Source organism: Deltaproteobacteria bacterium, from assembly GCA_029860075.1.
Taxonomy (GTDB): Bacteria; Desulfobacterota; JADFVX01; order JADFVX01; family JADFVX01; genus JAOUBX01.
The window spans coordinates 1-57,671 of sequence record JAOUBX010000001.1; the positions used below are offsets into that span (position 1 = coordinate 1).

Consider the following 57,671-nt stretch of genomic DNA (forward strand, 5'->3'; position numbering starts at 1 on the left):
TATAAACTTTTTGTAACTATCCCTTTCTCCTTCTTCAAAAATCTGAATAACGTTTTAGCAACTTGAGGTAAAAATACTTATCGATCATTATCGAGGAAAACATTCTCTCTGTTGTTTCCTCTTTGAAGATGTGATGGGGATATCCATATCCAACTATTCTTGCGATACTTGGCATGGTCGATTTATATCATATCAATCTGTTGCTGTCAATTAATTGGGATGTGTCCCTATTAAATGGAGACTGATACGAAAGATCCCCGTGTGATCAGGACGCTGGGGCAGCTTGGCAAGGTAATAAAACACCGAATGCTCAATGAGGATTACCTGATGTTGAGGAAGCTGAATAAACTTTACGATGATACCGATGTGGAGATAACACGGGCCAGATGCAAGATCAACCGCCTGCTGGTAGAACTCTTTTGTGACTATACCTTCAAGAAGGATTTTTTATACGACACTTCAGGCAGAGCCCTCATAAAACACTTTGCTTGCAATCCTTACCGGATAGTAGACGCAGGCTATGAAGAGTTCAGCCTTACTATGAAAAAGGCAGTTCCAAGGATAAGGCAGGAGACCTTAAGACGGCTCTGGTGTGATGCTTCAAGCTCAGTCCTTAATGAACTTCCCAATGGCTACATAGAGGTACTGGAGATACAGCTTCATCAGTTGATAAGAGATTATGATGAGCAGATAGGGCGCAAAAAGCGGCTTAAAGTGAAGATGCAGGAGATACTGGATCGTTTAAGGGAGAAAGACCCTAACATTCCGCCACCTACACCTAATGTAATATCTGAGACTAACCTGGCGAGGCTTTTGGGAGAGACGGGGCCACTGGGTGACTTTTTACACTGGCGGCAGTTGATGCGCTACGGTGGCCTCAATATCTGTGAAAGGAAGAGTGGAAAATATCAGGGACAAAGCAAGATTACGAAGAAGGGGCGCCCCCTTCTAAGGAAGCTATTGAATATCATCATTTTGCCCCTCGTCAGAAGGAATCATCTCTACGGAGAGTATTATCATGCTAAAAAAGACGTAGACAAGATGGTGGGGACAAAGGCCATGACTGTAGTATCGAGGAACTTTCTGAAGAAGTTTTACGGTTGGTATAAATCAGGGGAAGCATTTGATATGGAGCGGTTTTTTACCTGTGAAACCGAGTATCGGATGGCGGCATAAAAAGCTTTAACTTTCAAGGAGAATAGAAAAGAGAAAATGTAATTAACAAGTCCGGCAGCTTCCGGCCCTAAAGATGACCGCCACTCGCTTGTGGCCCTCAAGGGACCATCAGGTTCACAGTAAGTCACTTGGGGCCGGGAGTTCCTGACATGGCCTATAAAGTATGGATGTCCTGCAAATAAAGCAAGGACCGAACTTTGGTAGTATTGCCAGTTGAGGAACGGATGCTGAAGGACTTTGAAAGGATTTGAATATCGAAAAACAGGAGAAGTGAAAAGACAGTCTAAATTTTTTTTATTGACTTCATTCGCCTAAAGGTAATGACTGGTTAGCTCTAATGTTTATATGTATCGATATCAATAAATGCACCAACTTCTCCCAAAAACTCTACTGTATCAAGCTCAAAGCCTATGGTTGGAGTAGAGTGCTCATCATTTGCCGAGAACCATAAAACAACTTCAAGCCTTGGAGAAACATTGAAGCGCTCCTTGGCTTGTATAATGAGATGCTTCACTGGCTTTAGTTTATTAACTATCTCCGAAGCCATTTCAAATACATCGATACATTCATTGACGACGTTGTTCGTGGAAAGCTCCCATGTACTCATTTTAGGAATTTCCCCAGGAACCTTTGATCCTTTACGTATTATCGAAGTTGGCTCTATTCCTAAAAATTTCGTCAATTGGTCAGGATCAAAACCGTCACCATCTAGTGCGAAATATACCCTTCCTTCGTTCGTTTCCAATAAGTACTCCTCTGCGAGCTAACCAGTTAGTCTAAAGTTTTTACGTACTCTAACAGACAAAATATCAATTTGCAAATAATGTTGATGATTTTTTTTAAATTCCATAATATAATCAACAGTCTCTTTTATGCATAACTACTAGAAGCAGTATATATGAAGTTTTATTAATATCACTCAAAATGAATATACCAACAGATATTAGAGCAAAATTCGATGCTATTTTGCACAAAAAACAATTGCCCATAAAAAGCCGTAATCTTTATAGAAAATGGCTCAGCTATTATCTTGATTTCTGTAAAAAATATAATTACAAAGCACTGGATAAAGAAAGTCTTCTCCCTTTTATAGAGAAACTGAAGGAAAAGAATCAATCAATGGATCAGCAAAAAGAAGCATCTCAGGCGGTAAAACTTTATTTATTCAGTTTTGATAAGAGGTCCCATTCAAATCCTTCACACCCTGCCGACAGCAGATTGCCGCGCTTCCCTCTCAATGACAGGATAAATCCCCATACCGCAGAACCGTGGCCTGGAGAAGAAATCTCATCTGAAAAGAGAGCCGCCGGGTGGAATGAAGCAATGGAGAGATTGAAAAAGTCTATAATGGTAAGGCATTACTCCAGAAGAACTCTTTCGGCCTATCATATGTGGGTGAAGAAGTTTCAGGGGTTTACAAGGAACAAAGAGGTCGAACTTCTTGACTCTTCAGATGTTAAAAACTATCTGGAACATCTGGCTGTGAATCAAGGTGTTGCGGCTTCTACCCAGAATCAGGCGTTTAATGGTCTTCTCTTCTTTTACAGGCATGTTATAAAAAAGGATTTCGGCATACATAAAGATACTGTCAGGGCAAAAAGAAAACCCTATATTCCGGTTGTATTAACGCGTGAAGAGATAGACCGGATTCTGTTTCACCTCGATAATCCTTATAAACTTGCCGCACAGCTTATGTATGGTTGCGGACTGAGACGTTTTGAGTGCCTTCAACTTAGAATCAACAATTTCAATTTTGATGAAGGGATATTGACCGTTCACGATGGAAAGGGCAAGAAAGACAGAACAGTGCCACTACCTGACACTTTAATGCCTTGTTTAAATGAACAAATAGAGCTTGTAAAAAATCTTCATGAAAAAGATCTCAAAAATAGTTATGACGGCGCTTTTATGTTTGATGCAATTGAAAAAAAATATAGAAATGCATCGAAAGAACTTATATGGCAGTGGTTTTTTCCTGCAAAAAAGTTAACTATCGTAAAGGGATCAAAAGAAGTCAAACGGTATCATCTGCACGAAAGTCACATGCAAAAGGAGATGAAAAAGGCTGTTAATAAAGCAAAGCTCTTAAAACGCGCCTCAGCTCATACCTTCCGGCACAGTTTTGCTACACATCTGCTCCAGGCCAATTATGATATTCGTACTGTTCAGCAACTGATGGGGCATAGTGATATTAGAACAACCATGATATACCTGCATACAATGAAAAGTCAGACCAAAAAAGAGATAATGAGCCCCCTTGATTTTTAGCGGATTCAACATAGGAACACCAACTTTTTTGCCCTTCTTTTTTCTTTATGCTATAGTGATTTCCAAAAAATATGATCAATAGACAAAGCCATCTGTCTAAAGGAGGAGTTTATGTTGAGACCGGACGAAATCCCGGCCCATGTGGGCGCCAGAAGGGTGCTTATGGAGGAGACGGCGCCTACGCCGCAGGGGAAAAAACTGAGACACCCCGCTGAAAAGGCGCCCAGAATATTTGCCGATACGGGTTCAATCGATGAAATCAGACCGCTTCTCGATGCGGGTATCGTGTCGGGTGTGACGACGAACCCGACGCTCATGAAAAGGGCAGGGGCTGATTCATGGGAGAATGCCAAGACCATGATGAAGGAAATTGTCAGGCTCATGGACCCTTATCCCGTTTCTCTGGAGTTGACGGAACTTACAGAAGATGAAATGGTTAAACAGGCGGCAGAACTGGCTGCTTATGGTCACAATGTGGTCATCAAGGTGCCTGTCGGGGGCTATCAGGCCGTCGATTCTTCCATGGACAAGCACACGGGCCTGAAAGTCCTTCGTGCCCTCTGGGAAAAGGACATTAAAACGAATGCCACGCTTATATTCAACAGTACCCAGGCTCTCTGGGCGGCGAGAGCGGGTGCTAGCTACGTTTCGCCTTTCCTCGGCAGGGTGGCTGATTATCTCTACAAGCATGATGAAGCCGAAAGGGATATTGGAAACGCACTATATTACATGGAAGACCACAGAGGGGCGAAGGAGAATACAAGGGTCCATAATACGTCCTACGTTGCTTCCGGGGGGGCGAGAAAAGATGCCGGAATCCGGCTCATCCATGAAATTTCGACTATCTTCAGCAATTATCATATTAAAACGGAAGTGCTTGCCGCTTCCTTCAGGAATGACGTTCAGGTTCCCGAATCACTCCTTTGCGGCGCCGATATTTTGACCGTACCTGCGCCTATCCTCATGAGAGTGGCTGACCATCCGCTGACTGATGAAGGGATGAAGTCTTTTGTGGAGGATAGCAAGGCTTTTGAGAAATAAAGAAAGATAAACATGTTTCCTACTCAAACTCAAACCTGAGAATCACATCCCCGCCGAAGGCCCCCACCGTTTCTTCCGTCGAAGCCCAGCTTCCTTCGAAGGAGAGATTGTCGTCGAGTTTGTACTCTACTTTGACTTCTTCATCGAGGGTCGACATGCCCCTTGAATAGGTCGCCGTTGTATTTTTACCGAGATCTTTATCCACCGTTATCCGGGCTTCCGTTGTTTCCGCTGTTTCCGAGTAGTAGGGCTCGATTCTCAAGCGGTCAAAGCCGAAATATTGCTTTATGGTGGCTTCAATATCTTCCTGCAGTATGAGTGATGCTGCGCCAAGCGAGGTAATCTCTGTTCCTTTCCCTCTCAGTTCGTCGCCTGTATAGCCGAAAGTGACAAGTGAGACGATTTCCTTCTCCTCGAGAGGCGGGTCCGAGTTCAGGGTAAATACCAGGTTTTTTGGGGGGCCCGTTACATTAACATTAACGAGGTAGTCCTTAATGCTTGTTTCTGCATCGATGTTTACCACGGGTACGATCTTCTCCCTGTTAGTAAAGTCTACCGTCCCCTTGCTGATTGAAAACTCCCTGTTCCTGAAATAGCCTTTTCCACCGATTGTTTCGAGCTTTCCTATGAGTGAGAGCTTGCCCCCCTTTCCTATAAGGATGAGGTCCCCCTTTAGTTCCATGTTACTGAGATTATTCTTTATGATGAGGTTGTCATCGGCCCTGAAGTGGATTTTAACATTCAGCTTGCCTTTATCGGTTTTATTCCCCGTCTTTGCATTGATCTCCTTTGTGTCGATAAGCTTGACCATTTTTGCAAGAAAGCCCTTGAATTCAAGCTGATCGGTGTAGCTTGCTCTTATTACCTCGATATCACCACCAAGGGTTACCTCCTTGCCTGTGGCTGTTACCGTCACTCTCCCCTTCGATCTCGACGGCAGCCAGCGGGGGATGGTCAGGTCCACTTCCTCCACATCGAAGTAGAGCTTTATTTCAGACGGTTTGTAACCGTCAAAAACAAGGTGTCCTCCACCTGTAAAGTCTGATCCTTCCAGCTTGCCCTTCAGGTTGTCGATGGTAATCCTGTTGCCGATGAGCTTCAGCTTTCCAAAAATAGCGTTCATGTCATAAGGGAAACCCTTGAATCTTACCATTCCTTTTTGGGCCTTCATGGCGCCCTCCAGGAGAGGTTTGGTGATTTTGCCGCTTATTTTTACATCCACATCGACGCGCCCTTCAATGTCTTCCACTCCTTTCAGCTTGTTTTCAAGCCCTTCGAGTTGTGCAATGGCTATAAGGGAAATGTCGGCCTTTCCATCGACCGAGAGAGAACCTTTCATGGAAACGCTGCCGTAGCGGTCGCTGAAACTGGTGCGGCTGAAAGAGAAGAGGCCCTTATTAAACTTCAGGGTAAAAGGCGTTAAGGAAATCCGGTTTTCATCGCTCAGTACGAACTGGAGTTTACTGGAACTGTAGGAGATCTTTTGTTTGTCGGGTTCAGTGGGATTGATTTTTGCGTAAAGATCACCTCCCAGGTCGGCAAAAACAGGGGACTTGCTGCTTTTGAGCTTCTCCGCCAGGAGACTTGCCCTGACGATAGGCGCTGAGAGGTTGCCCTCCACTTTTCCCTTCAGGTTTACAATGCCTTCAACTTTGTTGTCAATATGATTTATGCGGGCAAGGTCGATTCGGTTTGCCTCAAAGGTGACATTGATTTCTCCTCCCGACAAAATAGCGCCTCTTGCCCTGACTGTCGATCGGCTTTTGTAAAGAAGGAATTCTTCTATGGTAAAGCTATTGTCAAGGTACTTGCCCTTCAGTTTTACATGATCTGCCCTTTCACCGAAAAGTTCTCCTTCACTAATGATAAACTCTCCACTGATCGCCGGGTTTTCAATGTTTCCAACCATGTTGAGCCGAGATTTGATTTGCCCCTCCATGGGAAAGTCTTTACCCCCTATGGCAAGGAGTTCCGAAATTTTACAGAAAGGGACCTCGATTCTTATGTCGCTTTCCAGGGGAGCTTTGTCGGAAAAGGAGAGACTTCCGCCGACTGAGACTGTCGCCTTTCCCCGGCTCATTTTTATTTCCTCCGTCCATAGCTTTTTATCGCCATAGTTTAGTGCTCCTGTCAGTTCTTCTGCATTGTACTTTCCGTAGGCAATATTTACGGCCTTAATGGCGGTTTTTACTTCAGGCTTTGACAGGCTGCCTTCTATTTTTCCTTCAGTTGCAAAACTCCCCTTTGGAACAGGGCTCATGAAGGGGGAGAGGAGGCCCGAAAGATTACCAAAGGCAAGCCTTGCCCGGAGGTCAATTTTGTTGTCCGGGAAAATACTCCCTTTCAGGCTCACATCCAGGTTGTCAGCAATAAGCTCCCCCTTCCTGAGCTTTATCTCTTTATGAAGGAACTGGAGAGAAGTGTCTATTTGAAGAGGTTTTTTCTTTTTATCGTAAACGAGGCTTGCCTTAAGGTCCGCTTTATTATTGTTATAGCTAAAGTGAGCGGCAAAGTCCCCCTGTCCTTTAAAGGGCAACTCTTTTTTTATGTAACGGGAGACCCTGTTAAAAGGAATTTTTCCCCTTATGCTCCCTTTTACATATTTCAATGGTTTTATGCCGATTGTTGCCGAGCCGGAGAGGGTGCTCCACTCCGGGGAGATGGATATGTTGTGAAGCTTTATTTTTGCTTCATCTTTCGTTCCTTCCACTTTTATACCGCTAAAATCTTCCTGCCGTCCTTTCATGGCGACCTTGCCTTTTGCCGCATTGATTGTGAAGGTATCACTGCCTGTATCTGTTTTTGACGTTGAAATATAGGCCTCTTCTATCTCGATGAATTCATCTTCACTTAGCCTGATTATGAAGTGCCCTTTTTCAACGCTGATTTCTCTGATGCTGGCTTTGAAAAACTCGGGCTGAAGTTTGTCCTTAACGGTGTCGTCTCTCCTGAACTTCTCCGGCAGAGCGCCGGAAAAAGCATCCAGTTCAGGCTCGATGACTGAAATACGGTTAATGTTAATTGTCCCTGAAAAGGCCTGGATGGGATTAAGTTCGGCTCTGATCTTTTTTAAGTGAAAGACCGCTTTTTCCTTTTCTTCAATAAGAAAAGTGATCTCTGACATTTCAATGCCGGGAGGAAATAAAGAAAGTTCAACCTTGCCGATTTCCGTCTCTCCGCCGGTGAATTCATTGATAATTCTTTTTGTCGATGTGATGATGAGAGGATAAATATAACCATTTATAAAAAAATACGATGCCGCTGTCGTGAGAATAAGAACAGCGGCAAAAAAGGTAAAAACTTTTATTGCTCTTTTTTTCAATTAGATGTGTCCTGTCCTTTTACATTGAAAGCTGAATAAACACTATAACAGACAACTTTTCCTTTGACAAGAATAGGCCTTTTAGCTATCATGAGCGTTTCTAAATTATGGATATTCAAAAGATATTAAAGCTTGTTGAAGGCGATCTTCTGCGTGTGGAAGATGAGTTCAGGAGAAACCTCCAGTCCAGGGTAGAGCTTATACCCAAGGTGGGGGAATATGTGCTCCTTAGCGGCGGCAAAAGGCTGCGTCCCATTCTTTTACTCATGACTGCCAAAGTCGTGCAATATAACGGTAATGATCATATCCTTCTGGCCAGTGTTGTCGAGTTTATTCATACGGCCACGCTCCTGCATGATGACGTTGTCGACAATGCAGACTTAAGGCGCGGAATGACTTCGGCCAACTCCGTCTGGGGCAACGAAGCCAGTGTTCTTATCGGCGACTTTCTATACTCCAAATCTTTTTCCATGGCTGTTCAGTGCAATAGCATCAAGATACTCAAGGTTCTTTCCGACGCTACGACAGATATGGCGAGGGGGATGGTTTTTGAGTTGATTAAAACAAATGATATTAATACGACGGAAGAGGATTATATCCAGGTAATTATTGATAAAACAGCCGTGCTCATCGCTGCTGCCTGTCAGGTAGGCGGAATCCTTGGAGAGGTGGATGAAGAAAGAGAACTTGCCCTCAGGGATTACGGCATGAATATGGGGATTGCCTTCCAACTGATGGATGACAGTATGGATTATGTCTCTACGGAAGAAGATTTCGGTAAAACCATAGGAACGGATCTGCAGGAAGGAAAAGTAACGCTTCCAGTGATTAAGGCGCTCAATGAATGTACCTCTGAAGAGAAAGAATCTATCAGTGGGCTTCTTGATTTGGATGAAATAAACGAAGATGACCTTTCCCTTGCCCTGGATCTTATCAATAAGTATGGGGGGATTGACTATACTGTTCAAAAGGCGAGAGATTACATTGCCAGGGCAAAGGAGAATATTGCTGTTTTTGAGGACTCTGAAATGAAGGAGGCCCTTCTTGAAATGGCAAACTACGTGGTTGAAAGAGAGAACTAGCTGACTTCTTTTGAAAGGGATAATCAACTATCTTGCCAGCCGGCTGAGTAACATTTCCATCATTGATGGCTAGTCCCTGTTCCCAATTTATAAAATCTGCACAGGTTAAAAAAAGAGAATGAATAAACTGGATGATTACCGTCTGAAACTGGGCGGGAAAGAATACGTGCCCATTATGCTTGGCGGTATGGGTGTTGATATTTCCAATGCCGAACTGGCGCTTGAAGTTGCCAGGCTTGGCGGAATAGGGCACATATCTGATGCGCTCATCCAGTCTGTTTCCGACAAATATTACGGAACAAGCTTCGATAGGGAAAAACTCAACAAATACCGGCATGTGGCGCCTCTTCGAAACAAGGCAGAGGCGCAGTTTGACCTTGCTCATGTTGAAAAGGCGACCAAACTTCACGTCGAACATACCATGAACGGCAAGAAGGGTGACGGCGCCATCTACATTAACTGCATGGAAAAGCTGACCATGAATGCGCCAAAGGAGACGCTCAGAACGCGGCTGGCGGCAGCCATGGATGCGGGCATAGACGGCATTACGCTAAGCGCCGGACTCCATCTCGGCTCCTTTGATCTGATTAGTGATCATCCCCGATTCCGTGACACTCAACTCGGTGTTATTGTGTCATCCTTAAGGGCCCTTATGCTCTTTCTTAAAAGAGCTGCAAGGGTTAATAGAATGCCCGACTTCATTGTCGTAGAAGGGCCTCTTGCCGGTGGTCACCTCGGTTTTGGTGCAGAAGACTGGAAGAAATTCAACCTGAAAGATATTGTCGCCGAAGTTATTAGATACCTCAAGGATAAGGACATTCATATCCCCGTTATTCCGGCAGGGGGGATTTTTACGGGGACCGACGGCGTTGAATTCATGGCTATGGGCGCATCAGGAATCCAGGTAGCCAACCGTTTTACCATTACCAGAGAATGCGCCATGCCTGATGAGGTAAAACAGGAGTACTTTAAGGCAAAAGAAGAAGATATTGTTGTCAATACGATCTCTCCGACAGGCTATCCTATGCGTATGCTTAAGCATTGCCCTGCCGTCGGTTCCGGTGTGAAACCTAATTGCGAAATGCTCGGTTATCTTCTCGACAAGGACGGTAACTGCAGTTATATTGATTCTTACTACAGGGAACTGGAGAAGGGGGATAAAGTATCCGTTTTTGACAAGACCTGCTTATGTTTCCAAATGAAAAACTATAAGTGCTGGACATGCGGACATTACGTTTATCGTCTGAAAGATACGACAAACCGGCTTGCCGACGGCAGCTACCAGTTGCTTACGGCTGAGCAGGTTTTTGAAGATTACCAGTTCAGCACGGATCACGCCATTAAAGTACCATCACTTCCATAAGGAGTGGTACTATCTCCTTTTCAGTAAGCCTTTCAGTTCTGTTTAAAAAATGCCATCATGGGGATTTAAGTGACCTATGAAAAAGCCTGCTATCTACATGGATAATGCAGCCACGTCTTTTCCCAAGCCTGAATCCGTATACAGGGCCGTGGAAGAGATGATGCGAACAAGAGGCGGCAATCCCGGCCGGTCGGGTCACAGGATGGCCCTTGCCGCCAACAGGGTAATATTCGATGCAAGAGAATCCCTGGCAAACCTCTTTTCCATAAAAGACAGTTCCCGCCTTATTTTTACTTCAAACGCCACAGAGGCGCTCAATCTTGCAATCAAGGGAATTGTCGGAGAGGGTTCCCATGTTATTACTTCGGGGATTGAACACAGCTCCATAACAAGACCCCTTTCCGCCTTGCAGAAAAAAGGGGTGCAAGTCAGTAAAATAGATTGTGACAAGGACGGCTGTTTCCATGCGGAAGAGATAAAAAAAAAGATAAAGAATAATACCTCCCTCATTGCCCTTACCCATGCCTCTAACGTTATTGGAACCATTGAGCCTGTTGCCGGGATTGGCGCTTTGGCCAGGGAAAGGAACGTTCCTTTTCTTCTCGATGCAGCCCAGACGGCAGGGACTATGCCAATTGATGTGAATGAGCTTAAAATTGATCTCCTGGCGGCGGCGGGACATAAAAGCCTGCTGGGAATGCAGGGGACGGGGATTCTCTATATTGCTCCCCATATTAATCTTACTCCCCTTAAAGAGGGGGGCACAGGCGCCGGTATTTCAGGTGATGAACAGCCCCTTGAGCTTCCCGACAGGTTTGAAGCGGGAACGATGAATACGCCGGGTATTGCCGGCCTTGGCGCCGGTGCGAGGTTCATCCTGGAAGAGGGTTTTCCTGCCATCAGGCAAAAGGAAATGAGCCTTATAAAAAGGCTGATAGAAGGTCTTGCCGGTGAACCTGGCATCACGATTTACGGCAGTCTCCATGCAGAAGAGAGAGTCTCTCTTCTCTCCTTTAACATTAAAGGGATAGATTCTTCGGAAGTGGCCTTTCGCCTCGATGATGAGTACGGTATAATGACGCGGGGAGGGCTGCATTGTGCTGCCGATGCCCACAAATTCCTTGGGACCTATCCGGGAGGGTGTGTCAGATTAAGCCCCGGTTACTTTAACACTATGGAAGAGATTGATGCCGTCATAGCGGCTGTGCGGGAAATTGCCGGGGGAAAGTAGTTGTGTGGGAAGCTGAAAAGAGGGAGAAACTGAGAAAGAGAGAGGGGACTTTTCTCGTTTTTGAAACAACCCACCTGACCATGAAAGTGGAAAGCCTTTTTAATAATAACGGCATAGCAAACAGGCTCTTTCCGAAAGCCAAAGGTGTTGTCAGTAAATGCGGGCTTATGGTCAAGATACTTGAAAGTGACCTTGAAAAGGCGAAGGGCCTTTGTGAAAAAGAGGGGATTATTATTAATGAAGTTGTTATAGTCGAATGAGTAAAAATATTTCGCGCAAAGACGTTTATGCCCTGCGGGTGCAAAGAGTGCAAAGAAATAACCTATAAAATAAGAATCAAAATGTTAAAACCGCTTATTATTTTTTTTATTGTTTCATCTCTTAACTTAAATATAGCTAGTGCCTTTTCCCAGGAGTACAGGTGGGTAGATGAAAAGGGCGTGTTGCATTTTTCCGACAATCCCCCGCCGGAAGATCTTAAGTCGAAACCTCCTTTAATAGAGAATCCCGAGTCTCTGGTAAAAGAGCCGGAACAAAAGCCTGCACCGGAAGTAAAGACAAAGCCGAAGCCTAAAGTAAATCCCCCAAAAAAACCGACAGTAAAAGTAGTTCCTTTAAAATCAGAGGAAGGGAAAAAACTGTACGATATTAGGGGAAAAGTAGCTCAAATAGCAGGAGTGGATGCAATAATTCTCACTTCAGGAGAAAAGGTTAAGTATATTGGTGTACGTGACCCATCGACATTTCTTTCTAAAAACGATTTGTCGCACAGGATGACTGAAGTGCTAAGTTTTCATGAAAAACTGGTTAAGGGCAAGACAGTAACGGTTTTGCTCGGTAAAAGAAAGAAAGATAAAAAAGGAAATTACCTGGGGCATGTTTTTCTGGGGCAGCAGGCCTTTGTCAATGCTGAGTTGCTCAGGAAGGGATTTGCCATGACGGAAGAGTATCCCGGTGACTTTGAGTATCAGGCTCTTTTTATTCGTTTGCAAAGAGATGCCCAGGAGAAGGGCTTAGGTATCTGGAAGTATTAGTTTTCTTCTGAGACTTGTGGTTTTTCTACTTCTTCCTCTTTAATTTTTTCCTCACCTAGTTTGTTTTCTTGTCCTTCAAGAAGTCTCAGAATATTCTCTTTATGCCTGTAGATAACAATTCCGCCAATGATGACGGCAAGAATAATATAAATTTTTGTTTCCGAAAAGAGACCAATGAATGCGGGCATGAGACCGGCAGCGACGACGGAGCCGAGGGAGACAAATCGCCAAATGTAGACAAGCCCCCCAAAAACGGCTATAGCTGCAAGTACGGACAGGGGACTGATATAGATAAAGACGCCCAGTGCCGTGGCAACACCCTTGCCGCCTTTAAAGTTATTAAAGAGGGGATAAATATGGCCGAGAAAGGCTACCAGCCCTACTGTTGCGATGAGCCAGGGGAAATCCCCTGCTACTACTGTCGTCACCAGCAGGGGGATGACGCCTTTCAGCGTATCCCCCGCCAGTGTTATTATTCCTGCTTTTTTCCCTGCAACTCTTCCCACATTGGTGGCGCCGATATTACCGCTTCCCTCCTTGGTGATATCACCGATACCATAGTATCTGGCGAGTATAACGCCGGTTGGGATGGAGCCGATGAGATAGGCGAAGAGTATGAGCAGGGTTTCCTTCATTAGTGTTGTGTCAACCGTAAATTAGCAGCCTCAGCGAGATGATAAGCGGTCATATGCAAGGCGCGCGAGCGCGGGACTAGCTGTAGATAATTCAAGCGAGCGCAACACAGCAGATGGCCGCTTATCATCTCGCCCGAAGGGAACCATTCATACCGCCCAATGCTGTGTTGCAGCCACTTGAAATATGAATAACTATTCCTGCGTGATTGCGCCTTGCCTTGGACTGTATGAAAGGCTCTGAGGCTGTCAATTGACGGTTGACGCAACACTAGCTTAAAACCATTCGCTGTCGGCTATTAAGAGCCGTTCTACGGGAGCTCCCGCCTCAATGTGAGAATCCATGATCTCTTTAACATCCCCAGGCTGGACCTCTTTGTACCATACGTTATCGGGCATGACCGTTACCACTGTTCCCAGGTTGCAAGGTCCGAGACAACCTGATGCTGTCGCCGTGATTTTACCATTAAGTTCCCTGGCTTCTCTTTCTTCCCTGAATGCATTAAGAACGTCGGAAGCGCCCACTTCTCCGCAACTCCCTCTCGGGTGTCCAGGCGGTCTTCTGTTACTGCAAACAAGTATGATTTTTTCCGGTTTTGGCATTTTAATCCTCCAATTTAATAGTTTTACTTAAAACTTACGGATATGGATATCCGTAATGGACATCCTGTATTTTATATATTTCTTTAAAAATTGCTTGATAATAAGCCGTGATGAAGGAATAACAAGCAGGAACCCTGTTAAATCGGTAGTAACACCCGGTGTGACGAGCAAGGCGCCGGCAATGAGAACGAGAGCGCCGTCGAAGAGCTCTTCCGCCGGAAAGCGGCCCTCCAGCATATTTTGCTGAAAGCGGGTAATAACACTGATTCCCTCCATCTTCACAAGGTAAGCGCCCAGCATGGCTGTAAAGATAACAAGCATTATCGTGTTTAAGGTCCCAATGACTGTGCCGATCTTGATAAGCAGGGCCAGCTCAATGACGGGAACGATGGTGAATATGAGGAATAGTTTGAAAAACATTTAATTTCCTTAATTAATTGATTAGCTACTGATCTTCACTGATTGATTATGATGCCCTATGATTATGTTTCTCCTTGTAATGTCATTTCGACCAAAGGGAGAAATCCTGGGAGCTAATTATAAAAAAGATTTCTCACATACCTTCGAAATGACAGATCAGTGCTTATCATAAATGATCTGTGTCAATCTGTGTCCAACCAGGCTTTATTCAAGAGCCAGATCAGCCAGTTCATCCCCTTCAAGAAACTCGAGCCCCGCCTTGCCGTGAGACCAGCCGTTGCAGAAACCGATTTTCTCCAGTGGATTAAGCATTTCCATTGCTTCGTCGGCATCGATTTCACCGGCCAGTCTCTTGCTGAAAATGTTGACCACCTCTTTTGTCACTTTATGTTGAGGGGATATCCTCAGTGTATCTACACCGATTGCTTTTAGATCGTCCACTTCCCGGATCAGGTTCGAACACTTGCCGCTTAATATCTGCGTTCCGTTCAACTTGAAGAGCGGTTTTCTGTCGAGATCCTCAATGAGCATTCCTTCGGGAAACTTGCGGCAGTCATACTTGCAGTTGCTCTTTAAAAGACCGAAAGCTCTTGACGTATAGCACCGCCATGAAAAAGCGAGGGGTAAATTGCCGTAAGCAAAGGCCTCCGTTTTTATGTCGCACTCATCAATAACTACCTTCATTGAATCGATAGAAAGTTCGACGGGGAAGATAAGCCGGCTTATACCGGCAGACTTGAGAAAGTTAACTGTCGATACATTATAGCTTGTAATATGAGGGCCTGCGGCAAGTTCCTTACCTTTTCCCAGTTGGAGTGATGCGGGATCGTTACACTCAATGGGGAAGGGGAGGGCCGCATCGTCTTGCACCCGTTTTCTGTCCATTTCATCTGCTACGAGAGCCAGGGATGATATATAGACCTTTTTCCCTGCTGCTTCGAGCTTTTTGCCGACTTTCTCAAGGTCGGACAGGGTAAGGCCTGCCATCTTTGGGCAGACTACCTGGCCGATGTAAACGATGGATAGGGGATAATCGGCTACTTCATCATAAAAATTCAGCAGTTCTTCCCTGCTCCAGTCGTAAAGGACCGGACCAAGGGATAGGTTGGTATTCGTTTCTGTCATTGCCTTTCCTTTAGTTGAAATTCAGATATGAGGTGACTATTTCTGGATGTAGGATCCGTAGGTTGTTTGCATCCCTTCCATGGTCTGGGCTGCCTGCTCCATCCACTTGTCGTCTACATAGTACCCTTCCGGGTCGTCATAGTAACGGTCAATGGCATCTCTCAGTATGCCCGTCATGGTGGAGACATAAGACCTCGTTCGTTGTCTTCCCTCTACCTTAAGGGAATCGGCGCCGCTTCCTATCATTTGGGGGAGGATTTCGAGGACATTAAGTGACGACGGTTCCTCGATGGGATAGCCGAGTTCTTCGCCGTTGAAATAGTAGCGGCCCTTGCAGCTCGTAGGATAAGAGGTGACTTCACCGGGGGCGTACTTGTTAAGCACGACGCTTCCAAGGCTCACCTTCAGTTCATTTCCTTCATTTTCAAAGGATACGAAACTTGACGGCGAGCAGACGCCGCCTGTGTTGCAGGAGACGCCTGTAATATAAGACGACAGGTAGCATCTTCCGCAGATGTTGATGCAGAGGCCGCCGAATCCGAAAACTTCCAGTTCAAAATCGCTCATTTCATCTTTGATTTCGCGAATCTCCTCGACGGTAAGCACGCGGGGAAGAACGGCCCTTTTAACGTTAAAATGCTCCCTGTAGAAATTAAGGCTTTCTACATTGGATGAACTGCCCTGGACACTCAGGTGAAGCCTCAGGTCGGGGTAGGTTTCTGCGGCATACTGCAATATTCCCATGTTGGCAATGATAGCCGCATCGGCGCCGAGGTGGACAACATTGTCTACCGATTCAAACCATACCTTCTCATCGTGAAACTGGGGGAAGGTGTTGATGGCAATATAGACTTTTTTTCCCTTTTTATGGGCATATTCAATGCCGTTGCCTATATCTTTGTTGCTAAAATTGAGCCCTTCGAAATTTCGGGCATTGGTGGCATTTCTGAATCCCAGATAAACCACATCGGCGCCACTGTCTATTGCCGCCTTAAGAGAGGGAAGGTTCCCGGCAGGGCAACATAATTCTATTTTTTCATCTTCCATTATTTCCTCATTTTCATGCTTTATTGAGTTCATGTTTCGTCTCTTCTGAATCGATGAGACGACGGACTACACATATTATCAGATTGCAAGTTTTTAATGCAAGATATAAGACTTTTTGGATGATTATGTCCTCTTTTGGTTGAAAAAAGAGTTTTTCTTCTTTGGTACAGTTTTCCTAATCGCCGATGATTTTTACCAGAACCCGCTTTTTTCTCCTGCCGTCAAATTCACCGTAAAAAATCTGCTCCCAGGGTCCGAAATCGAGGTCTCCATCGGTGACGGCAACGACAACTTCACGGCCCATGACCTGCCTTTTGAGGTGGGCATCGCCATTGTCTTCACCGGTCCTGTTATGCATATATTGTGAAATCGGTTCATGGGGCGCAAGTGACTCAAGCCATTTTTCATAATCCTGGTGGAGGCCTGACTCGTCGTCATTGATAAAAACGGAAGCTGTAATATGCATGGCGTTGACAAGTATGAGACCTTCACTGATATTGCTTTCTCTCAGGCACTGTTTTACCTGAGGCGTAATATTTAAAAAGGCCCTCCTTGTGGGGATATCAAAGCAGAGTTCTTTTCTGTAACTTTTCATGTCTCTTCTCCTTAGGTAGTGAGGTATTAGGCTTAATCGCTCTATACAGAGATTTATCATAAAGAAGGACTTTAGGGAACCTTTAAAAATCATGACCGGAATATGCGGATTCAAAAATAGTTACCTTCTTTTGTTATTCATATTTTATGGTGATTCATCACTATTGTTAAACGAGGGACAAGAGGAATGAAATGAAGATCAGCAAATCCCGCTCAACCCCGCAATAATCCATCTTGACCTCATTGTCTTAATTTGCTATGAAAATAATAAACACTACATGGGGGTTAACGTTATGAGAGAAATGTCAAAAAATCCTGAAGCCTTTGGAAAGCTGATCAATACAATCGTCTCGGCAATAGATATTAATGGAATGTTGACGGAAGTTGTTGATGAAATCAGGGAGTATATGGGCGCTGACCGATGCAGCCTCTATATCCTCGATGGTGAGAAGAATGAGCTTTATACACGAGTTGCATTGGACTGTGAACTGGAGGAGATCAGGGTCCCCGTTGACAAACAGAGCCTCATCGGTTATTCGGTTGCTGCCGACACAGTACTGAATATTGATGATGCTTACAATGAAAAAGAACTAAAAAAAATTGATGAAGATTTGTCATTTAATGATAAATTCGACAAACTGAGCCATTATGAAACCCGTAGCGTTCTTTGCATGGCAATTAAGCATCGAAATAAAACGATAGGCGCCTTCCAGGTTATTAATAAACCCGGTGGTTTTCTTCAGCAAAACATTCAGGCAATGAATGAATTTGCGCCGATCATAGCGCTTGCCATTAATAATGCTGTTATGGAAGAGAAGCTGAATAGAGCAAGCGCATAAGCCGGATTTTTGTGTGTCAGTTTATTTGACAGAGCGTTGCGCCGGATTTCCCCCGATATATTAAGGGTTTGTTGAACCCTGCTTTTCTGCTTTTAAATAAGAAGGGTGAAAGAAGGAAAGTGAAAGTGTGATTTGTATAAAGGGGCTGCGAAAGCGGCTCCTTTTTTTGATATGGAGCATCGTTTTTACATTCTTGTTCCTAAAAAAATAGTGTTTTTACCTGCCTTATTGGCCATTTATACATGAGGGAAGTCCTGAGTCGAGATCCGGGTATTTGGGTGTCACACCCAGTTCTTCACGCATAAGCCGGTTATTAAGACGCTTCGATTCGGCAAGATAGGAAAGCATTCCTTTACTCAGTTCTTTTTTGGCCTCTTCCAATGAGATGGCCGGTGGCCGTTTTATTTTTAACAGATCGGCCACTTTATAAAAGTAATCGGTCATCGTTGTGGGATGACCATCACAAATGTTGTAAAGGGAAGCTCGCCGGCCATTTCTGGCGGCTGCAAAGCATGCGTCGGCAAGGTCATCTGCATGGATGCGGTTACTGAAGGGCGATTCTGCTTCCCGCAACAGGGGCAGCCCCTCTTTCAGCCTTTTTACAGGTAGCTTGCCCGGGCCGTATATGCCGGGAACTCTCAGCACAATAACCGGTGTTCCCGTCTTCTCCCCCCAACTTTTCAATGTTTTCTCAGCCGATAATCTTCTTGTCGCCCTGGCTGCCTGTGGAGCCGGCGGCCTCTCTTCCGTTATCCACTCACCATTGCAATTTCCGTAGACACCTGTTGTGCTAATCAGGACTGCAACTTTTGGAAAAGGCGGTTTACTGTGTTTTTCCGTAAACGCTTTCATCCTGATGTCTTCTAAACCAAGCGGGGGAGGAGGCGCAAAGTAATAAAGAATGGTATTCTCCAGCGGAAGGCAGGGGAGAGCATTCTGCCCGTCAAGATCGCCTGCGATGCTTTCAATCCCGAGTCTTTCCAGTTCTTTTGCGGAGCTTTTGGAGCGAACAAGGGCTGTTATTTTACTTCCTCTTGCCTGTTCAAGTTTAGCGACTCTTTTCCCCATATAGCCGCAACCTATGATTAATACTTTATCCATTAAGCTTTTCTTGAGTTAGCGTTGAATTTGTTAATCCCATTCTTGCGTTGACTTGCCACTCACATCTGATAAAATCAGATTATCTTAATATGGGGAATAAGCGATGAAAAGTCCAGTGAAAGTTACGCCTTTCAGGATCAGCATGATCTTTACCGCACTTGCAATTTTTTCCTATATAACAGGTTTCTCTTTTTTTGAAACGATGGAGCTTAAAAGCCTCGATATGAGGTTTGTTACAAGAGGACCCAAGGCCCCGGGCCAGGAAGTCGTGATAATTACGATAGATGAGAAGAGTCTCGATCATTATGGCAGATGGCCATGGCCCAGGAAGAGGATTGCAGAACTGATAGATTCACTCACTCATTACGGTGTAAAGAGTATTGGCTTCGATATTGTTTTTGCCGAACCTGATCATAACGCTCAATCAATTGAAATTGTCGAGATTAAGAATAAACTGGATAGCCTTGCTATTAAGAATAGTGAACTTGATTTATTTCTGGAAAGTAAAATACGCGAAAATGATAATGATTCCATCCTTGCCGAGGCTATAAAACGATCAGGCCGTGTTGTCCTTGGCTATTTTTTTCATTTTAGTGATTCAGATCTCAAACATATTGATAAAAGCAAGATCAGGGAAGATAAGGAATTGAACCGTTCCAGTTATTCTCTGGTTCAACATATGACGGAAGAAGCCAGGAGTGTCGATTTTGCAAGTACTGCTTACTCTGTAGAATCGAATATCGAAAAATTTTCAAAGGAAGCGGCAGGTTTTGGTTATTTTAATGTCTTGCCTGATGAAGATGGAACTGTCAGGTGGGCTGCATTGATTATGAGGTATAAAGACAAATATTTCCCTCCGCTTTCATTGCAGTTGGCGAGGAACTATCTTGACGATAAAGGTTTGAAGATAGTTGTTGATGAATTTGGCGTTCAGTCGATTGTGCTTGGGGGCAGGGACATCCCTACTGATGAAGATGGAAACCTCCTCATAAATTATAGAGGTGTGAACAAAACATTCCCTCACTATTCAATATATGATGTTATTACAGGAAAAGTGCCCGGAGAAAAGCTGAAGGATAAGATTGCCTTGATCGGCCCTACAGCCATAGGTATCTATGATATGAGAGTTACGCCCTTTAGTGGTGTTTTCCCTGGCGTCGAAATCCATGCAAACATTATAGACAATATTGTTCATGGAGACTTTTTGTACAGACCTGAATGGATTGGCATGGTGGATCTTGTGATTATCCTGTTAATCGGTATTCTGCTTGGACTCTTGCTGCCAAGGTTGGGCCCTCTTGCGGGAGCTCTTTTTACTGTTGCTGTTTTTCTTCTCTTTACGAGTGGAAATTTTTATGCCTTTGTTAATGAGGGGGTTTGGCTAAATTATGTGTATCCTGCAATTTCCATTATTACAATATATACGTCAATTACCCTTTACTACTATATGACCGAAGAGAGAGAGAAGAAGAAGGTAAAGAATGCCTTCCAGTATTACATGACTTCTTCCGTTGTAAATGAAGTATTGAAAGATCCTGAAAAATTGAAACTCGGGGGAGATAAAAAAGTCCTTTCCGTTCTCTTTTCAGATATCAGGAATTTTACCACCATCTCTGAACAGATGTCGCCTGAATCCCTCGTTCAGTTTCTAAATGAATACCTGACGGTTATGACAGATATTGTATTCAGGCATGATGGAGTGCTCGATAAATATATGGGAGATGCCATTATGTCAATTTATGGCGCCCCTATGGATCAGGCAGACCATCCTCTAAGGGCATGTAAAACAGCCCTTGAGATGATGCAGGCCCTAAAAAAACTGCATCTTGTCTGGGAGGAGAGGGGGCTTCCTAAAATGAATATTGGAATAGGCATCAGTACGGGTCCCATGGTTGTCGGTAATATGGGTTCCGAGAGGCGTTTTGATTTTACCGTAATGGGAGATACCGTTAATCTCGGTTCCCGGCTGGAGGCAATTAACAAGGTTTATGGCACTAATGTGATTATTAGCGAGGATACCTATGACGGCGTGCGAAATGAAATGGTTTGCAGAGAGCTTGACCTTGTGAAAGTCAAAGGGAAGGAGCGGCCTGCAAAAATATATGAACTTATGGCGGAAAAAGGCCGTGATGGAAGGTATGAAAAGCTTGCTGCAGGTTTTGGTCTTGCTCTTGGTCTTTATAGGGAAATGAAATGGGATGATGCTATTTCAGCTTTCCAGAAAGTTTTTGAAATACGGCCTAATGACTTGACTTCTAAAATGTATATTAAAAGGTGCCGGACGCTTGCTCAATCACCTCCCCCGTCCGATTGGAATGGTGTCTTTAAGATGACAACCAAGTAGGTTGCTGTTGCCGTGCCGGATTACCTTACCCGGTTAAAAAATAATTCAAGCCGAGATCTGCAAGAGTTTAGGTTGAACAGAAAAATCAGGTTCCTGAAAAAAATAGACTCCCTTATTGGTCCTGTCTCCGTCCGGGTCGTCAACGCTTTATTAAAACCTCAAAAGCGTTTGTCCGGTAAAATTACCTCTATCCTTGTTATTCGTCCCGGGGGCATAGGTGATGCCGTGCTGCTTCTCCCTGCAATGAAAGCGCTTAAAGGCGCTTATCCTGATGCTGTAATTAACGTTTTATGTGAAAAGAGAAATGCCGGGATTTTTCACCTTTGTGCCGAGGCAGATAAAATCTCTCTCTATGACAGACCGTCGGAACTTTTGTCAGCAATTGCGGGCAGCTATGATATGGTTATAGATACAGAGCAGTGGTACAGGCTTTCAGCGGTGATAGCTTATCTCACGAGAGCGCCTTTAAGAATAGGCTTTGCCACTAACGAAAGAGAGGTTCTTTTTAGCAGACCGGTTAACTATTTTCAGGATAAATATGAAATGGAGAGCTTTCTCGATCTCCTTGGTGATTTACCGGAAAAGAAAAATCTAAAAGAGGAATCTTTTCTTACTCTTCCGGATAAAGAAGCCGGCGAGGCAGAGATGATATTAGGACCTTTTTCAGCCGGGAAAATAGTGGCGCTTTTTCCCGGTGGAAGCATCGAGGAAAAAAAATGGCCCCTTCAAAAGTTTCACCACCTTTCCCGATTACTGGTTGAGCAAGGTTATGCCCTGGTTGCAGTCGGCGGCAAATCTGATTATAGGGATTGCTGCCATGTGGCAGACGGTATTGAAGAATGTATTAACCTGTGCGGACAACTGACGCTTGCCGGGACTGCCGCCATTTTAAAGCGAGCATCCTTGTTGATAACAGGGGACTCTGGTATAATGCATATCGCTTGCGCGCTGGGTACGTCAACGCTTGCGCTCTTTGGTCCCGGTAATGAAAAAAAGTGGTCGCCCCGAGGGGGTGCGCATGCGGTAATCAGGAAGAGTATCGATTGCAGCCCCTGTTCGAGGTTTGGTGATACACCCGCCTGTAAAAAGAACAGGGAATGCATGAACCTTATTGGTGTGGAGGAAGTTTTTATAAAAACTGTTGAGTTGCTTGAAAGGTAGAAGTTATGGCCGTCATAGAGATGGAATCGTTGACGAAATTCTATAAAAAGGATTTCAGCAAAAAAAAGGTTTGTGCCTTGAATTCCCTTTCCTTAAAAATCAATGAAGGAGAGGTTTTTGGTTTTCTCGGGCCAAATGGGGCCGGGAAAAGCACGACCATTAAAATCCTTATTGATCTTATACGCCCCACTTCAGGAAAGGTTACTATCGGAGGGAAAAAAACTTCCGACATGACTGTAAAAAGAATGATTGGATATCTTCCCGAAAATCCATATTTTTATGACCACCTGTCTGCAAAGGAGTTGCTCAAATTTGGTGGCAGAAGCTGTAATATGGATAGTGAGGCAATTAAAGAACGAAGCCGGGAACTCCTGGAAGAACTGGACTTAACGGCGGCAATGAAGAGGCCTCTCCGGTCCTATTCAAAAGGGATGGTGCAAAGAGCAGGGCTCGCCCTGTCCCTTATACACAATCCCGGTATATTGATTTTTGATGAGCCTATGAGCGGCCTTGATCCTATGGGGAGGATCAAGGTTTTTAACCTTATTCTCAAGTTGAAAGAGGAAGGAAAAACAATTTTCTTCAGTTCCCATATTCTGCACGATATTGAGCGGCTTTGTGACCGGGCAGCCATATTGATAAACGGCAACCTGAATCGGCTGGTAGATGTAAAAAAAGACCTTGGCCGGGGAGACACACTTGAGAAAGTTTTTATGGAAGAGGTGAAAAAAACAGGGGGTATTAGAGAATGAGAGGTATATTAAGCCTTGCTTATATAACGTTTATCGAAGGGATAAGAAGCCGTGCCTTATTTGGTATATTCATCATGGCCCTCCTCATGTTTGCAGTGACAGTTACCTTGACGAATCTCTTTATGAGGGACATTGTAAAAGTTGCCGCAGATTTAAGCCTTGCCACTATTTCTTTTTCGGGGCTTTTGATGGTTATTTTTATTGGAAATAGCCTGCTCTCAAAGGACATAGATAAAAGGACCATATACATGGTTATCTCAAGGCCCCTTTCAAGGACCCAGTACATTTGGGGAAAGTTTGCCGGTATTGTCATGCTTGTTATTGCAGCCGTTGTGTTTCTTGGGCTCATATCATCGCTGCCTGTTTATTTTGCGGGACTGACTTATGAAAATCCAGAGGCGATTTTTAAATGGACAATCTATTTTTCAGCTATTGCTCTTATTGCAATGAAGCTCGCTCTGATTGCCTCTGTTACTATCTTCTTTTCTTCTTTTACATCGACATCCTTTATTTCTTTAATGTTAACTATCGCCACTTACATTATTGGCGCCAGTACGGAAACGGTTAAAGGTTTTTTGGATTCCAGGGCAGGCGGCGTCGATATTTCTCCTCTCATGGGATTTGTAATAAAGTGCGTTTATTATTTATTTCCAAACCTTGCCACCTTTGATATAAAGCTCCAGGCATCGCATGGCCTCCTCTTGCCGGAAGGCTATTTTATCTGGGCCCTGGTTTACTGGTTTTTTTATGCCGGCATCCTGGTTTCAGCAGCTTCTTTAATTATGGAAAGAAGAGAGTTCCCTTGAATCACCGGTTTATCACAATAGCATTGCTCGCTTTTTTTCTTCTGGGGTATCTTTCTGTTTTACCTTTCTATGAAGCGTCAAGAAAGGCGATAAAGAAGGAAGAAGTTAAAGGCATTACGCTTCCCCCTGCCATTATTAAGCTTTTTGCTCTTGAATACCGCTCCATCGCTGCCGACTTTCTTTTTGTTCGTCTGTCCCAGTTTTATGGAGGAAAGGTTGAAACTATAGAAAAGGCAACAAAAGATGACTGGCAGTGGCTTCATCGTAATCTCGACCTTGTAACTGAACTGGACCCTTATTTCCAGGATCCTTACTTTATGGCTAATGGTTTTCTCACATGGGATGCCGGTATGTATGAGGAAGCTGAAATGCTTCTTCAAAAGGCTGTAAAGGCGAGGACCTGGGACTGGACCTTTCCCTTTTTTATAGGTTTTAACAGGTTCTTTTTCATGGGAGATAATAAAGGGGGCGCTGATTATCTCCTTATGGCCTATGAGCGGCCCGGCGCATGGAATTTATTGCCTTCTCTTGCAGCCAGATTATATTATGAAGACAAAAAAACAGAGACAGCTATATCATTTCTGGAAAAAATATGGGAAAGAGAAAGTGATGTCAATATAAAAAAATATTATAGGGTGAGGCTTGATGCACTGAATAAAATATTGTTCCTGGAAAAAGCGGTCGACTTTTATACTGAAAAAATCGGCCTTCCTCCCGCCAGTTTAAAGGCGCTTGTCGACAGTAAAATAATCAGGGGAATTCCACCGGACCCTTACGGTGGAATGTTTTATATTGATAAAGAGGGAAAAGTAAAAAGCACAAGCAAGCTGGCACGCAAACCAAAATGAAAAGAGATTTACCCTTTTTTTCTTAATATTTTCAATAACCACCCCTGCCTGGGAGTAATCGCGCCCTGAGGACAGATTTCCTGGCAGCAGAAACAGTTAATGCATTCATCATGAAGGATATCAATTTTCTTTTCTTTAACCGACATAACTTGAACGGGACATGTCTTTATGCAATCCATGCATAATGTACAGCTTTCATGGTCCACTTTAGGTCTGGCGGTCATTGCACTTTTTAAATAGCGCCTTATAAAAGGGGGACCAAACATGAGGTCAATAATTTCAGGAGGGCTGAAATTGCTGATTTTCAGTTCCGAAATGGCAGGGCCAAAAATCCGGGTATCCCCTGCATGGGGGCTCACAAACCCTCTTTTTATGGCAGCATGGAAAAGCGGAACTTCTTTTTGACTAAGGCCCAGCACTTCTGTAATGACCCTGTCCATTGCAATGGCATTGGATGACGCAAAAAGCAAGCCCACACTCCTGGGGTCTCCACTGCCCGGACCATTCCCCTCCATAGCGGTAATGCCGTCTGCAATGGTGAGGACAGGGGCTACCATGTTGTAAATGTCAAGCAGAAGGTTTGCGAAGTGCTCTCTTGAAACTCCCGCCTTGTAGTGCCATTGCGGTTTTCTTTTTCCAACAATACAGCCGAAGCAGTTTTTAACGCCCAGAGTTACATACATTTGTGCATGTGTTTTGACTTTTGGCAGGTTGATGATTTTATCTGCCTCCATCACATCTTTCGAAATTTCCAGGCTTTTAAAGTTGGAGCCCTTGCATGTTTTCTTGTCAAGGGAGTCTTTGAATTCAACAAGTTTTGCGCCTGTCTTCAAGGAAACGCCGGTCATGCCTGTCTCTTCAAAGACGTTATCCATCTTGCCGATACCGGGGCTGTCTCCGATGGAAACAATGCCTCCCGCAGCCTGAACTTCTCTGGCGACCGCTTCAACCAGAGCAGGATGTGTTGTTATTGCTTTTTCAGGGAGTGCCGCTTTTAAGAGGTTAGGTTTTAACAGAACCTTGTCCCCTCTATTGATGAAGGTTTGAATTCCCCCAAGAGGAGCAAGCAGCTTTACCAGACTTTCGCTGACCAACTCTTCCTTATAGGTTTTGCACCTGACGATGGATACCTTCTCTTCTGACATTATTCTCTCGGTGATGTGCTTCTTCATTTTGCCAGGCTGGATGCAAAAACGAGTTCCACTCCTCTTTCTTTTAGCCCCGGCGCTACTTTTGCCAGCGTTGAGATAGTTGCCGGATAAGGGTGGCCTATTGCAATGGCTTCCCCTTTTTCTCTGGCAATGGCAACAGCTTTTTCCAACTGTTTTTCTATTGCATCCTCTGTCTGAACATTATCGAGAAATACGTTCCTTTCAGCGCTTTTTATGTTCATCTTTTTAGCGAGAGAATAAGCCCTGGACTTGTAGGAGGTCTTGCTGTCTATAAAAAACAGACCCCTCTTTTTTATCTCGCCAAGGACCAGTTCCATGCCCCTGGCATATTCGGTAAACCGTGATCCCATGTGATTATTGACACCTTTAATATGAGGCACCATATCAAGGTTGTTAGTTAGTTCTTTGATGATGCTGCTCTCATCCATGGATATTAGCAGTCCCCCCCTGCCGGGGTCTTTTTCCGGGTAATCCCTGGGTTCCATGGGCAGGTGCAGTATTACTTCCATCCCTGATCGGGTAGCGTCTGCTGCAGCCTCGACAGAATGGATTGTGTAGGGAATGATTGCATAGGTTATTGGAAGCTTGATGGCGATAAGGTCTGTATAGCGCTTTGTAAAGCCAATATCATCGATGATTATGGCAAGCTTCGGTAGAGTAACACCTTTAACTTCAGGCGTTGGAGGCCCTTCAGTTCGCTCTTCAGCTTGTATGGGTGGCGCTGAGACTGTGTTGTTTTCAATTTCAGCTGTTTGTTGAGGCGGGTATGGAGAGGTGAGCTTTTCTTTACCGAGAAAGTAAAGAGTGGCGCCGAGAAGCAGCGCCACTCCCAGAAAGAAATAGAGAAGTTTTATATTGTCATTGCCCTTTTTTTTTCTGCTTTTCCTGCTTTTTTTCATCAGGAGGTGCGCTGCATCCCCTTCATGAAGATTTCCCAGCTTTTCAGGATGTCAAGGGCTGATTTAATCTGGTTGTCGCTCTGCTTTTTTGATTCATTTTCTTTATTGTTATCACCATTCTCTTTGTCATTGCCATTCTTCATGTGATTTTTCAGGTCTTTTTCCCTGATAACAAGATGCTTTTTTTCGACAGGGCTTTCCATTTTGTCTATGATCAGGTCGGGCGTTATGCCTTCTGCCTGGATGGATCTGCCATTTGGCGTATAATATCTGGCAGTCGTAATTCTGATTCCCGAACCGTCTTCCATGGGGAGAATTGTTTGAACTGAACCCTTCCCGAATGTTTTTGTGCCCAGTATAAGCCCTCTCCCCGTATCTTGCAGCGCCCCCGCCACAATCTCTGATGCACTGGCGCTTCCGGCATTTACAATAACTACAATGGGGTATTTGGGTTCTGTGCCGGCTTCAGTGGCATAGAATTTCATCTTCTGTGCTTCCATTCGTCCATCGGTATAGACGATGAGTCCGGCAGACAAAAAGAGGTCAGATACCTTGACTGCCTGGTCAAGAAGTCCTCCGGGATTGTTTCTAAGGTCAAGGATCAAGCCTTTTATTTTTTCCGTTTTTTTCTCTATTTGATTTAATGCTTTTTTAAGATCACCCGTTGTTCTTTCCTGGAATTGCGTTACTTTCACATAACCATAGCTATCATCAAGAACTTCACTTTTTACACTCTTTATTTTTATTATAGCTCGCACAATCGGGAAATCAATCGGTTCCGGCTCACCTTCTCTGTAGATCGTCAGTACAACTTTAGTATTCTTTTTGCCTCTCATCCTTTTAACGGCATCCAATATAGTCATGCCCTTGGTAGGAACGTTATCTATTTTGATAATAATGTCTCCTGCTGATATGCCTGCCCGAAAAGCGGGGGTATCCTCGATGGGAGATACAACGGTAAGGACCCCTTCTTTCATCGTTATTTCGATGCCTACTCCCCCAAACTTTCCTTTCGTTTCAACCTGCATTTCCTTGAAACTCTCGGGGGGCATAAAGGATGAGTGAGGATCAAGAGAGGAAAGCATTCCATTAATGGCGCCGTAAATGAGCTCCTTCTTTTCAACGTCTTCGACGTAGTTTTTCTGAACAATGGAAATGGCATCGACAAGCACCTTCAGGTTTTTATAAGGGTCGTCTGATTGTTTTGCTGAAATAGGCCCTGATATTAAGGCCCCCATATTGAGCGCTATAATCAGCGCAATAGCAACCAACAAGGTATTTCTTAAATAATTGAGAAAAAGCTTCATATATTCCTCCTCATGCTGTCTCACCTTTTCAGGAGTGTTTAGGTTTTTTTATATTGTATGAGCATTAAAAAAAGATATCCAATAATTAATTTCATTCCAGGAAATCCAGCTTATCATTATAATTGTAAAAAACTTTTAAATGAAATAAAAGTATTAAATATATAAAAGTAAATAGTTTATTCTATTATGAATACATGAACCGGCGATTTCAATCAAAAGACGCTTTTAACATTTGCAAAAGCGGCGAATCTGCCCGTAATTAGGATTATGGATTGTATGTTAGTTTGGAAGCTGTTTGATTCCAGGTGTGAAGGGGATTTGCCGTACAGCATTATTTGTCCGGTCCACCTGAAAGGAAATCAAGAATGACTTCATCCAACCCTTTATCAGAAATAACATCCTGACCAAACTTCTCTTTTTCTTCTTCTTTTGTGAGTGTTTTTTCATTCGGGGGGGGAGGCGCCTTGGCCGGCTCATCAAATCCACCGGCTATGAGTTTTTTCAACATCCCCTTATGCTGCTCTTCCATGAGTTCTTTGACTACCGTTTCCAGGTTGTCAACTTTTATGATGTCGGCATAACTCGTTTTCTCTCTGGCAAGGATGGTTCCGCCGACATAGAGCAAAGTGATGATATGCGGTGTTTCAATTCCGCTATCTTCAGTTTGAATATGATAAATCTTGCCCTTATGTTTTATGTTATGGTTAAAGCCACGTACCATCGGTATATCTTCAGAATTTAAAGGGTTTAATTATCTGAAATTAGCATATAAAGGACATATTATCAAGAATAAATACGGGTTTCAATGTGCCTTTATTACCTTATTGCACGGTTTTGTAAGTTGCCATTAGAGAATAATAAAAAGGGCAAGTCTTTCACTAGATGGACATCTTCTGCTTGACTGAAAGGGAAAAAAAGGTTACCCTGTGTCAGTTCTTTGAGGGTTGAGGCGGCGTGGCCAAGTGGTAAGGCAGAGGTCTGCAAAACCTTTATTCACCGGTTCGAATCCGGTCGCCGCCTCCAAACTTCCTGGAGCCCCACCTCTTAAATCACATAATCTTGCTGGTAATGCTTAAAAGTAAAATAATAGGAATAAACAATATTCAGTCATGGGTTGCTTTGAAAGAGGAATGTCTGCCTGCCGATTTTCTTATCGTGATGTTTTGCGAGTTGGCAGCTGGATTGCAACAGGTTTTGCTTTTCGTTAGCACGGTTTAGTTTGTTATGATTGAATTGGCAGTTAATAATAGCGTTTTACGCTCTCCTGCTTGTTTCGTCACGGTAAATATGGCTTGACACTTCTTTGTAATATTGTAATATTGAATGTCTGCATTAATTCTTTAGTAGCCGGTGGTATTTGATTTGGGTAAAGTGGAACATTATGTCCTGTCATTATTTCTCATATAATAATTCCTGTTTAAGCCTGCACTTGAAGAGAGCTCTCTTTTCTTCTGTTGTTTGCCTGCTTGTTTTTTTTCTTTTTCCATTCCTTTCTTATTCAGATGAGTTGCCTGTTGGTGGTAGTGGTGATATTGTAGAGGTTTTGTACCCCATGGAAAATTCTCTTGTCTCTATGGAGTTGAGTCATTTAATCGCTGTTGTTACCGATACGAGGGGAGCCTACGCTGTTATTCGGGTTAACAGGCATATTACGCCGGTAATTGATATGACGACTGAAGAGTATAGGAAGCTTCTTCGCAGAAACCTCATTATTCGTCTTTATCTTTTGCCGGGAGAGAATGAGGTTGTAATAACTCTGAAAGATGTTGATGGGAATATTCTGGGAAATAAAAGTTTGAAAATCTTTTACAGGAGCAGGCTTGGCAATGTATCTTCTTCTATTCCTTCCCTCTATAGAGAAAAGCCGATGCATTTTCCTGAAAATGAAATCGTATGTAAAAGCTGTCATAAAATGACCGCTGATCCCCTGGTAGATATTGATCCGGAAAAAAAATATGACCTCTTTTGTAATCGGTGCCATGATTCGGCATTTGCCGACGATAAACCGCATGGCTCGGTAGAGTGGAAGTGTCTTGTTTGCCATAAATATGCAGGTGAGCCAAAGTACCGGCTTAAAGATGACGATGGAAAGTTTTGTGCTGATTGCCATAGTGATGCCCTTGCCCGGTTTACAATGATGAGTTCCGTCCATCCCGATGTGGAGCAAGTTAAATGTCTGTCTTGTCACGCAAACCATAATTCAGAAGATGGATTTATTGCGCAGTCTGTTAATGAACTTTGTTTTGATTGTCATCAAGAAGTTTATAGAGGCAGCCATATTACCTCCGGACATACATTGAAGGCAAGAAAAGACCCGTCAAGAGAGGGGAAAGAGTTTAATTGTCTCAGCTGTCATGATCCGCATTCGTCGGATGTGGAAATGCTTTTAAAATTTCCCCGGGGCATGACTATGTGTGCAAAATGCCACTCAAAGTGATTTGACGTTTGCGCTTCGTCATATGACTGCTTGACCTCTGTTGAGAGGTTTTGTTATAAATAATTTAGATGAAGGACTAAACAAAAATGGGAAATTATATGTTGCAAGCCTTATTGTATTTTAAGTTTTTACTTCTTTTTGTCTTTCTCTTTAGCACTTTATGGGGATGTGCTGCTCCCAGGGCCAGGCCCGATTATCGCTTCCTCTGGCCCCCCCTTCCCGCTACTCCGAAAATCGAATGGATTGGCTCCTATGGTAATTACACAGATTTCAATAGATATCGAAAGAGTTTTTGGGCAAGAATTGCGGGAGGCCCTGCGTCTTTGAGTCTTATCCGGCCATGGGGAATTGCCGCTAGTCAGTATGACAAGGTTTACGTCGGCGATACCCAGCGAAGCCAGGTGCTGGTTTTCGATATGGTGAAGCAGGACGTCTATGTGATGGGTGCGGGGCGCTATGCAAATCTCTTTAGCGCTCTTATGGGAGTTGCTGTCGATTCAGCGGGCAATATTTACGCCTCCGACTCACAAAAGAATCAGATTTACGTTTTTACAAAAGATGAAAAACCGCTAATCAATATCGGGGATGATACTCTCCTTAGCTGGCCTGTCGGGATTGTTGTCGATGACGAGAGAAACCGGCTTTATGTGGCTAATAATCACCATCATAATATTGCCGTTTTTGATCTTAGCGGAAAACATCTCTTTAATGTGGGGCGGCGAGGAAAAATGCCGGGATATCTGAATTTTCCTACCGATGTTGATGTTGATTCAAAGGGTAATATAGTTGTTGCTGATTCCATGAATGCCAGAGTGCAGATCTTTAGCCCTGATGGGCAATACCTGAAGCATTTTGGCAAGCGAGGTGACGGGATTAGTGACTTTGAAATAATCAAGGGGATTGCAGTTGACAGGGCTACCGATAATATATATGTAACCGATGGAAAGGGAAATGACTTTAAAATTTTCAATAGTGAAGGGGAGTCGCTTCTTAGTATAGGGGGGATGCATTCTGTTAAGAGAAGACGAGATGAGGCGCCCGGTGGCTTTCTTCTGCCTCAGGATATAGAGATTGATAAAAGTGGCCGGATCTATGTTGTTGATTCTTTAAACGCACGCTTTCAGGTTTTTAAAATTATTGATGATCAATGGTTAAAAGAAAAACCGCTGAAGGATTTTGGCACTAAAATTGAATAGTTTTTGTAAAAATAAAAAACTAACGAAAGGAGGTGAGAACATGAAAAAAGCAATTCTATTAGCTCTATTAGCTATGGTTTTTAGTCTTTTCGCTGCAGCAACAGCGATGGCCACTATTGAGAACTCAAGGCATAACCTTAGTGACTGGGGGGCATACACTTATTCGGCTGAGGCTGGAGGTACGACGGAGGTCTGTATTTTCTGTCATACGCCGCATAATGCTGTAAAGAACTATCCCCTTTGGAACAGGACTAACCCTGTTACGGTTACCTTTAACTTCTATTCATCGGCACACTTTAATATGTCGCCAGGCGGCAGCCGGTCGGGTATTGAATTTACGCCGGGCAGTGTTTCACTGCTTTGTATGAGTTGTCATGATGGAGCAACAGGACTCTTCTCAGCTGTTGTTAACAAGTTCGGAGAGGTTGCTACTTTTGCGGGTGGTCCAGCGCTTAAAGGTCCTGCTGCAATTGGTGCTGATCCACAGTCGTTGTCGAATGATCATCCTGTAAACTTCCAGTATACCCAGGGATCTGATGCGACCTACTTCAGGCCGCAGTCCGGTGCTGGCAGTGCGGAAGAGCAGGGAATTAAGTTCTTCGGTTCTACCGGTAATTACGTGGAGTGTGCTTCATGCCATGATCCGCACAGGATCGATACGGGCAAGTTCCTGAGACAGGCTAACACGTCTTCAAATCTGTGTCAGTCTTGTCATCAGAAGTAATCGCCTTATATTGTTGTGCAGCTTAAAGGATGGGCAGCTTGCCCATCCTTTTTTTTGTCCGGGAGAGAGATATTGAAGGCCCCACTTTCGTCTTGATTTTTAGGAAAGTTTTTTTCCTCTGAGCATGCTCTCTTTATTTCTCCGAGAGATAGATGTTTTTTATTGAGCGATTGGTTTCGGGCCTGATTGGGCCATTTGATGGGGGTGGTCAATTGGCGATATATTCTGCTCTTTCGCTTTTACGCTTTCGGCGCTCTATCCAATATTTTTCCAAAAGGTTTTTTGCTTTTTCATGATAGCTGGAATGATAGCTGGGCTTGACAAAAGCGCTTGTTATAGCTGACGATAGTTATCTTTCTTTAGGTAAAAACCATATTTTTTGCGAATCATACAAACGGTATATATATTGCAATACAAGGAAGGTAGCTTGTTGTAACTTCTTGACTTTTATGATAAAAAGTGGTAAACAGGCGTATCTTGGGATTGTTTTTGTGCTTATTAATAACTAAAAAAGGGGCTTTCTATTTGTGTCGTAATAGTTATCAAATATTAATATTCTTTTTCTTCCTGCTCCTCTCTGCTATTCCTGCGGGTCTGGATGCCAGAATGCATAGCATAGAAGGGGCTGCACACCTGGGCTATGACGAATATGATATTAGCTACAGTACCGGTGGTGGCGCTTCTGCCAATTCTTTTTATCAGCAATATCAACTGTCTACCGGTTTTTCAGGTAATCTTTACAATGAAAGGGGCGGTCTCTACAGATTCGGGATTATCTACAATTATAAAGATTATCAAAATGAAATTGATGGCAACAGGTATTCTTTAAATTCAGGGGACCTTGACTGGAACGGTGAATTGACATTGGCCCTTTATCATTTAAAAGGTTTTTCTGTTAAGTTTTATGCTGAAGAAGATGAAAGCAGTCAATATAGTTATACCTCTATAGGGGGGGGAGGTGGAGTCCTGGCCGGTGGATTTAAAACCGATGTGGAAGAAACGGTCTATAGAAAGCGAGGATTCTTTGGACGTATGGGAGTCAACGGGGGGCCATATTATTATTTTTCCTATAATAGTTCAGAGTCAGAAAGTATTTATGGTTATAAAGAACGAATTGATTCGGGAAACTTTAGTATTAATAGCGGTACAAACTGGATTACTGTTTCAAAGTCTCAGTCTGACCTGGGAGAGTGGGATGCATTTGAAATGAATGTGGGTAATGTGGGAACACACTTTGGAAAGATTGGGAGAAATAAAGGTGTTTCCTATAAAAGATACTGGTACAGGATAAGTAATTGGCTGAATATTTCAACCAATTATCGATACGCTAAAAAAAATACGTCTACCGTTGATACAGAAACTAACAGGCTGACCTTTGCATTGAAAGGAAAGAGAGAACAATGGACTGCTTTTACATTCTCTACCTACGGCCGCTCTGATAGCGGCAACCAAAGCACTTATGATTTATCCATCCCTTTTTGGTTGAATACTTATCCCTCTGCTAAATCTTTTTTGGGTTTGAAAAGTTCTTATTCGGAGAGAGGGGTCAGGGATGAAACAACGGCGACAGAGAGTAAGGGTAAATCTGTAAACGAGGAGATCAGGCTCTGGACAAGGCCAAAGGATGATTTTGCGCTTGAGTCCAAATATTCTTTCGCCAAATCTGATGCCGACCAGGCGGATTCCGTATCACACTCTTTTAGTATAAGAGGGTATACGGAGAGAAGAAAACAGACAAACTACGGCGCTTTATACTCTTTTAAGGTTGCCCGGAAGGATGATATCCTGGAAAGAGAAAGATCATCTTATTCGCATATTGTAAACGGCAGTCTGAGCTATGTCATTGAACCGGAAAAAGTCATCAATATAGGTCAGAGTATTGCTTTCTTTTATGACGAAAGTGGTGACCTTCATGAAAAAAGCAAGTCATCATCCACAAGTCTGAATTTTAGAACGAATGTTGGCGAGAAAAGTAATTTTTCCCTTGCCATGTCAAAATTTATCTTGAAGTATGATGATGGCTCGTCGTCTGTTGAAAATGAATTAGAAATGAATTTCAGCAGCAGGATAAGCAGTAAGGCATCTTTTAAGGCTAATCTGGACTATGACTTTAGAGATTCAGACCTTGCAAATAATCCGTCAGATGAAAAATACCGGTCCGAATTGAAATTGACTTATAAAGAATCCAGGGAGCTTACAAGTATTACTACCATGTATAACAACAAGAACCTCGGTTCATCATATGCTTCAGAGATTAAAGGTATTTCCGAATCGCTGAAATATACAATTTTTAGAACGGGATATAGCAGTAGACCCCTTCTAAATACCAGTGTGGGATTGTCCTATTACCAGGAGGACAACATTATTGGTAAGTTTAGATTTGGAACTTATAGTATCGCGCTTGATTATTATCCTATGAGATATGTCCGTTGTGGTTCCGCTATTCGTGTCAGGGATGATTTGGAGGGGCCATTACATGAATTGAATTCAAGGGCTTATGTTGCAGTTAAATATCCCCTTCTGCAAATAACAGGAAGTTACATACATAGAACCTATGATAATGTTTATGGTTCGGGCCTTGAAGAAGATAAATATAAAATTGATATAGCTAAGAGGTTTTAAAGGCCGGTCTTTTCTAAAACAAGATATGCAGCATGGACTTTGGGTTGCATTTGTAACGATAATATCATGATTGTTATCCTTTTTTTTTTCTCTCTTTTTTTACTTTCCATATCGCTCCCTCTGTTACCATTGGTGATGCCGGTGAACTTGCAGCCGCTTCATGGCACTTAGGGGTTCCGCACCCGCCCGGATATCCTCTCTATAATCTTTTTGCAAAGTTATTTACACTTATACCTGTCGGCAGTATTTCTTACCGTTTGAATTTTCTTTCATCTCTCCTTTCTTCATTAACAGTCGTCATTGTCTTCCTCGTCGTTTCAGATATACTTAATAAAAGGGTAATCACTCATAATGAAGAGGGAAGGGGATTGCTTGAGGCTAAAGATTCAAAGGATGTGACCGCTTTACATGCCTCCCTGTTTGCCGCCTCTTTTCTTCTGGCTCTTTCCCCCACATTCTGGGTACATGCAGAGGTAACAGAGGTTTATAGCCTTAACGCCTTTTTTATAATACTCCTTTATTGGTTGTCGGTCAGGCTCTACCTTGGACTCATCAGGGGAAAAGCTTTTTTTCTAATGGCATTTCTTTTTGGTGTGGGACTTGGAAATCATCATACCTTGCTGCTGCTGCTGCCTTCTTTATTAATCCTTTTGTGGCCACTGTTAAGAGGGGCTATATTTAAAAGTGATATAAATGACAGTAAAAAAATAATAAAAATTAACTTTTGGAAGGGAGCTTTTTTTAGCCTGCTCTTCTTTATTCTCGGGTTCTCTGTCTATCTCTATATTCCAATCAGATCTAATCAAAATCCATCGCTTAATTGGGGGGTGCCCTCTGTCTTTAGTAATTTTATGGATGTTTTTATGAGAAAAGGCTATGAAACTCAGGTTTATGGCAGATCATGGGATACTTTGTTTCAACAAATTAAGAGTTTTGATCCTTTGTTTGAATTTGGAGTTTTTGGTGTATTGTTAATTTTTGCCGGTTTTTACGCTTTATGGAAAGCCAGCAAAAGAGTGGCATTTTCATTACTGGCAGGGGTATTCTCCTTTAGCATTCTTATTATATTGCTTGTCGGAAATTTCAAGGGAAACCCTGAAATCTTAATGCCGTTCTACATTCCTGCCCATGTTTTCTCTTCAGTCATTATTGGCGTAGGACTATGGTTTTCTTATTCTATGTTAAAAATATTTCCGGGGGCCAATGTTGCCCGTCCTGTCTTTTTTGCCTTTATCCTTATCATTTCTATCGTAACCTATTCAAAGAATAAGAGCTTTGCTAATAAGTCTGATAATTTTCTTGCTTATGATTATGGTTTTAATGAAATGAATTCTTTTTCTGAAAATGCGGTTTATCTTCCAAAGGTTGACAGCAATACCTTTGTCTTGTGGTACCTCCAGAAAGTTGAGAAATACCGGGAGGATGTTGACATTATACCCATTTATTTTCTAACGCAGCGTTGGTATTTGCCTCAGGCCCTGCATCACATGAAGAGACCCTTTTACCCCCTGGGGCAGAGAGGGGCTAAAAAAACGCTTGCCATGATAGGCTCTGTTTTTGATTACTATTACGAAAAGAAGGATGTTTATAGCAATTATATGGACGAAGAATATATTCCGCCGGGTATACACACTATTACTAACGGCATAACCTTTAAGCTCTCCAGGAAAGAGGAGAAGCCAAAAAGATCTGCCTGGAACTTTTATAGATTGCGCCATGTCGGGGACATCGCTTCGGCTGCAGGTTATGAAGATGAGGTAATTTTAGAAAACTATGCATCTTCTTACTATAATTATGGTCTTGAAATGTACATGTCCGGTAAGACTGAGGAAGCGATTGGCGCTTTTGAAAATTCTTTAGCTATCCGGCCATTAAATGCAGATGCATTAAATAATCTGGCTATGGTCTATGCTGAAAAAAATATAATGCTTGAAAAAGCAGAAAAAATGGTTCTACAAGCAATGCAACTGCATACTCAAAAAGGGAAAAAGTACTTTAATGTTGTCGATACATTAGGATGGGTTTACTATAAGATGGGCCGCTATGAAGCGTCTTTGGACAGGCTTGAAAGCGCGAGATCTTATCTTGAAGGTGACCCATACTATCACTATCATCTTGGTATGAATCTTTACCGGCTTGGAAGGAAAGATGAGGCGGCTAATGAACTCTCCAGGGCATTAGTTATTAATGATCGCAGTATACAAAAAGAGGTACTCACTTATTTAGAAAAAGCCGGGTCAATCCAAAACCATTAATTTAATTGCAATTGCCGGCTATTCTCCTTAAACCTGTTTATAACTTTAAAGAAAATAAAATGAGAAAGATGCTAATTAGTCGGGGGATTTTTATTGTTTTCATAACGCTTCTCGTTTATCTCCCTGCATTGCAAAATGAATTTGTTAATTGGGATGATCCAAAATATATTGTAGAAATGCAACGGTTTCAACCGATAAACATGACTAATATCCACCAGATTTTTACCGGTTTTTATGTGGCAAACTGGCATCCTCTTACTATTTTGTCACATGCAATTGATTACAGAATCTGGGGACTTAATCCTTTTTGGCATCATCTCGGTAATAATATTTTACACGGATTTAATACGCTGCTTGTGCTCATATTAACTTTTCAGCTTGTAACCGTTAATAAAATCAAAGGGGAAGGCAGGCGATATGCTTTGTCTGCAGCATCCATAACGGCCCTTCTTTTTGCTATTCACCCACTTCACGTAGAATCCGTCGCCTGGGTGTCTGAGAGAAAAGATCTTTTATGTGCCTTTTTTTTTCTCCTGAGCATTATTTTTTATAACAAGTACCGTTCTTCAGATTCCAAAAAAGCTGTCTTGTATTTTTGCACTCTCTTTTCTTTCATGTTGTCCCTTTTCAGTAAACCCATGGCTGTTACTCTCCCTCTTGTTCTTTTGATTCTGGATTTTTACCCTTTAAGAGGTTTTACGAAAGAAAAGGATCATAGGCAAATTATGTGGCTAATTGTTGAAAAAATTCCTTTTTTTATTTTTTCATTAATTGCGTCTGTTTTGACAATGAAGGCCCAGGTTGAATTTAACGCTTTGAGTTCCACCAGGGTTTTTCCTCTTATGGAGAGGCTTCTAAATGGGATTCATTCGCTTGCTTTCTATTGGATTAAAATGCTTTTTCCCTTCAACCTGGCTCCTCTTTATCCTTACCCCGGAGAAATTTCTTTTTTTAGCCCCGAATATTTGTTTTCTGCTATTGCTGTTGTTTTGATTACTTTATTTGCTCTGCTAAGGTTTAATAAAAATAAACTCTATTTTTCTGTATGGATTTACTATCTGGTCACATTGCTCCCTGTCATCGGGATCATTCAGGCTGGTGGTCAGTCTGCGGCGGACCGTTATATTTATTTACCAGGCGTTGCCCCTTTTATTCTTGCAGGGCTTGCCTGTTCCTCCCTTGTTTGCGGGAAGGAAAAGGTAATGGCTCTCCTTGCAAGAGCAGCTATTCTCTTCTGCTCGCTTCTGCTGGTTATTGTTACAGTCAAACAGACAGGTATCTGGCAAAATTCATTAAACCTTTGGAACCATGAAATAAAAGTTCTCCCAAAGAGCTCTCCATTTATTTATAATAACCGTGGAACTGCATATATGCAGTTGAAAAAATATGAAGAGGCAAATGCTGACTTTGCAAAAGCGATAGAATTGGGCCCTACCTATCTTGATTTTTACAGAAGCAGGGGAAATTCATACATGGAGTTGGGGCATTTTGCAGAAGCCATATATGATTATAGCCATATAATTAAAATCGACGATAAAAATGAAATAGCCTACAATAGCAGAGGCGCTGCCTATCATATTCTTGGTAGGACAAATGAAGCAAGGAGAGACTATGAAAAGGCTTTGGAAATAAATCCGGACAATGGGAGAGCCTTTTATAATATTGCTTTAATTTTTGAGGAAGCCGGAGAAATGGAGCAGGCTTTTTTATATTACCAAAAAGCTGCCTCCCTCGGGATAGCGGAAGCTGTTCATAAACTTCAGTGAAGTGACAGGGATTCTTTTTCTTATAAAATAATTGGAGTAAAGATGATTCACAACAAAAAAATAGTTGTCGTTATGCCGGCTTACCATGCAGGGCGTACTCTGGAAATAACTTATAACGATATACCCTTTGATGTCGTAGATGATGTTGTTCTCGTTGACGATTATAGCAGTGATGATACGGTAAAAAAAGCTGCCCAGCTCGGGATAAAGCACATTATTGTTCATGAAGAAAACAAGGGCTATGGTGGAAACCAGAAATCCTGTTACAGGCAAGCCATTAACCTTGGCGCTGATATTGTTGTTATGGTTCATCCTGATTACCAGTATGCTCCTAAACTGATAACGGCCATGGCGTCCATGATTGCATCGGGAGAGTACGATGTTGTACTGGGTTCCCGTATTCTGGGCACGGGAGCGCTTAAAGGAGGCATGCCTTTTTACAAGTACATTGCCAACAGATTTCTTACGCTTATTGAGAATATTCTTCTCGGACACAAACTCTCTGAATATCATACCGGTTACAGAGCTTTCAGCCGTGAGGTACTGGAAGGTCTTCCTTTAAACAGGAATGGAGATGATTTTGTTTTTGATAACCAGATGCTTGCCCAGGCTATTTATTTTGAATACAGGATTGGTGAGATCAGCTGCCCAACCAGGTATTTTGCTGAAGCTTCATCTATCAGCTTTAAAAGAAGCGTCGTTTATGGCTTTGGCGTGCTCGCGACGGCCCTGAAGTTCAGGTTGCACAAGATGGGTTTGAAAAAAATCCCTCTCTTTATTAATGAAAAGAATGATGGTGAAGATTAAATGGTTTGCCCTTTGTGCAGCAGCTCTGATATTTCGGATATATTCAGTTTAGATAAAAGAATCTCTGATAAAAGCTTTCAAATCAAAAGATGTAATAAGTGCCGTATTGCCTGGACCTGCCCTATCCCCGATAAAGAACAATTGTCCTGCTATTATCCCGATGAGTATCATGGAAAAGGCGGACAGGAGCGTTTTAATCCTTTGATGGAGTTTTTTGTCAATCTTTCAAGAAGAAAGAGGGCCTCTATTGTAACCGCTTTTACTGAAGGTAAAAGCGGGAAAATTCTTGATATCGGTTGCGGACGGGGTGTAATGCTGAACATATTAAAAAAGATGGGTTGGCAGGTTTGTGGCACGGAATTGTCTAAAAAGTCATCTTCTTTCGCCAGGGAAAGGCATGAAATAGAGGTAATAACAAAAGATATTTCCCATTGTGATTTTCCTGAAAAATCCTTTGATATTGTCACTATGTGGCATGTGCTGGAGCATTTACCCGCCCCTTTTTCCACTATTGAAGAAGTTGGCAGGATTTTGAAAGACGGGGGACGTTTGATTGTGGAAGTTCCCAATTTCGGAGGTCTTCAGGCCACTTTTTTTGCTAATAAGTGGTTTCACCTGGACTCTCCCCGTCATATTTTTCATTTCAATGAAAAATCTCTTGTTAAATATATTGAAAAGTGTGGTTTTCAGGTCATCAAGAGAGAAAATCTTTCCTGGGAATATGATCCCTTTGGTTTTATTCAAAGCTTTCTAAATATAGTCTCTATTAACTTTGACTCTTTTTATAATTTTTTGAGAAGCGGGCCGGGGAAGATGCCCGGTGGTGGCAGTTGGTCATATATGGTTGACGTTTTTATAGCAATTGTTCTTTTCCCCCTGCTCTTCCCCTTGTCATTGCTTGCCTCTCTTTTCAGTTCCCTTTTCAAAAGAGGAGGAATTATACGTCTGTTTTGTATAAAAAAAGAGAATATGTAAAATAACATTTTCTCATGGTTTGTCTTGTTGTTTCAGGAAAAATGATAAAGTAAATTATTAATGATAGGATGTTTTTTATAAATGAAAGAGAACGATTTACCTGTTGTTTCCATAATTATCCCCGTTAAACCGGGAGGAGAAGTAAAAGCCTTAAGGGCTGTTGAAAAAATTGACTATCCCGGGGAAAAGCTGGAAGTTATCGTTGCTGAAGGGTGTCATCCGTCAATTCAAAGAAATGAGGCGGTAAGGCAGTCGAAAGGAGAGATTCTCTATTTTCTCGATGATGATGCCTGTCCCACGCCTTCTAATATAAAAAGGTTGATTATGCAGCACAGGGCTGCAAATGTCGCTGCCGTTGGCGGACCGAGCCTTGCTCCCGAGGGAGACAGTTTTATTCAGAAATGTTTTGAATCGCTCTTTATTTCGCCCTTTGGCGGCGCAGGGATCAAGAATCGTTACCAATCGGTCGGCACGGTACGAGAATCTTCAGAGAAAGAGTTGATTTTGTGCAATCTCAGTTTCAAGCGATCCGTTTTTGAGCAATTTGGCGGTTTGAATGAAAAGCTTTTTCCCAATGAAGAAAATGACTTGATGGTTCGTATTGAAAAGAATGGCTGCAAGCTTATTCACGATCCTCATATGAAAGTTTTTAGAAGCCAGAGAAAGAATATCAAACGCTTTGCCAGGCAGATACTCAATTATGGAAGGGGGCGAATGGAGCAGACGCTCTTTCACCTGCCCTCTTTCGGGATAGCCCATTTTGTTCCCCTTTTTTTTCTCGTCTATGTTATTACACTTCCTTTTATTGATAATTTTATTTATTGGACACCCCTTTTTTTATACCTTATTTGTGACCTTCTTTTTTCCTTCTTGTCAGCCCTGAAAGACAAGGGTTCTTTTTTTCGTAAAACGATGAAGCACATATTTATGATGTTTCTTTTTCCGGTAATGCATCTTTGTTATGGCGCAGGAATGTTATGGGGGATGAAAACCTTTTTTCTAAAAGCCAAAAAAGATTTACCCGTATACATTAAAAAGATTGCATAGATGCCTTCAAAAAAGAAACTGTTTGATCAAAAAACCGGTTTTAAAAGGGGTTAATAAATGACTAATCCAGGTGCAGAAAGCAGGAAGCATGATAAGCTTATCTTCCTTTTTGTTTCTTTTGCCGCTTTTTTTATCGCTGTCTTTCCCATCGCAAATTATGATCTCTTTTGGCATCTGGCTTTTGGTAAAGTTCAGTTTTTAGAAAAAGCCTATTTATCTACAGAAATATTTTCCCATACGAGAAATGGTCAGCCCTGGTTTAATCACACCTGGCTGACGGGCTTGACTTTTTATATTGTTTATTCCTTCACCGGTTATAAGGGCTTAATTTTAATGAAGGCGCTATTGATTTTCGGTATTGCCCTTATGATGACGAAAGTGCTGAATGACAGGGGCCATCATAAAGGCGTTATAATTACATTAATTCTTTTGATGCTTTTATCGAGCCTTTTCAGGTATCTGGAACGCCCTCATCTGATTACTTACTTTTTTCTTACGCTTACCTATTTTATTTTAGAGCGATATGTTCGGGGAATAAAGGGTCCCAAAATACTTTTTTTGCTGCCTTTCATTGGTCTTCTTTGGGTTAATTTTCATTCCGGTGTTGTTTTTGGTCCCTTTCTTGTTTCTCTTTTCATTTTAGCGGAAGCCCTCAGGCAAATCCTTGTGGAGAGGACTTTGTTCAGTATAGAAATATTGAGGAGAGTAAAATGGCTGTTATTGGGCTTGTTTGGGCTGCTGGCAGGTTCCCTGGTCAATCCTAACGGCATTAAACCCTATAGCCAGTGGCTTGGCATGGGGGGCAAGCTTGATTTACAGGGGGTATCGGTTAATTATATGGCCGCCATGGGAACGGAATTTCTTCCTCCCGCCTTTCAGGAATTTCCTCTTTTCTGGTTTTCTCTCACGGCCATTTTTTTATTGGTAATTTTTTATTATAAAAGGATTGATATTGTCGATATGGCTGTGGCCCTGCCGTTTCTCATCCTTGCCCTTAGATACAACCGTGCTATTGGCATGTTCAATATTTTTATGCTCCCATTTTTTGCATCCCTTCTTGAGGGGTTTGTAAGGACAAGTAAAGTGGGCAAAAAGATAGCAGGTTTTTTCCTGATCCTGCTGCTGGGGCTCACCCTGCATTTAAAGTTTTTTGAAGATATGGGGAAATACCGTTTTGCTTTTGGGCTGAATGAAGATTATACGCCTGTTGATAGTGCAAAGTTTATTTCAAATAACGATCTTCCGGGGAATATGTTTAATACGGAAGCGCTCGGTGGATACCTTGAATGGATCTTCTATCCCGGGAGGATGGTCTTTTATGATAACAGGACAACCATTTTTGGGCAGCTTTATGAGGAGATGCATAAGCCGGGCTTTATGGAAAAGTATAATGTTAATTATGGCATTGTCATGAGGAGCCAGTTTCCACCGGAGATTCTTTTTCCTGAAAAGAACTGGGCTCTCATTTTCTGGGATCAATGCTGTTCAATATATTTAAAAAGGGTCCCTCAAAATGCCGAACTAATTGAAAGATACAGCATCAGATATTTCAGGCCAACCTTGAATTTAAAAGCGGCGGTAAGGCGTGCAAAAAGAGAGGGTGCATCTAAAAAGATCATTAAAGAAATGGAAACGCACCTTCATTATGTGGATAACTTAAATGCTTTTGTCGCTCTTGCAGAACTTTATGAAGAAACAGGGAAAAGTGAAAAAGAAAAAACCGCTTTTTTTATGGAGGGACTTAAAAGGTGGCCTGACTCTCCTGCCGTACCCCTTGTTCTTGCCAATAGTTTTTACAGGGCAGGTAAAAACAAGGTTGCCAAAAAGTATTATAATGAGGTTATAAAAAAAGGGGGAGGCGATGCCTATGTTTACCTTAACCTGGGTTATATTGCATACGATGAAGGTTTTTTAAAAGAGGCTGAGGCCAACTTTATGAGGTCTTTAAGGTATGATAGCGATTTTGACTCTCCTTATTATGGTCTTGGAATTGTCTATGAAAAGAGTGGCAAGTTAAAAAAAGCTGTTAAATATTTACAGGAATATGTTAAAAGAAGTCATGATATGAGGTGGAAAACAATTGCCGGGAATAAATTAAAAGAATTAAAAAAGAATGAAAAAAACTAAAAGCAAACAGAGAATAAGTGTCGTTATTCCACTTTATAATGAGGAAGATAACGTTAATCCTCTTTACAGGCAAGTGACGGAGTCACTGGATGGGGGTTTTTCGGAATATGAAATCATATTTGTCGATGATGGCAGCACGGATAAGACATTCGGTCTTTTGAAGGAGGTTGGCTCACAGGATTCCCGTGTCAAGGTGATATCATTCAGACGTAACTTTGGTCAGACTGCCGCTATGGCAGCGGGCTTTGATTATGCAAAGGGGGACGTTATTGTGCCCATGGATGGTGATCTTCAGAATGATCCCGGCGACATTCCGACACTTGTTGCGAAAATAGAAGAAGGATACGATGTGGTCAGTGGCTGGCGGAAATCCAGGAAAGATCCATTCATCAGCAGGAAGCTCCCGTCGATGATTGCTAACAGACTAATATCGAAAATCACAGGTGTGGCATTGCATGATTATGGTTGTTCTTTAAAGGCCTACAGGCATGAAGTCATTGAGAACCTAAGGCTCTATGGTGAAATGCACCGCTTTATTCCTGCTCTCGCAAGCTGGGCGGGAGCAAAAGTGACTGAAGTTCCCGTCAATCATTTACCGAGGCGGTTTGGTAAGAGCAAGTATGGCATATCGAGAACATTCAAGGTGATTTTAGATCTTATAGCGGTAAAGTTTCTTCTCAGTTACTCAACTATGCCCACAAGGCTTTTCGGCAAACTCGGGTTTAGCGCATTTGCCTTCAGTTTTTTTTCATTTGGATTAACCCTGTATATGAAGTTTTTTGACGGGCTAAGCATGAACAGGAACCCTCTCTTCCTGTTGTCGGTACTCATTTTTTTTATGGGGGTTCAGTTTATTTCTATCGGTCTTATTGCGGAGATAAATGTGCGCACCTACCATGAATCGCAGGGAAAGCCCATATATGTGATTAAAGAAACCATGGGTGTAACGTCAGGCGCGGATTCATAGTGAATATTCTTTTTCTGGCCCCTCAGCCTTTTATGGAAAAACGAGGTACTCCCCTGGCCGTGTTTCAGGTTCTCAAGGCGCTTGGAGAGCTTGGTCACAGCATCGATCTGGTTACCTATCATTTAGGCGAAGACCGGCGCATAGAGGGAGTAAAACACTTTAGAACGCCTTCCTTTCCCTTTATTAAAAAGGTTAAAAAAGGGCAGTCCCTTGCCAAAGTTTTCCTTGATGTTTTTGTCTTTATCAAAGCATTAAATTTACTGAAAAAAAACAGCTACGACTGTATTCATGCCGTAGAAGAGGCAGCTACAATGGGGATATTTCTTAAAGGTTTCTATAATAAGCCCCTTATATACGACATGGATTCAAGTATGCCGGATCAGTTGAGGGATTCAACGTCCCCATTCTGGAGCAACGGCGCCCTTCTTCGGTTAGTCGGTTTTTTTGAAAAAAAGACGATTGGACATGCGGATTTGGTTCTGGCTGTTTGCAAGGCTCTCATGGAGAAGGTTCATTTGGTTTTTCCGGACAAACCGGTTGTGCTTTTGGAGGATATTCCTAATGTGGAACCTTTTGATCCCTCCATGAAAGATAAGGTTGAACATTTAAAGACTCAACTGGGTCTAACAAAAAACAAGGTCATTTTGTATACGGGGACCTTCGAATCATACCAGGGTATTGATCTTTTATTGGCCTCTGTTGCAAATATAGTAACCGACTTTCCCCGGGTAAAGTTGGTATTGGTCGGAGGAGATGGTGATCAGGTCGGTGAAAAATCAAGTATTGTCAAATCTATGGGGATTGAAAGGAATGTTTTGATTCTGGGAAAAAGGCCTCTTGAAGAGATGCCGCTCTTCATGGAGATGGCCGACTTGCTTGTTTCGCCCCGGAACAAGGGGACAAACACCCCCATGAAGATATATACTTATCTGCAGTCAGGAAAGCCGGTTGTTGCCACCAGGATGCTTACTCATACCCAGGTTTTGACTGATGATGTGGCCATACTTGTCAATGCGGACCATAAAAGCTTTTCCAGGGGCATAATGAGGGTGCTTAAAGATAGTGAACTGGGAGAGCGTATTGGAAGGGCCGGTAAAAAGCTGGTTCAAGAAAATTACAGTTACGGCAGTTTCAAAAAGAAAGTGGAGAAGGCCTACGGTCTAATAAAGAAATGAAAAAGAAAGTCAGGCAATCCGTTAATATTATGAAGTTTGTATGTGGCGGCATTAAGCCCACTGCGGGGCCCCTTAAAGTCCAGTGGGATGTGCTTTGGCGCTGCAATTCCAAATGTCTTACCTGTGACCGGTGGCAAGAGAAAGAGGGCCGGGAGATCATGCCTTTTGAAAGAGAGAAAAGGCTGCTCGAAGAATTGGCTGCCCTGGGAACGTTCAGTGTTGCCTTTTCAGGCGGTGAGCCTTTTCTAAGAAAAGATATGTGTGATTTGATTAAATTTGCCAAAGGCCTGGGGCTTACGGTGAGTCTGAACAGTAATGCGCTTTTGATCAAGGAAAGTCTTGCTGAGAAAATAATCGATTCCAATCTCGATATGATCTATTTTTCGCTTGATGGCGGAAGGGCGGAGACCAACGATTACATCAGGGGAATAAAGGGCGGCTTTGAAAAAACCTTTAAAGCTGTTAAGTTATTGCGCGAGAAAAGAAATGAAAAGCCGAAGATCTTTATTAATTGCACGGTAAATAATAAAAATGTTTCCGAGCTGCCGGAACTTGTAAGGGCTTGCTGTGAGGCCGGCGTAGACGGCATAACGATTCAGCCTGCCCATAGCTGTGATGAGATGGGTTTTTATATGCCTGACGAACTTAAATTGAGCCATGAAAATATCCCCCTTTTCAACAGAGAGTTGGGTAAGCTCATGAGAGATTATAGCCATCTTTTTCCCATGATGGAGGACTATTTCAAATACTTTGGCACTTTCATAGAAAACCCTGCGGAACTTTATAAGTTTCGCTGTGTTGCCGCCTATACAACAGTTCAGATCCACCCCAATGGCGATGTTTATTCCTGTCCCGTTGCCTTTGAGAAAATGGGGAGCCTGATGGATGCGTCTTTTAAGGAGGTTTGGTTCTCTCAAAAAGCTGATGATCTCAGGAGAAAGGTTAAGAAAGGTGATCATCCCATGTGCTGGTTCACCTGTGTTGCGCCGGTCAACATATTCCTTTCTTATTTTCATCCTCTAAGGTTATACAAGCTTATGAATCCGAAACTGATGAGTCATATATTGTATAAGATGGGCGGATAATTCCGTATTGTGAACCATTTTAAAATAGTAAATGAAGGGGTATTATGAAAGACAGATCGCCCTTGATAACTATTCTCAGGATGATTGGCAAATTATTGCCAGGTGATTACTTAAAAACCTTATTCTACCTGAACTTCATCCATAAACCGCGAAAGTTCCTTCGCAACGGCATTAACAGTTTCTATCGTATTGATCACATTTACGAAGTTATTTCCGAGTTTACAAAAAACTGTGAAGGTTTTTTTTCCATAAGAACGAACTTTCTTACAGGAAAAATTTTTTGTCTCTTTCTTCCGAACCGGTAAGATACCGGACTAATGATTCGGCCCTTCCCTGATAACTCATCACTTGTCGCGTTCATTATCAACTTTACCGTTTCGGCAGAGTAAGGGTAATAGTGTGTTTATTCCCGAAAACTCATTAGCCAACTATACAATTCATTTCAGTCGTTTTTTGAGTGTGATGGAATTGCAGGGAAAGTAAAAAGTCAATTTACTTGAATGACAGCCGGATCAGCATAATCGAATCACTTTATTCTGTTGACTTTGGGTCGAGATATATTTATTATGTTCATAATATGAACAGTAAAAATAACAATGAAACTTCCTATCGCTATCTCCAACTTCTTGAAGAAATATCAAAAGATGAACCCTTGTCCCAGAGGGACTTGAGCAAAAGGCTCGGTATAGCAGTAGGGCTTGTTAATTCCTATATAAAAAACTTCGTTACTAAAGGTTATCTAAGGGTTAAAGCTTTCCCCAAAAATCGCTACAAATATCTTCTTACCCCAAAAGGGCTGACGGAAAAAACGCGGCTTACCTACCAGCATCTTCATTATTTTACAAATCTATATACAACAGTCAGGAAGGATTTTAGAAAGATTTTTCTTGAAATGGATAAAGAAGGGGTGCGGAAGGTATTATTTTGCGGCGTTGATGAGGTTGCTGAAATTGCCTACTTGTCTATGCAGGAAACACCACTGGAACTGGTGGGGGTGGTTGACAATGAGGGGGTGGGGCAGGTTTTTTTTAATCATGAGGTGGGGCCGCTAAATATAATAAATGCTATTGAAAAAGATAAAATTCTCGTTACTTCTTTGAAGAGAAGTAACGCTCTGGTTAGTTCTTTGGAAAAAAATGGCATAGATAGGGGAATAATAAGTTATTTAGGGTTAGATGTTGAAGATTTGTTGTCTGAATGATAATTTTCTATCCCTTTGATGGTCTTTTAAAATAAAATGAATTAAAATTATGACAAAAAAGGCAGCAGTTTTTTTGGATCGTGATGGTGTTATTAATAAAAAAATGCCGGAAGATGATTATGTTAAAGAATGGGAGGAATTCATTTTTTTACCCGGTGTTTTTGAGGCTGTAAGCAATATTAAGGGTAAAGGTTATTTAATTATTATTATTACAAATCAACGGTGTATAGCCAGGAATATAATTGATGAAGATACATTGAGGGGAATCCATGAAAAAATGGTAAGTGAAATACAAAAGCATGGTGGTCATATTGATTCCATTTATTTCTGCCCCCATAATATTGATGATAATTGTAAGTGCAGAAAACCTGAAATAGGCATGATTTCCAATGCACTAGCCGATTTTAAAAAGGTGGATATAGAGATTGACCTTGAAAAGAGTTATATGGTTGGTGATTCTGAAAAGGATATAAAGGCAGGTAACTCAGCAGGCGTTAAAACAATAAGAATTGGCAAAAAAATAAGTATCGCGGATTTTGCAAGCAACTCCCTGTTAGATGCCGTTAAATTTTTGCAATAACAATATTTTAAGAGGAACCAAATGAAGGGTGATAAGAATAAAAGAGCTTTAATAACCGGAGTTTCGGGGATGGTTGGTTCGCACCTTGCCGATTACCTGCTTGAGCATACCGATTGGGACATACACGGTATGTGTCGCTGGCGAAGCCCCCAGGACAATCTTATGCACCTCCTTGATCGAGCCAACGAGGGAGACCGTCTTTTTTTTCATTATGGTGATCTAAGGGACTATATATCTTTACAAAATGTCGTAGAAGAGGTGAAGCCGGATTTTGTTTTTCACCTGGCTGCCCAGAGTTATCCACAGACCAGTTTTACCTCCCCTCTTGATACGATGGATACAAACATACAGGGGACGGAGCGGTTACTGGAAGCATTAAGGCGTTGTCCGGGTCTGGACCCGGTAATACATGTATGTTCATCTTCGGAAGTATATGGCCGTGTACCAAAGGAGAAACTGCCAATAAATGAAGAGTGTACTTTTCATCCTGCTTCTCCTTATGCCATTTCCAAGGTGGGAACAGACCTGATCGGCAGGTATCATGCCGAGGCCTATGGGCAGCAGGTTATGGTTACCAGAATGTTTACTCATACGGGCCCAAGGCGTGGAGATGTTTTTGCCGAATCTACTTTTGCAAAACAGATTGCAATGATTGAAGCCGGGAAGATTCCACCGGTAATCAAGGTAGGAAACCTGGACTCTTTACGAACATGGTCTGATGTGAGGGATGCTGTTCGGGCTTATTATATGCTTGTTACGGTGAATCCGAATCCTGGTGAATCCTATAATATCGGGGGCGTGTATTCCTGTGCCGTTAGAGAAATGCTTGATTTTCTGATTTCCATCTCTACTTATAAGGGGATTGAGGTTGAAACAGATCCTGCCAGGTTGCGTCCCATAGATGCAGACCTGCAGGTACCGGATACTGCTAAATTTGAAAATCATACGGGATGGAAGCCTGAAATCCCCTTTGAAAAAACAATGCAGGATTTGCTCGATTACTGGCGATCTCGGGTCAACTCCGGTGAAAGTTTTTTAACGAGGTAATTGTCCTGGAAACAGCAGTTGGATCATGGTTTCTCGCGCAAGTGCTTGATTTCACCGCACTTCCAAAAAATGCCCGCTCAGGCAATGGGTGAAGCCAGGATTTTTTGAAAGCGCTGTGAAAGCAACAGGTCACGCTGTAAATTCATGTCCAACTGCCTTTTTCCAGGTGATGAGTCAGGCAGGGGACTTGCCGGTAATTGGAGAGACTCTATGGATTCAAGGTTGACGAGAGCAGCATGCACTGATCTTCAGCCTGTTGAAGATATATATTCGAATGAATGGTTTACCGTTCGAAATCGTGGCGGATATTTTACGGTAGAGAACAGATTGCCGCAAGTTATGATATTACCCATTATTGGGGATAGTAGTGTTGTTATGATAAGAGTAAGGCGCCCGGTGTTGGATGATTGCCCCCTTGAATTGCCTGCAGGCGGGATGCTTGCAGGAGAAGCACCTGAGGATGGTGCTGCGAGAGAGCTTGCAGAAGAGACGGGTATCGTTATATCTGATAAATCTCGCTTTATTCCCATGCCGCCGCTTTCTGTCTCTCCAAATCGAAATCCTAATTTGATTTATGTATTCAGGGTGCATCTCAGTGAAAAGGAATATGAGAAAAGGCTGCCACATGATGAAGAAGTTGAGGGAATTGTATCTCTTGGCATTGATGATGTGAAAAAGAAGATTTGTAGTGGTGAAATTTACGTAACGACACCTGTTGCGGTCATCAGTTCCTATCTTTTCAGGGGCTAAAAAAAACGCCAAAATTAATTATTTAAGATATGAAAATGTTTCCTTCGAAAGAAAAGGATGTACCTAGACGATAAAAAGGTTTTTCTTGCCGGCGCTACCGGGTTGGCTGGAACCGCCATCATGCAGAGCATACTGAACAATCATCCCGGAGCAAGAGTAAGGGCGGCATATTATTCGAATACTGCTCCTTTTTTTGAGCATGAACGAGTGGAATATGTTCAAGGTGATCTGAAATCTCTTGATGATTGCAGGCGGATGGCAAAAGGGTGTGATGGTGCGATTATGTCGGCGGCTTTTACTGCCGGTTCGGGAATATTGACATCTGAGCCCTGGAAATATGTGAATGAAAATGTCATTATGAATTCCCGCATGTTGGAGGCTTTTCACCTTGAAGGTGTTAATCGGATTATCTTTATTAGTACTGCTTCGCTGTACCAGGAATTTGACGGACAGATTAAAGAGGATGAACTTGATCTAAACAAGGACCCTCATTCGGCCTATTATGGCGTTGGCTGGGTTAATAGATATATTGAGAAAATATGTAAATTCTGGCATACAAATTACGCAATGGAGGTAATTGTTGCGCGGGCTGCCAATATTTTTGGCCCCTATGCCAGGTTTGATCCAAAAACATCAAACTTTATTCCGGCTATTATCCGTAAGGCAGCAGACAAGATGGACCCATTTGAAGTATGGGGAAGTTCTGATGTGACAAGGGATGTTATCTATTCTGATGATTTTGCAAGGGCAATTATGTTGATGCTGGATAATGATAGAATAAAGTTTGATATTTTCAATGTTGGTTCCGGTCTTCGTACAACCGTAGGAGAGGTTATTCAATGGGCGCTGCAGTATTCCGGACATTCACCATCAAAGATCGAATATGTTTCAGATAGACCGACGACAATAAACTTTAGAGGTCTTGATTGCAGCAAAGCGAAGAAGGCGCTTGGCTGGGAGCCTGTTATGACGGTTGAAGAAGGCGTTAAAAAAACTACCGAATGGTGGATAAAAAACAGGAGTTGGTGGAAAAAATGAAGACTGAAAAACATGATGCAATAGTTCTTTCCAGTACAGATGAAAAGGAGGTATTGAAGCATTTTATTGGCCGATTTAAAGATGCGCCATTGCCTGATGATGAAATTCTTCCAAATCTGGGGCTTTTTCTAAGTTCAAAAAATCTTTCCAGAATTCTTTTCTTCTACGAGATTTACAAAAAAATTATAAATAATCATGGTATTATTGCTGAATTTGGCGTCAGATGGGGCCAGACCCTTTCTCTGATGTCTGCCCTGCGAGGCATATTTGAGCCTTTTAACCGGCATAGAAAAATTGTCGGCTTTGATACCTTTGAGGGTTTTATCGGGATGGCTGAAGAAGATGGAGAAAAATGCAAGTGCAGTGATGGATCATTTTCTGTCTCACCGGGGTATGAGAATTATCTGGACTCAATTCTGGATATGCAGGAGAAACTTAACCCCATGGCACATTTGAAAAGATATGAGCTGGTAAAGGGAAATGCTGTTGAAACCATTCCTGCCTATCTTGAAAGGCACCCTGAGACAATTATTTCACTGGCTATTTTTGATTTTGATATATATGCGCCGACCAGGGCTGCCCTGGATGCAATCAAACCACATATTTGCAAGGGAAGCATCCTGGTTTTTGACGAGCTTTGCGATGATATATTTCCCGGTGAAACTGTTGCTTTGCGGGAAACGTTGGGCTTGAATAATGTTCGGGTTCAGAGGTTTCCCATGACATCAAGAATATCTTATATAGAGGTAGAATGAAACAGGAGTGTAAAGACATAAGGAGAGAGATACTTAAAATCTCAAATGCAAGCGGCCATGGTCATATTCCCACATGTTTTTCAATTGTGGAAATAATGTATGCCGTGTATGGAAGGATGAATCATGATCCGAAAAATCCCCATTGGGAAGGAAGGGATATATTTCTTCTCAGTAAAGGTCACGCTTCATTGGGACATTATTCGGTTCTTGCCAAATTCGGATATTTCGATATAGAAAGGGTGTACTCATTCGGAAACTTTATGTCTGACTTTGGCTGTCATGCAGACAGGTTTAAGGTTCCCGGTGCAGAAGCGTCAACAGGATCTTTGGGGCATGGGATAGGAATTGCCGTTGGTATTGCCCTCGCTTTTAAGTTAAAAAAACAGGATAGAAAGGTCTTTGTAGTTATTGGTGATGGTGAATCCAACGAAGGAACCGTTTGGGAAGCGATAATGGTTGCTGTGAACCTTAACTTAAACAACTTGACAATAATCTATGATAACAATATGTCTCACGGTAGAGGACTTCAAATTACCGGGCCTGCTGATCGCTTCAAAGCTTTTGGTTGTCATGTTTGGGAGGTAAATGGTCATGACCTTGGTCAGCTTGAAGATGAAATTGACCAACAAAGTGAGAACGTTAAAGTTATAGTCGCAAATACGGTTAAGGGCTATGGTTGTAAAACGTTAGTTGAAAATCAATATGAGTGGCACAGAAAGTCGCCCGGTGATGAAGAACTTGAAAAATTGTTGAGGGAGCTCGATGAGGAAACAGTTTAAAAATACCATAATGGATCTATCCTTGACGGATGAAAATATTGTAATGATTCTGGGGGATGTGAGTGTTTATCTTTTTAACGAATTTAATACAAAATATCCTGACCGGTTTTACAATATGGGCATATGCGAAAATACGCTTATCAGCGTTGCTGCCGGTCTGGGTTCGCAGGGTCTTACTCCCTTTGTTCATACCATTGCTCCTTTTATAACGGAAAGGAGTTTTGAACAGATTAAACTGGATTTTTGTTACAACGGGTTTGGGGGGAATATTGTTTCCTGTGGCGCATCCTTTGATTATGCATGGGACGGCGCGACACACCATTGTTATACCGATCTGGCCATATTGAGATTGTTACCCGGGATGGAGGTGCTTCAGCCAGGGTCACAAAAGGAACTGGATATTCTGCTTAGAAGCCGGTACAACAATGGCAAACCGACTTACTTCAGGCTTTCAGACCATCCTCATGACATAGATGCCCCTGTTGAATTCGGTAAGGGTTGTGTAATAAAAGATTCCGGAGCGGATTTGACCGTTGTTACGGCTGGTCCGGTCCTTGGGAATGTATTAGAGGCCTGCAAGGACCTTAATGTTAACCTTATCTATTTTAATACAATCAAGCCGATCGATAGAAAAATAATTTCACAATTTAAAAATACAAAAATGTTGGTTATCCATGATGCATTTGGGCTTTATGAGGCGCTTTGTGCAATCCCGGATCTGACCGTTTCTTACCACGGTTTACCCGATGAATTCTGTAGCTGGTATGGGACATTGCATGATATTAGGGAGAAGATAGGGTTGGATGTTAAATCAATAAAAGCTACTATAAATAGTAAACTATAAAAATGAATAATATGTCATCTATGAGTAAATGGATTACTTATGAATCCATTTTTTATTCGGGACTGCTTCCTTATCTATGACATTATGAGAATTAATTTATGAATATTTCAACTAATGTATCAGTTTTAGCAGTTCAGAATTATGGACCCAGTGGCACCTTGCTATTACAGAGCCTCCTGGATGGACATCCCAATATACTTTCTTTCCCCACTGTTTATATTCATAATTTTTTTTACTTTTGGGATAAACATGGAGATGAGAGTACAGACTCCCTGATTAATTCCTTCATTGATGAATATAATTTCTGGTTTCACCCTGAAGGTGCTGTAAAGGCATTGGGCCTGCATCAAATGGGAGAGAATATGGATGAGACAATTTATGTTTCCGAGGAGATTTTCAAAAATACACTAAGTCATATAGTCGGCAGGGATGAGCATCCTTCTCGAAAGTCATTTTTTATTGCAATTTATTTTTCTTATGCAAAAGCTTTAGGCCGTAAAATAGATGAACCTGTTGTTTTAGTCTTTCCTATCCATAATTTACCTAGATTACATGCAAAATATTTAATTGAAGATTTTCCAAATGCCAAGTTTGTTCATATGATCAGGGAGCCGATCCAGTTGATCGTTTCTTCATTTAAACATGTTACACAAAATTATCTTCCTGCCAATCCGGCTGAGTGTGCCTATTCACAAATGTTGAATGACTATATTAAACAATGGGGTTGGCCAAATAAGCGTTTTGTATATGGATACAAACCTTACTTCAATGAACATGAAAGATTTTCAAAAGCTGTAAAACTGGAAGATATTCATACTAATCCGGAAATAGTTTTAAAAACTATCTGTGAATGGCTTGATATTCCATGGCACAAGTGTCTTCTCACTAGCACCTTCAATGGAAAAAAGTGGTGGAATAGACCTGGATGTCCCAGGATATCAGGTTTCGGCTTGCAAGCTATCAAGAAAAAAACCGATGATGTAATCAGTGAGTTTGATAAATATCGATTGTATGGCTTAATGAGTAAAAAGTATAAAATATGGGGCTATCAGTACCCTGAGCTATGCAGTAATATTTTTTTTCAGATGGCTTTACCCTTTTTAATTTTAATTCCATTCAAAGCTGAAGGAAGTTTTCTCAAATATAGATTTATTTATACTCCCATAGGTTTATACAAACAAATTATTGTGGCAATGACTAAGAGACTTAAAAAAAATCAGCTGCCATTGGGAATTGGAAATATAATTCATTTTGCCGGGAAATTTTTTGATTCTATTAATGTTATTTTTGAACCTGCATCAAAAAGTTCACTTTGGCACTATCTTAAAAAATTTATGGTGATTATGGGCTTTACTTTATTTGTACCCGTTTTTTTATTGATATTGCTTAAAGATACCCTGATGGTACGCTACTGGCTCTATCGAGGGTGGTTTGTTAACTTGCCGAAGAAAAGGTCTGAGGTCAGGCTATTATATGATGATGTTCTAAAAATAAATATTCAAGAAAAGTGAATTGAAGAATGAAGTTTGGGACAGTGTATTGGGTAACAGGTCTTGCCGGTTCAGGTAAAACAACTATCGGTAAATCTTTTTATGGTAAATTAAAAGACCAAAAGCCTAATGTTATTTTTTTAGATGGAGATACTTTGAGAGGTGTATTCGGTAATAATGCCGGGCATTCTCTTGATGATCGGAGAGAGCTTGCAATGAGTTATGCCAGACTGTGCAAGATGATCTCTGATCAGGGGATAGATGTTATTTGCGCTACCATGTCTCTTTTCAAGGAAGTTCATAAGTTTAATAGAGACAATATTGCCCACTATTATGAAGTTTTTATAGAGTGTGATATGGATGAACTGATAAGACGCGATCAAAAGGGGATTTATTCAAAAGCTATCAAGGGTGATATGAAGGATGTAATAGGAGTTAACCTCCCTTATGATAAACCGGAGGATTGTGACCTGGTAATTGATAATACGGTACAGGACAGATTGAATGAAAAAGTGGGCAAAATTACAGAATTAATTGCTAAGATTTAACGTATAAAGGAGATGAAAGATGAGCCAAAAATTAGTTGAAAAACACTGGGATTATTCTCTTCATGCAAAATATTATGAATTCAGGCCCAATTACAGTGATAGGGCGATTGATGTGCTTGCAAATTATGTGGGCGCTAGTAAGGGTGATGATTACTGTGTGGCAGATATTGGAGCCGGTACAGGTAATCTGAGTATTATGCTCCTCGCCCGTGGTTTTAATGTGACGGCTGTTGAGCCCAATGATGAAATGAGAAATATAGGGATTGAGAGAACAGGTCAATCTGGAAATATTGAATGGATTAAAGCAAGTGGTATTGATACAACCCTGAATGATAACTCCTTTGATTGGGTAACATTTGGAAGCAGTTTTAATGTAATAGACAGGAATCTTGCATTGAAAGAGACCTATAGGATTTTAAAAAGCAGGGGATATTTTTCCTGTATGTGGAATCACCGTAATCTTAATGACCCGATCCAGAATAGAGCAGAAGATATTATTGTAGCATTTGTGCCCAATTATGACAGGGGGACTAGGCGTGAGGATCAACGCCCTGTCTTGGAGCAAAACAAGGATTTATTTAATGATATTTTTTATTCGGAGATTGACTTTGATGTGGATAGAACCATTGATGAATATATCAATGCATGGAGAAGCGTTAAGAATAAATATTGGGACCTTGCTACTGAAGAAGGCAATATTCTCTTCCAGAAGATAACGGATAAAATGAGGGAGGAATTGCCCCATACGTTCAAAATAAGATATACAACCCGTTCCTGGACGCTTCAGAAGGTAGTATAGTTCTATGCCCAGCTTTGTTTTTTCAACAAAAGCCAAAACGCTGGAAAGTTTATCCCTGCTGGTTAGCAATGCGAAAGTTCTACCTATTTACAGGTTTACTGTAGCTGAATTTTCTGCCCATAAAAAGGGTGTTATTAATGCAATTCAAAAGAATTTTGAGCAAGAACTTCTGATTGTTCGTTCATCTCACAAAAATGAAGACAGCCTTGAAACATCAAATGCCGGTCATTTCAAAACAGTTCTGGATGTTGCTAAGAGCAACGAGGTAAGCCTCACAAGCTCTATTGAGGAGGTTATTGCTTCTTACGAAATCTGTGATGTGAATGATGAAGTTCTGGTCCAACCCATGCTCCGCGATATAAAAATATCAGGTGTCGTTTTTACCTCTGATATTGATACCTTGGCGCCTTATTACATCATCAACTATGATGTCAGTGGAAAGAGTGATACTGTTGCTAGTGGCCTGGAGGGGGACCTTAAGACCTTTATC

53 protein-coding genes and 1 tRNA gene (1 of these 54 running past the window's edge) are annotated in these 57,671 nt (G+C 42.1%); 41 read left to right on the forward strand and 13 right to left on the reverse strand.

Going from position 1 to position 57,671, the window contains the following annotated elements; all coding sequences use genetic code 11:
- Nucleotides 1–234: 234 nt before the first annotated feature.
- Nucleotides 235–1,176, forward strand: coding sequence for an IS110 family transposase (locus OEV42_00005; protein MDH3972631.1), 942 nt, complete (start codon nt 235–237; stop codon nt 1,174–1,176).
- A 334-nt stretch (nt 1,177–1,510) separates the two neighbouring features.
- Here the strand turns inward: OEV42_00005 and OEV42_00010 are convergent, their stop codons facing one another.
- On the reverse strand, nt 1,511–1,921 hold the full coding sequence (locus tag OEV42_00010) for a DUF4279 domain-containing protein (GenBank protein ID MDH3972632.1): 411 nt from the start codon (nt 1,919–1,921) through the stop codon (nt 1,511–1,513).
- A 179-nt stretch (nt 1,922–2,100) separates the two neighbouring features.
- Between OEV42_00010 and OEV42_00015 the strand changes: the two genes are divergently transcribed.
- Together OEV42_00015 and OEV42_00020 are read left to right on the forward strand one after the other, a co-directional pair.
- On the forward strand, nt 2,101–3,444 hold the full coding sequence (locus OEV42_00015; GenBank protein ID MDH3972633.1) for an integron integrase: 1,344 nt from the start codon (nt 2,101–2,103) through the stop codon (nt 3,442–3,444).
- Nucleotides 3,445–3,555: 111 nt separating this feature from the next.
- A complete protein-coding gene (locus tag OEV42_00020; GenBank protein ID MDH3972634.1) occupies nt 3,556–4,485 on the forward strand; it encodes a hypothetical protein in 930 nt (309 codons plus the stop codon).
- 19 nt (nt 4,486–4,504) lie between these two features.
- Here the strand turns inward: OEV42_00020 and OEV42_00025 are convergent, their stop codons facing one another.
- Nucleotides 4,505–7,807: a translocation/assembly module TamB domain-containing protein gene (locus tag OEV42_00025; protein ID MDH3972635.1), complete on the reverse strand. Its 3,303-nt coding sequence runs from the start codon at nt 7,805–7,807 to the stop codon at nt 4,505–4,507.
- Between the two features lie 113 nt (nt 7,808–7,920).
- Between OEV42_00025 and OEV42_00030 the strand changes: the two genes are divergently transcribed.
- The 5 genes from OEV42_00030 (at nt 7,921) to OEV42_00050 (ending at nt 12,517) form a co-directional block, all read left to right on the forward strand.
- Nucleotides 7,921–8,889 carry a polyprenyl synthetase family protein gene (locus tag OEV42_00030; protein MDH3972636.1) on the forward strand — a complete coding sequence of 323 codons (969 nt, stop codon included), beginning with the start codon at nt 7,921–7,923 and terminating at the stop codon, nt 8,887–8,889.
- A gap of 118 nt (nt 8,890–9,007) precedes the next feature.
- Nucleotides 9,008–10,252 (forward strand): nitronate monooxygenase, encoded by a 1,245-nt coding sequence (locus OEV42_00035; protein ID MDH3972637.1) that lies wholly within the window; start codon nt 9,008–9,010, stop codon nt 10,250–10,252.
- A gap of 76 nt (nt 10,253–10,328) precedes the next feature.
- A complete protein-coding gene (locus OEV42_00040) occupies nt 10,329–11,483 on the forward strand; it encodes a cysteine desulfurase (GenBank protein ID MDH3972638.1) in 1,155 nt (384 codons plus the stop codon).
- A 2-nt stretch (nt 11,484–11,485) separates the two neighbouring features.
- Nucleotides 11,486–11,743, forward strand: a complete 258-nt coding sequence (locus tag OEV42_00045; protein MDH3972639.1) for a DUF3343 domain-containing protein — start codon at nt 11,486–11,488, stop codon at nt 11,741–11,743.
- Between the two features lie 81 nt (nt 11,744–11,824).
- Nucleotides 11,825–12,517, forward strand: a complete 693-nt coding sequence (locus OEV42_00050; GenBank protein MDH3972640.1) for a thermonuclease family protein — start codon at nt 11,825–11,827, stop codon at nt 12,515–12,517.
- On the opposite strand, the gene plsY is transcribed toward OEV42_00050, so the two are convergent.
- The 6 genes from plsY to OEV42_00080 form a co-directional block, all read right to left on the reverse strand.
- Nucleotides 12,514–13,152 carry a glycerol-3-phosphate 1-O-acyltransferase PlsY gene (gene plsY / locus OEV42_00055; GenBank protein ID MDH3972641.1) on the reverse strand — a complete coding sequence of 213 codons (639 nt, stop codon included), beginning with the start codon at nt 13,150–13,152 and terminating at the stop codon, nt 12,514–12,516. The genes OEV42_00050 and plsY overlap by 4 nt on opposite strands.
- Nucleotides 13,153–13,425: 273 nt before the next feature.
- A complete protein-coding gene (locus OEV42_00060; GenBank protein MDH3972642.1) occupies nt 13,426–13,752 on the reverse strand; it encodes a (2Fe-2S) ferredoxin domain-containing protein in 327 nt (108 codons plus the stop codon).
- 27 nt (nt 13,753–13,779) lie between these two features.
- Entirely contained in the window at nt 13,780–14,172 is a 393-nt protein-coding gene (locus OEV42_00065; GenBank protein ID MDH3972643.1) for an FxsA family protein, read from the reverse strand.
- A 204-nt stretch (nt 14,173–14,376) separates the two neighbouring features.
- Nucleotides 14,377–15,297, reverse strand: a complete 921-nt coding sequence (locus OEV42_00070; protein ID MDH3972644.1) for a U32 family peptidase — start codon at nt 15,295–15,297, stop codon at nt 14,377–14,379.
- A gap of 36 nt (nt 15,298–15,333) precedes the next feature.
- Nucleotides 15,334–16,377: a U32 family peptidase gene (locus tag OEV42_00075; protein MDH3972645.1), complete on the reverse strand. Its 1,044-nt coding sequence runs from the start codon at nt 16,375–16,377 to the stop codon at nt 15,334–15,336.
- Nucleotides 16,378–16,519: 142 nt separating this feature from the next.
- Complete coding sequence (locus OEV42_00080; GenBank protein ID MDH3972646.1) at nt 16,520–16,939, reverse strand: secondary thiamine-phosphate synthase enzyme YjbQ; 420 nt, start codon at nt 16,937–16,939, stop codon at nt 16,520–16,522.
- A 292-nt stretch (nt 16,940–17,231) separates the two neighbouring features.
- Here OEV42_00080 and OEV42_00085 point away from each other — a divergent pair, with 292 nt between their 5' ends.
- Nucleotides 17,232–17,777, forward strand: a complete 546-nt coding sequence (locus OEV42_00085) for a GAF domain-containing protein (protein ID MDH3972647.1) — start codon at nt 17,232–17,234, stop codon at nt 17,775–17,777.
- Between the two features lie 225 nt (nt 17,778–18,002).
- Here the strand turns inward: OEV42_00085 and OEV42_00090 are convergent, their stop codons facing one another.
- Nucleotides 18,003–18,878 carry an SDR family oxidoreductase gene (locus tag OEV42_00090; GenBank protein MDH3972648.1) on the reverse strand — a complete coding sequence of 292 codons (876 nt, stop codon included), beginning with the start codon at nt 18,876–18,878 and terminating at the stop codon, nt 18,003–18,005.
- Between the two features lie 103 nt (nt 18,879–18,981).
- On the opposite strand from OEV42_00090, the gene OEV42_00095 reads away from it, so the two are divergent.
- From OEV42_00095 to OEV42_00115, 5 genes are all read left to right on the forward strand, one after another.
- A complete protein-coding gene (locus tag OEV42_00095) occupies nt 18,982–21,222 on the forward strand; it encodes an adenylate/guanylate cyclase domain-containing protein (protein ID MDH3972649.1) in 2,241 nt (746 codons plus the stop codon).
- Between the two features lie 72 nt (nt 21,223–21,294).
- Complete coding sequence (locus OEV42_00100) at nt 21,295–22,383, forward strand: glycosyltransferase family 9 protein (GenBank protein ID MDH3972650.1); 1,089 nt, start codon at nt 21,295–21,297, stop codon at nt 22,381–22,383.
- A 5-nt stretch (nt 22,384–22,388) separates the two neighbouring features.
- Complete coding sequence (locus tag OEV42_00105) at nt 22,389–23,135, forward strand: ABC transporter ATP-binding protein (protein MDH3972651.1); 747 nt, start codon at nt 22,389–22,391, stop codon at nt 23,133–23,135.
- On the forward strand, nt 23,132–23,941 hold the full coding sequence (locus OEV42_00110) for an ABC transporter permease (GenBank protein MDH3972652.1): 810 nt from the start codon (nt 23,132–23,134) through the stop codon (nt 23,939–23,941). The genes OEV42_00105 and OEV42_00110 overlap by 4 nt, the downstream gene beginning before the upstream one ends.
- Complete coding sequence (locus tag OEV42_00115) at nt 23,938–24,789, forward strand: hypothetical protein (GenBank protein MDH3972653.1); 852 nt, start codon at nt 23,938–23,940, stop codon at nt 24,787–24,789. The genes OEV42_00110 and OEV42_00115 overlap by 4 nt, the downstream gene beginning before the upstream one ends.
- Before the next feature lie 8 nt (nt 24,790–24,797).
- On the opposite strand, the gene OEV42_00120 is transcribed toward OEV42_00115, so the two are convergent.
- From OEV42_00120 to OEV42_00135, 4 genes are all read right to left on the reverse strand, one after another.
- The gene (locus OEV42_00120; GenBank protein MDH3972654.1) at nt 24,798–25,934 is read right to left on the reverse strand and encodes a DUF362 domain-containing protein; all 1,137 of its coding nucleotides are present in this window, start codon (nt 25,932–25,934) and stop codon (nt 24,798–24,800) included.
- A 23-nt stretch (nt 25,935–25,957) separates the two neighbouring features.
- A complete protein-coding gene (locus OEV42_00125; GenBank protein ID MDH3972655.1) occupies nt 25,958–26,860 on the reverse strand; it encodes a divergent polysaccharide deacetylase family protein in 903 nt (300 codons plus the stop codon).
- Complete coding sequence (locus tag OEV42_00130; protein MDH3972656.1) at nt 26,860–28,167, reverse strand: S41 family peptidase; 1,308 nt, start codon at nt 28,165–28,167, stop codon at nt 26,860–26,862. The genes OEV42_00125 and OEV42_00130 overlap by 1 nt, the downstream gene beginning before the upstream one ends.
- Nucleotides 28,168–28,498: 331 nt before the next feature.
- Nucleotides 28,499–28,888, reverse strand: a complete 390-nt coding sequence (locus tag OEV42_00135) for a hypothetical protein (GenBank protein ID MDH3972657.1) — start codon at nt 28,886–28,888, stop codon at nt 28,499–28,501.
- Between the two features lie 227 nt (nt 28,889–29,115).
- Here OEV42_00135 and OEV42_00140 point away from each other — a divergent pair.
- The 27 genes from OEV42_00140 to OEV42_00270 all read left to right on the forward strand — a co-directional run.
- A tRNA-Cys gene (locus OEV42_00140) sits at nt 29,116–29,190 on the forward strand.
- Nucleotides 29,191–29,596: 406 nt separating this feature from the next.
- Nucleotides 29,597–30,604, forward strand: coding sequence for a cytochrome c3 family protein (locus OEV42_00145; GenBank protein MDH3972658.1), 1,008 nt, complete (start codon nt 29,597–29,599; stop codon nt 30,602–30,604).
- Between the two features lie 323 nt (nt 30,605–30,927).
- On the forward strand, nt 30,928–31,800 hold the full coding sequence (locus OEV42_00150; GenBank protein ID MDH3972659.1) for a 6-bladed beta-propeller: 873 nt from the start codon (nt 30,928–30,930) through the stop codon (nt 31,798–31,800).
- A gap of 40 nt (nt 31,801–31,840) precedes the next feature.
- Nucleotides 31,841–32,524 (forward strand): cytochrome c3 family protein, encoded by a 684-nt coding sequence (locus tag OEV42_00155; protein ID MDH3972660.1) that lies wholly within the window; start codon nt 31,841–31,843, stop codon nt 32,522–32,524.
- A gap of 606 nt (nt 32,525–33,130) precedes the next feature.
- Nucleotides 33,131–35,146 carry a hypothetical protein gene (locus OEV42_00160; protein ID MDH3972661.1) on the forward strand — a complete coding sequence of 672 codons (2,016 nt, stop codon included), beginning with the start codon at nt 33,131–33,133 and terminating at the stop codon, nt 35,144–35,146.
- 128 nt (nt 35,147–35,274) lie between these two features.
- Nucleotides 35,275–37,401 (forward strand): DUF2723 domain-containing protein, encoded by a 2,127-nt coding sequence (locus tag OEV42_00165; GenBank protein MDH3972662.1) that lies wholly within the window; start codon nt 35,275–35,277, stop codon nt 37,399–37,401.
- Between the two features lie 59 nt (nt 37,402–37,460).
- A complete protein-coding gene (locus OEV42_00170) occupies nt 37,461–39,167 on the forward strand; it encodes a tetratricopeptide repeat protein (protein MDH3972663.1) in 1,707 nt (568 codons plus the stop codon).
- A gap of 42 nt (nt 39,168–39,209) precedes the next feature.
- On the forward strand, nt 39,210–39,974 hold the full coding sequence (locus OEV42_00175; GenBank protein ID MDH3972664.1) for a glycosyltransferase family 2 protein: 765 nt from the start codon (nt 39,210–39,212) through the stop codon (nt 39,972–39,974).
- Nucleotides 39,975–39,986: 12 nt separating this feature from the next.
- Nucleotides 39,987–40,949: a class I SAM-dependent methyltransferase gene (locus OEV42_00180; protein MDH3972665.1), complete on the forward strand. Its 963-nt coding sequence runs from the start codon at nt 39,987–39,989 to the stop codon at nt 40,947–40,949.
- 81 nt (nt 40,950–41,030) lie between these two features.
- Entirely contained in the window at nt 41,031–41,996 is a 966-nt protein-coding gene (locus tag OEV42_00185; protein MDH3972666.1) for a glycosyltransferase, read from the forward strand.
- A gap of 57 nt (nt 41,997–42,053) precedes the next feature.
- The gene (locus OEV42_00190; protein ID MDH3972667.1) at nt 42,054–44,123 is read left to right on the forward strand and encodes a tetratricopeptide repeat protein; all 2,070 of its coding nucleotides are present in this window, start codon (nt 42,054–42,056) and stop codon (nt 44,121–44,123) included.
- Entirely contained in the window at nt 44,110–45,090 is a 981-nt protein-coding gene (locus tag OEV42_00195) for a glycosyltransferase family 2 protein (GenBank protein ID MDH3972668.1), read from the forward strand. The genes OEV42_00190 and OEV42_00195 overlap by 14 nt, the downstream gene beginning before the upstream one ends.
- Nucleotides 45,090–46,265 carry a glycosyltransferase family 4 protein gene (locus OEV42_00200; GenBank protein ID MDH3972669.1) on the forward strand — a complete coding sequence of 392 codons (1,176 nt, stop codon included), beginning with the start codon at nt 45,090–45,092 and terminating at the stop codon, nt 46,263–46,265. The genes OEV42_00195 and OEV42_00200 overlap by 1 nt, the downstream gene beginning before the upstream one ends.
- Nucleotides 46,262–47,350 (forward strand): radical SAM protein, encoded by a 1,089-nt coding sequence (locus OEV42_00205; protein MDH3972670.1) that lies wholly within the window; start codon nt 46,262–46,264, stop codon nt 47,348–47,350. The genes OEV42_00200 and OEV42_00205 overlap by 4 nt, the downstream gene beginning before the upstream one ends.
- A 44-nt stretch (nt 47,351–47,394) precedes the next feature.
- Complete coding sequence (locus tag OEV42_00210) at nt 47,395–47,655, forward strand: hypothetical protein (GenBank protein ID MDH3972671.1); 261 nt, start codon at nt 47,395–47,397, stop codon at nt 47,653–47,655.
- Between the two features lie 191 nt (nt 47,656–47,846).
- Nucleotides 47,847–48,551, forward strand: coding sequence for a winged helix-turn-helix transcriptional regulator (locus tag OEV42_00215; protein ID MDH3972672.1), 705 nt, complete (start codon nt 47,847–47,849; stop codon nt 48,549–48,551).
- Between the two features lie 49 nt (nt 48,552–48,600).
- Nucleotides 48,601–49,131: an HAD family hydrolase gene (locus tag OEV42_00220; protein MDH3972673.1), complete on the forward strand. Its 531-nt coding sequence runs from the start codon at nt 48,601–48,603 to the stop codon at nt 49,129–49,131.
- Between the two features lie 21 nt (nt 49,132–49,152).
- A complete protein-coding gene (locus tag OEV42_00225; protein MDH3972674.1) occupies nt 49,153–50,178 on the forward strand; it encodes a GDP-mannose 4,6-dehydratase in 1,026 nt (341 codons plus the stop codon).
- A gap of 144 nt (nt 50,179–50,322) precedes the next feature.
- Nucleotides 50,323–50,928, forward strand: a complete 606-nt coding sequence (locus OEV42_00230; GenBank protein ID MDH3972675.1) for an NUDIX hydrolase — start codon at nt 50,323–50,325, stop codon at nt 50,926–50,928.
- Between the two features lie 57 nt (nt 50,929–50,985).
- Complete coding sequence (locus tag OEV42_00235; protein ID MDH3972676.1) at nt 50,986–51,966, forward strand: NAD(P)-dependent oxidoreductase; 981 nt, start codon at nt 50,986–50,988, stop codon at nt 51,964–51,966.
- Nucleotides 51,963–52,721, forward strand: coding sequence for a crotonobetainyl-CoA--carnitine CoA-transferase (locus OEV42_00240; GenBank protein MDH3972677.1), 759 nt, complete (start codon nt 51,963–51,965; stop codon nt 52,719–52,721). Before OEV42_00235 ends, OEV42_00240 begins: the two co-directional genes overlap by 4 nt.
- The gene (locus tag OEV42_00245) at nt 52,718–53,500 is read left to right on the forward strand and encodes a transketolase (protein MDH3972678.1); all 783 of its coding nucleotides are present in this window, start codon (nt 52,718–52,720) and stop codon (nt 53,498–53,500) included. Before OEV42_00240 ends, OEV42_00245 begins: the two co-directional genes overlap by 4 nt.
- Nucleotides 53,501–53,510: 10 nt before the next feature.
- Nucleotides 53,511–54,344 (forward strand): hypothetical protein, encoded by an 834-nt coding sequence (locus OEV42_00250; protein MDH3972679.1) that lies wholly within the window; start codon nt 53,511–53,513, stop codon nt 54,342–54,344.
- A gap of 98 nt (nt 54,345–54,442) precedes the next feature.
- The gene (locus tag OEV42_00255; GenBank protein MDH3972680.1) at nt 54,443–55,855 is read left to right on the forward strand and encodes a sulfotransferase; all 1,413 of its coding nucleotides are present in this window, start codon (nt 54,443–54,445) and stop codon (nt 55,853–55,855) included.
- Nucleotides 55,856–55,863: 8 nt separating this feature from the next.
- On the forward strand, nt 55,864–56,382 hold the full coding sequence (locus tag OEV42_00260) for an adenylyl-sulfate kinase (GenBank protein ID MDH3972681.1): 519 nt from the start codon (nt 55,864–55,866) through the stop codon (nt 56,380–56,382).
- Between the two features lie 19 nt (nt 56,383–56,401).
- Nucleotides 56,402–57,181 carry a methyltransferase domain-containing protein gene (locus tag OEV42_00265; GenBank protein ID MDH3972682.1) on the forward strand — a complete coding sequence of 260 codons (780 nt, stop codon included), beginning with the start codon at nt 56,402–56,404 and terminating at the stop codon, nt 57,179–57,181.
- A gap of 4 nt (nt 57,182–57,185) precedes the next feature.
- A protein-coding gene (locus OEV42_00270) for a PEP-utilizing enzyme (protein MDH3972683.1) crosses the window boundary here: on the forward strand, nt 57,186–57,671 show its beginning. The gene runs 1,866 nt beyond the window's last position; 486 of the gene's 2,352 nt are visible here — the first part of the coding sequence; it begins with the start codon at nt 57,186–57,188; its stop codon lies off the right edge, out of view.

Bases quoted from the DNA above. Each gene is read 5' to 3' on its own strand.
- OEV42_00005 (MDH3972631.1), top strand. From the start codon at position 235: ATGGAGACTGATACGAAAGATCCCCGTGTGATCAGGACGCTGGGGCAG.
- OEV42_00015 (MDH3972633.1), top strand. From the start codon at position 2,101: ATGAATATACCAACAGATATTAGAGCAAAATTCGATGCTATTTTGCAC.
- OEV42_00020 (MDH3972634.1), top strand. From the start codon at position 3,556: ATGTTGAGACCGGACGAAATCCCGGCCCATGTGGGCGCCAGAAGGGTG.
- OEV42_00035 (MDH3972637.1), top strand. From the start codon at position 9,008: ATGAATAAACTGGATGATTACCGTCTGAAACTGGGCGGGAAAGAATAC.
- OEV42_00040 (MDH3972638.1), top strand. From the start codon at position 10,329: ATGAAAAAGCCTGCTATCTACATGGATAATGCAGCCACGTCTTTTCCC.
- OEV42_00050 (MDH3972640.1), top strand. From the start codon at position 11,825: ATGTTAAAACCGCTTATTATTTTTTTTATTGTTTCATCTCTTAACTTA.
- plsY (MDH3972641.1), bottom strand. From the start codon at position 13,152: ATGAAGGAAACCCTGCTCATACTCTTCGCCTATCTCATCGGCTCCATC.
- OEV42_00060 (MDH3972642.1), bottom strand. From the start codon at position 13,752: ATGCCAAAACCGGAAAAAATCATACTTGTTTGCAGTAACAGAAGACCG.
- OEV42_00065 (MDH3972643.1), bottom strand. From the start codon at position 14,172: ATGTTTTTCAAACTATTCCTCATATTCACCATCGTTCCCGTCATTGAG.
- OEV42_00070 (MDH3972644.1), bottom strand. From the start codon at position 15,297: ATGACAGAAACGAATACCAACCTATCCCTTGGTCCGGTCCTTTACGAC.
- OEV42_00075 (MDH3972645.1), bottom strand. From the start codon at position 16,377: ATGAACTCAATAAAGCATGAAAATGAGGAAATAATGGAAGATGAAAAA.
- OEV42_00080 (MDH3972646.1), bottom strand. From the start codon at position 16,939: ATGAAAAGTTACAGAAAAGAACTCTGCTTTGATATCCCCACAAGGAGG.
- OEV42_00085 (MDH3972647.1), top strand. From the start codon at position 17,232: ATGAGAGAAATGTCAAAAAATCCTGAAGCCTTTGGAAAGCTGATCAAT.
- OEV42_00090 (MDH3972648.1), bottom strand. From the start codon at position 18,878: ATGGATAAAGTATTAATCATAGGTTGCGGCTATATGGGGAAAAGAGTC.
- OEV42_00095 (MDH3972649.1), top strand. From the start codon at position 18,982: ATGAAAAGTCCAGTGAAAGTTACGCCTTTCAGGATCAGCATGATCTTT.
- OEV42_00105 (MDH3972651.1), top strand. From the start codon at position 22,389: ATGGCCGTCATAGAGATGGAATCGTTGACGAAATTCTATAAAAAGGAT.
- OEV42_00110 (MDH3972652.1), top strand. From the start codon at position 23,132: ATGAGAGGTATATTAAGCCTTGCTTATATAACGTTTATCGAAGGGATA.
- OEV42_00120 (MDH3972654.1), bottom strand. From the start codon at position 25,934: ATGTCAGAAGAGAAGGTATCCATCGTCAGGTGCAAAACCTATAAGGAA.
- OEV42_00125 (MDH3972655.1), bottom strand. From the start codon at position 26,860: ATGAAAAAAAGCAGGAAAAGCAGAAAAAAAAAGGGCAATGACAATATA.
- OEV42_00130 (MDH3972656.1), bottom strand. From the start codon at position 28,167: ATGAAGCTTTTTCTCAATTATTTAAGAAATACCTTGTTGGTTGCTATT.
- OEV42_00135 (MDH3972657.1), bottom strand. From the start codon at position 28,888: ATGGTACGTGGCTTTAACCATAACATAAAACATAAGGGCAAGATTTAT.
- OEV42_00155 (MDH3972660.1), top strand. From the start codon at position 31,841: ATGAAAAAAGCAATTCTATTAGCTCTATTAGCTATGGTTTTTAGTCTT.
- OEV42_00160 (MDH3972661.1), top strand. From the start codon at position 33,131: ATGCATAGCATAGAAGGGGCTGCACACCTGGGCTATGACGAATATGAT.
- OEV42_00170 (MDH3972663.1), top strand. From the start codon at position 37,461: ATGAGAAAGATGCTAATTAGTCGGGGGATTTTTATTGTTTTCATAACG.
- OEV42_00175 (MDH3972664.1), top strand. From the start codon at position 39,210: ATGATTCACAACAAAAAAATAGTTGTCGTTATGCCGGCTTACCATGCA.
- OEV42_00185 (MDH3972666.1), top strand. From the start codon at position 41,031: ATGAAAGAGAACGATTTACCTGTTGTTTCCATAATTATCCCCGTTAAA.
- OEV42_00190 (MDH3972667.1), top strand. From the start codon at position 42,054: ATGACTAATCCAGGTGCAGAAAGCAGGAAGCATGATAAGCTTATCTTC.
- OEV42_00195 (MDH3972668.1), top strand. From the start codon at position 44,110: ATGAAAAAAACTAAAAGCAAACAGAGAATAAGTGTCGTTATTCCACTT.
- OEV42_00205 (MDH3972670.1), top strand. From the start codon at position 46,262: ATGAAAAAGAAAGTCAGGCAATCCGTTAATATTATGAAGTTTGTATGT.
- OEV42_00210 (MDH3972671.1), top strand. From the start codon at position 47,395: ATGAAAGACAGATCGCCCTTGATAACTATTCTCAGGATGATTGGCAAA.
- OEV42_00220 (MDH3972673.1), top strand. From the start codon at position 48,601: ATGACAAAAAAGGCAGCAGTTTTTTTGGATCGTGATGGTGTTATTAAT.
- OEV42_00225 (MDH3972674.1), top strand. From the start codon at position 49,153: ATGAAGGGTGATAAGAATAAAAGAGCTTTAATAACCGGAGTTTCGGGG.
- OEV42_00230 (MDH3972675.1), top strand. From the start codon at position 50,323: ATGTCCAACTGCCTTTTTCCAGGTGATGAGTCAGGCAGGGGACTTGCC.
- OEV42_00235 (MDH3972676.1), top strand. From the start codon at position 50,986: ATGTACCTAGACGATAAAAAGGTTTTTCTTGCCGGCGCTACCGGGTTG.
- OEV42_00240 (MDH3972677.1), top strand. From the start codon at position 51,963: ATGAAGACTGAAAAACATGATGCAATAGTTCTTTCCAGTACAGATGAA.
- OEV42_00245 (MDH3972678.1), top strand. From the start codon at position 52,718: ATGAAACAGGAGTGTAAAGACATAAGGAGAGAGATACTTAAAATCTCA.
- OEV42_00250 (MDH3972679.1), top strand. From the start codon at position 53,511: ATGGATCTATCCTTGACGGATGAAAATATTGTAATGATTCTGGGGGAT.
- OEV42_00255 (MDH3972680.1), top strand. From the start codon at position 54,443: ATGAATATTTCAACTAATGTATCAGTTTTAGCAGTTCAGAATTATGGA.
- OEV42_00260 (MDH3972681.1), top strand. From the start codon at position 55,864: ATGAAGTTTGGGACAGTGTATTGGGTAACAGGTCTTGCCGGTTCAGGT.
- OEV42_00265 (MDH3972682.1), top strand. From the start codon at position 56,402: ATGAGCCAAAAATTAGTTGAAAAACACTGGGATTATTCTCTTCATGCA.